Below are 57,671 nucleotides of genomic sequence, written 5' to 3'. Positions count from 1 at the left end.
GCAGACTTTTAGGTACTCCTCCCAAAATGGATTTGTTTCCTTCTTTTAATTTTAATTTCTCCCAGTTCTGCTTTACCTCTTCTTCATCTTTCACTTCAACATCTCCATAAATATGAGGATGGCGGAAGATCAGCTTTTCATTCAAAGAATTGATCACATCGGCGATATCAAAACTTTCTTTTTCCGAACCAATTTTAGCATAAAAAACCAAATGAAGCAGAACATCACCCAGCTCTTTTTTTATTTCCTGCAAATCATTCTGCAAAATAGCATCTGAAAGCTCATAAGTCTCTTCAAGCGTAAGGTGACGAAGAGATTCCAACGTCTGTTTCTGATCCCATGGACATTTTTCACGCAAATCATCCATAATATCCAGTAATCTGCCAAAGGCTTCCAGTTTCTCCTGTTTAGTATTCATAAGTAATGGGAAATTCAATCTTATACAAATGTAAGGGTTATTTTGGGTCTGTGGTAGAGGTTGGGTGGGAAAGTTAGGGTGCGGGATACGAGATTCGGGGTGCGGGGTTTCTGGTTTAATGTTTAAAGATAAAGACGAAATTTGAACTAACCAGAAATTTCTCCCTAATCCCTAATCCCTAATCCCTAATCCCTAATCCCTGCAACCTATCATCTACCACCTGCTATCTAAAAAAAAAAAACCTTGTCCGGAAATTCCAGACAAGGCTTTGTATTTTTAATTCAAAAATGAATTATCCTTGTTTTCTGTGTGTGCTTTTAGGAGCTGATTTTGCAGCTGAAGTAGCTTTTACTTTTGGAGTAGCTGGTTTTTCAGCCTTTGGAGCTTTCTTAGCTTCTTTTTCAATGCTTACTTCTTCTGTTGCAGGCTCACCTTCTAAAGTTTCAGGCTCTGCTTTCACAAAGCTATCAGGAGTAATGTATCCTGCTTTATGAAGGATGTTGTACCACTGAGCCAATTTTTTGATATCAGAAGAATATACTCTTTCTGTATCATAGTTAGGAAGAGATGCTAACATGAAATCTTTCAGATCTGCATCTGAAGATTTGTGAGAAATAGTTTCCTTGTAGTCGTTGTTTTTAGCAATATTTTCAAATACTTCAAACAAAGGAACTTCTTTCTCAAATGTAAACATAGCAATATTATCCAGCAAGCTTACCTGGCTTGAGTTTCCGATGCTTACTTTTTTCTTGTTGGTAACATCTTCAATGATAAATCCGTTTCTTAATTGAGAAACTAATTTGAAAAGTCCTGGTTTTCCAGAAATTGAAATTATTTTTTCTAACAGCATAATTTTATTTTTTGTAAATTCTGCAATCAGCACTAGCTTTTTGCTTTTTATTATTCGTTTTTAATCCTTTTTTAAATTACTTTGGAAATCTCATTTTGTAACCAATGTTTACGTCACCATGAGAAATTTTCGTCAGTTTACCTTTTACCAGCTTCTTCTTCAGAGCGCTTAAGTGATCAGTAAACAGAACTCCTTCAATGTGGTCATATTCATGCTGAATTACGCGGGCTCTAATATCGGAAAAAGTTTCTGTATGTTTCACAAAATTTTCGTCATAATATTCAATAACGATTGTCCCTTTTCTCTTCACATCTTCTCTTACATCCGGAATAGAAAGACAGCCTTCATTGAACTTCCATTCTTCGCCGGATTCTTCAAGAATTTGTGCATTGATGAATACTTTTTTGAATGATGCCAGCTCGTCTTTAATATCTTCATAATCCTCATCTTCAGCAAGAGGCGTCACATCTATCACAAACAGACGGATATCCAAACCAATCTGAGGCGCTGCAAGACCTATGCCATTTGCGCTGTACATGGTTTCGAACATATTATCTATCAGTTCCTGTAATTCGGGATAGTCTTTGTCTATATCTTTTCCTACTTTTCTCAAAACAGGATCCCCAAAAGCTCTTATCGGTAAAATCATCTTAATCTTTGTTCTAAAAAATTCTGCAATATGATGGTTGCACTTACTTTATCTATTAACCCTTTTTCCTGCCTCTTCTTTTTGTTTTTTCCACTTTGGGAAATAAAGAATGAAGCCATTTTGGAAGTAAATCTTTCGTCAAAACGGTGAACCGCAATATCCGAAAATTCTTTTTTAAATTCTTCTATGAATTTTAAAATATCCGTTTCTATTTCTGAAACGTTTCCTTTCAAATCTATGGGAAGTCCGATTACGACTTCATCTACCTTGTTTTCATTGAAATATTTTTTCAAAAAATCCATTAGAGAACGGTTCTCTACAGTCTCCAGCCCACTGGCTATAATCTGCATATCATCCGTTGCAGCGATACCACAACGAGCCTTTCCGTAGTCTATTGCAAGGATTTGTCCCATAAGTTTGCAAATTTAGTAAAATTTACTGATTTTATTCATAACGCAGTTTTTTTATATAAATCATGTTTTATTCCATTATTTTTTTTATAATTTTAATCTTCCAAAAAACAACTATATGAAGAAACTCATCCTCGTAAGACATGCAAAAAGCGACTGGCCGGAGGAAACGGAGGACTTTGACAGACCTTTGGCAGACAAGGGTTTGGAGGATGCTATGCACATGTCCAGGTTCTTAAAAAACAATAATATTTCCATTGATCATTTTGTGTCAAGCCCTGCGGTACGTGCACTGAATACCTGTAAAATTTTTAATCAGACCTATCAGTTGAACTGCTCTACTGATGAAAAATTATATAATCCCTCGGAAAGAAGTTTTGAATCTGTAATTTATGATCTGGATGACAACCTGAATTCGGTTGCTTTCTTCTCACACAATAATGGAATTTCCAATTTTGCCAATTCCATTTCTGAAGATATTTTTCATTTCCCCACATGCGGAGTGGCTGGTTTTGAAGTAGACTGCGAATCATGGTCAGAATTTGATGGTGCTAAAAAGAAACTGCTTTTCTTTTATGAGCCGGGGAAAATATAACTTCACTTCATTATTTTTTTATGTCACAATACCGATCCTTCTTTTCTCATGCCAGAAACAGAAGAAGACTTACTATGAGTCTATCGCACAGAATGACATAAAGCTTCCTACTATCAAACCCGGAAGCTGGCGCTATAATCATGATGAACATTTCCAGACATTTGAAGATTTTCAGAAATTAAAGAAAATAAAACCCGAATCTGGAAAAAACACCATTTACCTTCAACCCATCGGAGTATTTGATGAACTTCAGAAAAAGGAAATAGCACTCACAAAAGAATATTTAAAAACATATTTTCAGCTGGAAACAAAAATATTGCCTGCCCTGCCCAACAGCATCTTTCCTGAGAATGTAAAAAGAATATCAAAAGAAGGACAGGAACAGATTCTGGCAGGATATGTACTGGACAGCATTCTGATCAAAAGAAAACCTAAAGATGCTGTAGTCCTGATGGGAATTACAGAGAAAGACCTTTTCCCCAAACCGGAATGGAATTATATTTTCGGACTGGCTTCTTATGAAGATGGTGTAGGCGTAACTTCGATGTATAGATTTGCCAATGGGCATTTAACTGATTCAAATTTTAATGAAAGTCTTTTAAGATTAGTAAAAATAAGTTCACACGAAATTGGCCATATGTTCGGAATCAGCCACTGCCTGAATGCCAACTGTGTGATGAATGGAACCAATTCATTATCTGAAACGGATTATCACCTGGCCAGAGCCTGTTCGCTTTGCCAGAGAAAATTGAATTCAAGCATCCATTATGACAATAAAAAAAGACTTCTTGAGCTAAAAAATTTCTTTGAAAAACAACACCTTAATACAGAACTTTCCCTAGCAAATCAGGATCTGAATCTTGTACAGTAAACCAGTATTTCTATTACCGACGGCATATTCCCCTCCTCCGGAGGGGTGGCGAAAATTCAAAGAATTTTTGACGGGGTGGTTAGCCATTATCAGCTAAATCCCCGAGAAAACAAACTATATTAAAAACAAAAAGAACAGACCAAAGCCCATTCTTTTTAATTTTTTTCTAAGATTTCATCTTTTACTTTCTTTTCAAATCCAGATCATCAAAATCAAAACTGAAATCTGTTACGTCAGAAATTGCTTTTAATCTTGCAGATTCTGCTTTTCCGGTTTCATCATAATTGAAAATAATGTAAGCATCCGCATCATAGCTTCTGTCGTCCCATTTAATGATGAAAGAATTGTTGGAATAGGGAAGCAGCTCCCCTTTTAATCTTGGAGAATTTTTACATGAAATTCTGTAGGTATTTCCCTGCTGTGCAATTTCTACATCACCGAACCAAATATCATTGTATGTTCCCGTAAACTGTTCTGCTTTTGGCTGTAAAGATTTTTCTTTTTTAAAGGCTTCAGATTTTGCAAAAGCATCTTTCTTCTGCTTGTCAAATTCAGCTTCCGTTTTAGACATTCTGTCGCCGTATGTTTTCAGCCAGTTTCTATCTGCTAATCCAAGGTAAGAATCTTTCACCGTATTCGTAATGGTGTTGAAAGCTGCCCCTGACTGTTGGTTTGTTAATACCACAATTCCCAGCTTCATATCCGGAATTAAAGTAAACTGTGTAACCGTTCCGATTAATCCTCCTGTATGCTGTACTTGTTTATGCCCTTTAACATCACTTAAGAACCATCCTAAACCATATCCGTAAAAACTTGTATCATAAGGATTTTTTGCTGCTACTCTGTCCGGAATCTGCAAACTCCAAAGCTGTTGTACATTTTTATCAGAAACTAATTTTTTACCGTCTTTCGTGGTGAAGTTATTCAACAGGCATTCTGCCCAGGTCGTCATATCTTTAATATTACTCATGATTCCTCCTGCTGCATTTCCCGTCTCGTTCCAGTCATGAGGAACAGCAATAGCTTTTCCGTCTACCGGAGCGTGCGCATCAATTTTATTGGCTGTAGCTTTTGCTCTGTTGTAGCTTCCGAAACTTGAAGTCATCCCTACAGGTTTCATGATTCTCTGTTCAATAAATTCTGCCCAGCTTAATCCGGAAACTCTGTGAATCACTTCTCCGGCTACAATAAACATAATGTTGTTATAATCTAATTTTGTTCTGAAAGGGTTTTCCGGTTTCAGATATCTTACATTATGAACAATATCATTAACGGTTAAACTTCCTCCTTCCGGAAAAAACATAAGATCTCCCTGTCCAAGTCCTAATCCGGCTCTGTGCGTGATAAGATCTTTGATCGTTACATTTTGAGAAACATAAGGATCATACATTTGGAATTCAGGAATATATTTTGAAACTTTATCATCCCAGTTCAGCTTTCCTTCATCTGCTAAGATGGCTAATGCTGTACATGTAAAACCTTTAGAATTAGAAGCAATACCTACTAATGTGTTATCATCCATAGGCTGTTTTGTGGTAAGAGAACGTACTCCAAAACCTTTAGAATAGATCATTTTCCCATCTTTTACAATCCCTACCGACATTCCAGGTACATCAAAAGTTTTCAGGGTATTCCGGATCAGTTCATCCAGCTTTTTTTCTTCAACCTGCGCATTGGCCAATCCTACGGTCAAAAGAAAAATGAAAAAAGAAAGTTTCTGTTTCATTGTTTATTTTAATTTTCTCAAATTTACTAAATATTAAGCGATGCTCATTTTAGCCTTGTTAAAACTTTACAATAAATCAGTTGTATTCATGAAAAAGCCTATTTGTATCTGTATTTTCTCTTTTTTTGCTATCATTGGTATCAAAGCACAGGACAGAACTGCCAGTCCTTTACTCTTACAAACCTGGAACCTCAGTAAAATGGACACCTATATTTATACCTACGAGAAACAGGATGGATTTGAAGCAAGAAGAGAAGGAATCAGATTTCAGAAAAACGGAAAAATAACGGGGAACCTCATTAAATCTACCTTAAGATATGATGCTTTAGAAGAGCCTGTTACTAAAAAAGGTGAAAAACCAGATCGTTACATCGGGAGCTGGAAAAAAGCTTCAGATTCTACAGTGACTTTAGTTTTTCCTTACAATACCAATATGACGGGTACTTTTGTTATTTCAAAACTTACGGACAATCAATTGAAATTAAAGAAGGTTTTCAGTGCAGATATTGAAAAGAAAATGGATTCTATAAGGAAAACAAGGAATATTACAGATTAAGATCTCCCATGAATTGATGAGAGCTTCCTTATATTTGCAATCTTAAAAATAATAGTAAAAATGGCAATAAACAGATTATTAGCTTTCTTCTTACTGATGATAAGCTGTAATTTATACTTTTCTCAGGATGTCAGCATCAAAGATGATAAAGTTTTACTGGATGGAAAACAGATCCTGAAAGCTGAAAAAATCAATGTAGCACAGTATTCTTTCTTCTCTATGAAAGACGATGAAGAAATTCTTCTTTACCGATATATGGATAATGAAACTCCAAGATATGTGAGTGATGATTATTTCATTCTGAATTTTCTCACAGAAAAAACAAAAGTAGAATCTACTGATCTTGGCAAAATCTCCAATTTCATGAATTCCAAAAAAGGAATGGAAAAGCTGGTAAAATGGCTTTTGAAAGAAAGAGTCATCAATCATGACGGTGAGCTGAATCCGGAACGTTTAGCCATATTCAAAGATAAATACCACGAAAATATTACTGAAAGAGCCCTTAGATAATGACAAAAGTTCTTCTTCTTTCTGACTCTCATTCCTATATAGATGACAGAATTCTGGGATATGCTTCCCAGGCCGATGAAGTGTGGCATTGTGGAGATTTCGGAAGTCTGGATGTGATTGAACAGCTGGAAAAAATAAAACCTTTAAAAGGAGTTTACGGAAACATTGATAATGCTAAAATTCAATCCGAATTTCCTGAAGTAAACCGTTTCTTTTGTGAAAAGCTGGAAGTTCTGATGATCCACATCGGAGGGTATCCCGGAAAATATACCCCACTCACGAAAAAAGAAATTGCAGAAAAAGCTCCGAAATTGTTTATTTCAGGGCACTCTCATATTTTGAAAGCCATGTATGACGAGAAAAACAGCCTCCTTCATCTGAATCCTGGTGCCTGCGGAAAACAGGGGTGGCATAAAGTGAGAACCATGATGCGCTTTGTAGTAGATGGCGAGGAAATCAAAGATCTGGAAGTGATTGAACTGGGACCGAGAGTTTGATGAGTGAGAGGGTGTCTGAGTTGGAGGGTTGGAGAATTTGAGGGCCGGAGAGTAAAGGAGTTTGCCTTCTATACAATTTACTTTTTACCTTTGCACCAATAATGGGTTCAGGCAATTCTTAAAAAAATATGAAGATCGGCGATAAGGTTTCGGTAGTAGATGAAGATTTAAGCGGAGTAATTACTTCCGTGAAGGGAAATATTGTTGTTTTTAAAGATGAATATGGTTTTACTCATCAATATCCTAAAGAAAAACTGGTTCCTAAAAATGCTGATCTCTATGAAAATATGAGAGTGGTAAGAAAAGCAGAGCCTCAAAAAATCATTTCTAAGAAACATCAGAAAAATCATTTGGTTTTAGACCTGCATTTTCATAATTTGGTAAAGAATCCCAATGACTATGACAGCTTTGAAAGATTGTTTATTCAAAAGGAAAAACTGATTGAAGTGATTGAGTTTTGCAGAAGAAACAATCTGAAGAGACTGGAAATTGTTCACGGCATTGGTGACGGCACTTTGCAGAGGATGGTTCGGGATGTTTTGGAAAGCCAGATTAATATTGATTTTTATAATAAGGAAATACTTCACCATCAATCGGGTGCGGTAATGGTAGAATTTCACTAAATTTGCAGGAATTGAAATATGAACGTACTTAATTTACTTTTTACCAAAGACGGATTAATCTATCAGATTGTTAAAAACAAAAACATTCTGGAGGAAAAGTCTTATTTCGTGACTGAAGAAACGCCAGCCAATCTTATTGAGCAGCAGCTGGATGAAGTTCTTATTAAGCAGCGCTATGAAGAGATCCAGGTGATTTCCGCATTCAATCATTTCACCCTGATGCCGGAAGGTTTTTCTGAGCATGAGGCAGGATTTGATCTGATTGCCTTCAATGCTCCTGCCGACAGAGAACGTGAAGAGCTGATGCTTTCTATCAATAAAAAATTCAATATTCAGTTTTATTACACTTTCCCGAAAAACTATTACAAGAAAATAAAAGAGCTGGCAATTCCGGTTCATTTTAATTTTTCAGGAGAAAAGTTTTTAAGTTCCATCAATAATAAAACTACCAAAGAAATTCACATCAATCTTTATCATAACCAGTGTGAATTTTTTGCAATCGATAATAAAAAAATCATTCTTTATAATAATCTGGATGTCAATTCTGAAGTAGATTTTCTTTATTTCATCATGTTTACTTTAAGCAAGATCGGTTTTGGAATCAATGAAACCAGCTTTTATGCTTATGGAGAAACTACGGAAAATGAGACTTTCATTTCCGAACTTCAGAAATTTGTTAAAAACCTGAAAATTGTTTTTGACAATATTCCAAATAAGAATTTTATACTTAACTAGGTTGCAGGCTGCGGGTAACTGGAATTAGAATCCAAACTTAATCACCTGCTACCTATAATCTACCACCTAAACCTTAACAAAAATATGTTCAGAATCATATCAGGCAAATGGAAAGCCAAAAAAATTGCCGCTCCTAAAAACTTTGAAGTAAGACCTACCACCGATTTTGCGAAGGAGGCTTTATTCAGCATTCTGGAAAACAAATACGACATGCAGTCCATCTCCGTGCTTGATCTTTTTGCCGGAATTGGATCTATTACCCTTGAATTTGCTTCCAGAGGATGCCAGAATATTACTTCTGTGGAATTGAACCCAAAGCATACGGCATTTATCAATTCTACAGCAGCGGAACTTGACATGGCATTTCAGATCAATATGCAGAGAGGTGATGTATTTGACTGGCTAAAAAAATTCAGAAATAAAAAATCATTTGAGATTGTTTTCTCTGATGCTCCTTTTGAAATGGAAGAGAAAAAGTATCATGAACTGATTTCTCTGGTTTTAAACAATAAGTACCTGAAAGAAAACGGAGTTCTTATTGTAGAGCATCAAAGCCGTATGAAGCTGGATCATCCCAATTTAATAGATACCCGAAAATACGGAAACGTAAGTTTCAGTTTTTTTGAACCGAATAAAGAAGATAATCAGGAACTTTAATTCCTGATTATTTTTTTTGATATGACCGGAGATTCTTCGCCCCATTTTGTTATCGCTTCCAAAACAGGTAATAAAGTTCTTCCAAAGTCTGTTAATTCATATTCTACCACTAAAGGAGGTTTTTCCGTAAAAACTTTTCTGTCCACAACTCCATCTTCTTCCAATTGTTTTAACTGTAAACTCAATGTTCTTTCCGTAATCGTTGGAATGGACTTTCTAATCTCATTATAACGTTTAGCTCCACCAATAAGATGGTGCAAAATTACCGCTTTCCATTTCCCTCCAATGAACTTCATGGTAACACTGGTACAGCAGGGATAGGATTTATTATCTATTGTATACATTTTTATACTATCATTTTTTACCGTTATTGCAAAGTTAGTAAACTTAAATTACTTTTGTAACTATAAAAATGATAGTATAAAATTATGAACTTTTTAGACAAAATGAAAAACAGGTATACTGTAAAAAAGTATAACCCACAGGGAAAAATCAGTGAAGAACAAATTGCAACGCTTCAGGAGATTTTAAATTTAAGCCCCTCATCCATTAATAGCCAGCCGTGGAATTTTATTTTCGTGAATGATCCTGAACTGAAGAAACAATTGGGTGACAAGTCTTATTTTAATAAAGAAAAAGTGGTAGACAGCAGTCATGTTATTGTTTTTCAGGTGATCAAAAACGTCGAAAATTTTGAAAAACAAATTGAAGAAAACCTTCCGGAAGGTTCTGTTAATTATTACCGAACGATGGTAAAACCTAAAGGAGAAGAGGCTATAAAATCGTGGCTTGGGCATCAGGTATACTTATCTTTAGGGGTTCTTTTGTCTGCCTGTGCAGCAATGGGAATAGATTCTACTCCAATGGAGGGTATTGAACCTGAAGAATATGACACTATTTTGAAGAATGAAAAATATGAGACGTTATTTGCCGTAGCTATTGGGGAAAGAGATAAAGCAGATGCTAATCAGCCTCAATTCAATCCGAAGAAAAGGCTGAATGCTGAAAAAGTAATTGTAGAAGCGTAATTTAGCACGAATCTCACCAATTATTTCACAAAGATGACTAGTCCTAAATAATCGTTACAGATTAATAAGATAAAAATACTAATATTTATGATATAGTTGTAGGGCTATCCTTACAACTATATTTGTTTTTATAGGTTCTTATTTTTACACTATTCTGTTTGTGCATTTGTTCAGGTGTTTTCATATAACACGACCAATGTGGTCTTTTAGTATTATAAATTGTGATGGCATCTTCTACTAATAGCTTCATTGTTTGTATATTAACATGATAGTCTTCCAATAGAAACTCTTGTTTAAGTATCCCATTTACCCTTTCTGCAATTGCATTTGCATAAGGATCGTAACTCTCGGTCATTGAAGGACTAATGTTTTTCTTTTTCAGTATTTTCTGATAATCCATACTACAATACTGAAAACCCCTGTCAGAATGATGAATTAAGCTTTCCTTATACATTCTCTGCTTTATAGCCATATTCAATGCACTAAGAGCCCCCTGAGCTGCCAGACTATTAGAAACATCATATCCCATTATCTTTTTAGAATAAGCATCAGTGACCAAAGACAGATAACAATTACGGTCTCTACCCCCAATATAAGTGATATCCGAAACCCATACCTGTTCAGGGTGTTCCAGCAGCATGTCTTCTATCAGATTTTTATGTTTTCTGAATCGATGATGGGAATCAGTGGTTATCCAGTAGTTTCTTTTAGGCTTTATAAGCATATCATTAGCTTTCAATATACGGAAAAGCTTATCTCTGCCTACATGTAAGGACTGTAACGAGGGTTCCAGCATATGATAGAGCTTTCTTGTGCCCAGACGAGGCATCACCACCCGTAAGCTATTGACAAGCTGAATCACCTGATCAGCTTTGGCTCTTTTGCTTTCTGTAATCCAGAAGCTTCGATAATAGCGCTGTCGGCTAATCCCGACCAATCCGCAAAGATAGCTTATCGCTTTTTTGTTTTCTTTGCTGATATATTGGATTGATCGGGAGAGAAGTTTTTTCTTACCTGAATCAGGTATTCTTCTTCGGCTAAATCAATCAGCTTATCCAGAATAGAAGCTTTATCTTCAGATTTTACTAAGCGGTTCTCTAAGAATCGATTCTGGTGCTCCAAACGTTTTAGCTTCTCTTCAAGTTCTCTGATTTTTTGTTCCGGGGTTTGCATAGCTTTACTTTGTGAACGGTTATCCAGATCAAAGTTACCATATTTTCTACGCCATTCGGTAATAGTACCATGTCCCTGGATACCATATTTGCGCATTGCTGCCCGATTTCCAATCGAACCACTTTCTACTTCACCCACTACGGCTAGTTTAAAGGATAAACTGTAATCTTTTTGACTACGCTTTACATACTGATTATTAAATTGTTCCATAACATTACTTTTTTAGTTGTAACGATATGTTAGGACGAGACAAGAACACAAATAAAAAAGTCTGCCTCATCTTGAAGCAGACTTTTTTATTTATAGTACTTTCAATTCTAAATCAATTGTTTTTCCGAAGAATTTCTTAGAAATTTTCTCAAAGTTCTTGGTAATATCCGAAAGATAGAAATGATAATTGGGTTTTGAGTTATGATCATTTAAGAGATTGTACTTATCCAGAATGATCTTCAGATGATTGGCTACAATATTCGGAGAGTCTATCACACGGACTCTGTTTCCGTAATACTGTTTGATTTCATCTATTAAAAGTGGATAATGGGTACAGCCCAAAATCAATGTTTCAATATTTTTTAATTTATTATTACTTAAATAATTATAAATAATAGCGTGCGTGATCGGATGATTTTTAAAACCTTCTTCAATAGCAGGAACCAATAATGGTGTAGCCAGTTCGTCTACTTTGATCCATTTATTATGCTTTCGGATGCTCTTTTTATACAATCCTGAATTCACAGTTGCTTTGGTGGCAATCACTCCTACATTAGTATGGATTTCATAAGATACCTTTTCAGCAACAGGATTAATAACGTCTATGACCGGAACTTTTCCTGCAACTGACTGCATCACTTCATTCAATGCGTTAGCTGTTGCCGTATTACAGGCAATTACAATCGCTTTACAATTCTGTTCCAGCAGAAAATTAGTGATTTTTGTAGAATATTCAATAATTGCTTCCTTGGATTTTTCTCCGTATGGAAGGTGTTTGGTATCTCCAAAGTAGATCAGATCTTCGTTAGGAAGAAGTCTTTTGATTTCTTTGGCAACGGTAAGACCTCCTACCCCGCTGTCGAAAATTCCGATAGGCTGGCTTGGTGAAAGATGTGAATAATCTTGTTTTTTCGTTTTCAAATGAGTTGAAATTTTATACAAAAATAGTGAAATTGTTGGATGCTGGATGCCGGATGCCGGAAGTTTTTCACAAACAACTCTTCCTGCTTCCCACTCCTGACTTCCAATCTAAATAATAAACAAATCCGAGGCAATTCCGTCTGCCATAAACCAATGTTTCTCCGGGATTTTCAAATGATCATTTTCAATCATTAAAATACCTTCTTCAATTTTGGGCTTGATTTCTCTCTGAAAATGCGCTAACATTCTCTCTGAAAATTTACTTTGTAAGCTTTCCAGGTCTACCCCCCAAATGGTACGCAGGCCAATCATAATCATTTCATTAAACTGATCTTCCCGGGAAAGAATTTCTTCCTCTTTGGCTAATAATTTATCATTAAGCTTTTTAATGTACTGCTGATTATTGGCTACGTTCCAGCTTCTGACATCAAATCCGTTATAAGAATGCGCAGAAGGCCCTATTCCTAAATATTCCTGGTATTTCCAATACGCGGAATTGTGGCGTGAGTAGAAACCAGGTTTTGCAAAATTGGAAACTTCATAATGTTCAAAACCATTATCTTTTAAAAAGTCTGACAGGTAATAGAATTCTTTGTTTTGCTCTTCTTCTTTAGGGCTCTTTACTTTTCCTTTTGATATCCAGTTTTCCAAAGCTGTTTTGGGTTCTACCGTCAATGCATAAGACGAAATATGAGGAACTTCCAGAGCGATGGTCTTATTAAGGTTTTCTTTCCAGATCTCAAGATTGGATGTTGGTGAACCATAAATCAGATCAATACTCAGGTTTTCAAAGCCGAAATCCTGAGCGCGTTTGATAGAACTTTCTGCCTCGGAAGCACTGTGAGCTCTGTTCATGAGCTTCAAATCTTTTTCAAAAAAACTCTGGGTACCAATAGACAGTCTGTTTACGGGTGTTCCGGCCAGCTGTTTTAGGAAATTTTTATCAAGATCATCGGGATTGGCTTCCAGCGTGATTTCAATATCTTTTTCAAAACTGAAATACTTTAAAACTTCATCTATTAAAGAATTGATTTCGTCTACAGAAAGTATAGAAGGTGTTCCGCCTCCAAAATAAAGAGATTTCAGATTTTTGTTCTGCAATTCATCTTTTCTGAGTAGTATTTCAGTTTTCATCGCACGAAGCATTTCATCCTTGAAATTCAGAGATGTTGAAAAGTGAAAGTTACAGTAACTGCATTTTTGTTTACAGAACGGAATGTGAATATATATCATAAAAAAAGCCCTGAAAAATTTCAGAGCTCAAATTTATTTAAATTAAATTAATTAATATCTAAATCCTCTAGCATTAATGAAGTTGTCAAAGTTATATCCCAGACCAATCATGAAGCTATTTCCACCATAACTTTGGATATCAGATATTCCAAGGTTATAAGTAGCTCCGATCATGAATTTGTTGAATCTTACTTTTACAATTGGAGAGATGCTCAGGTTCTGGTTATCAAATCTGTTTTGAACCGTTCTGTAGCTTACCCCGAAAGAGAATGCGTTAATATCATTAGAGAAAGTCGCCATCAGGTTCCAGTCGATCATTCTCGTTGAGTTTGTATTAAGGTTGATCAATGCTGATGGTGCAATAGTAATATTATCAGCAATGTTCCAGTTATATCCTAAGTTTAAGAAGAATTTAATTGGAGAAGGTTCGTAGTTGTTTACGATAGATGCATCATTACTTAATGCAATATCATTTACGGAAACACCCCCGAATAGACCTCTATAAGTAGCAGCCAAACCGAAGTTGGCATACACCATGAAGATGTTACTTTCTTCACCTCTCAATAACGGGTCACCTCCTTCTTCAGTATTAATTTTAGAATAATCAAAGTTCATGTTATAGAAGTTAACACTAGTACCGAAAGAGAACTGGTCTTTTCTGTCTCCTTCACTACTTAGAGGAATAAAATATGAAGCACCAGCTGTAATTCCCCCTGCAGAAATAGGTCCGTTGCTATCTCTAAACACGGAAATACCAGCACCTACTCTATCAAAGATATTCGCATTAATCCCGATTGACTGTACATTCGGAGAATTGTTGAACTTTGAAAATTGTTGTTGATAATTGGCGTTGAGCTGTACGTAATCTGTTTTTCCGTATTGAGCTGGGTTGAACAGGAACTCACCATCCAAAAGATATTGCTGATAGTATGGTAGTGATTCTTGTGCTTTGTATGCATTTGACAAAAGAGCTAAACATACGATAGCATATAGTTTTCTCATAACAAATCTTGATTTCAATTCAACAAATATAAAAAAATTCTCAATATATTTTTAGTTTTCTAAATAATTTCTCCATTTTTTTACAGCATCCGCCATATCTTTGGGCATTGGGCTCTCAAAATATAATTCCTTTTTTGTGGTCGGGTGTATAAATCCGAGGGTATGGGCATGAAGTGCATGTCTTGGCAAAATCTCGAAAACATTTTTTATAAATTGCTTGTATTTCGGAAGATTCACCCCTCTTAAAGGCGTATGACCTTCATATCTTTCATCATTAAACAAAGTATGCCCGATATGTCTGAAATGTGCCCTGATCTGATGTGTTCTTCCGGTCTCAAGTTTACATTCCACCCAGGTCATATATTTGAATCTCTCAAGGACTTTATAGTGTGTCACAGCGTGTTTCCCCTGGCTTCCGTCTTCATAAACAGACATCTGCATTCTGTTTTTAGGGTGCCTTCCGATATGGCCTCTTATGGTACCTTCATCTTCCTGCATATTTCCCCAAACAAAAGCCCAGTACAATCTTTTGGTAGTACGGTTAAAGAATTGTTTTGCCAGGAAGCTCAGTGCATATTCATTCTTGGCGATAACCAAGAGCCCTGAAGTATCTTTATCAATCCTGTGAACAAGTCCTACCCTGTCAAGATCAGACTTCTCGCCATTCTTTTCAAAATGAAAAGCCAGTGCATTCACCAATGTTCCGTCCCAGTTCCCGAATCCCGGGTGCACTACCATTCCGGCTTCTTTATCCACCACTACAAGATCATCATCTTCATAAATGATGTTTACAGGAATATCCTGAGGAATAATGACGTTCTCTCTCGGAGGATGGGTAAGCAGTACAGAGATCTGGTCTCCCGGCTTTACACGATAGTTCTGCTTCACCGCAGTTCCGTTCACTATAACGTTTCCGGCTCTGCAGGTCTGTGAAATTTTATTTCTTGAAGAATTCTGTCTGTATATCAAGAGGAACTTATCAATCCTTAATGGTTCCTGTTTGCTGTCCACAGTGATATTAAGATGTTCATACAATCCTTTATTTTCCTCGTCAATATCGATGTTTTCAATACTGTTGGAATCTAATAATTCTTCATCTAAAAAATCTTCGTTATCTTCTGACATTGTTTTATATTTTTTACACAAAAGGCTTCAACATTTTATAGTTGAAGCCTGTATTTTTGATATTAATCTGATCTTATTCTACGACTACTTTCTTAGCTTTCGGCTTTTGAGCGGGCTGTTGAGTAGTAGTGGATGCAGCCGGTTTGGCTGTATTTCCTGTAGCAGGATTAGTAGAAGTTTTAGGCTTCTCTGATCCCTGACCTGCAGGTTTAGAAGTTACAGTCTGCGTCTTAGGAGTCTCAGTTTTCGGAACTTCTGGTTTTGGAGTTTCTCTTCTAGGGGCAGGAGCCGATACTGGCGGAGCTTCGTAGTTTGGCTCAGTATGTACTTCTTCATAACGTACCGGAGGAAGTGAAGTATCCACTTTCATTCTGTAGATAGAATTCAGCTGTTCAATTTTACCTCTCAGCTCTGCCGGAGTTTTCTTACTTGCCCAAAGGTCTATTTGCATTCCCTGATCACGAACATCTCCGGAAGCAGGATCCTGATAATAAATAATATCAGATTCATCTTTACTTCCATCCTCATGCTCTACCAAACCTACTTCAAACATACTTTTGGTAATTACGGCTCTTGCCTCTTTTACCGTAAGTCCTACTACATTAGGAATAGAAATATTTCTCATAGGTCCGGAACCTACTACTACATCAATAATAGAGAATCTAGGTAAACGGGTTCCAGGGTTTACGGCATTTCCTTTATATAATATTCTTAAAAGAGCATCTTTCTGAATACTTGGTTCATAGATGGTATCTCCAATTTTAAGACCTACCTGGTCCAATCTCTGGAATGCAAGTCCTGAATATTTATTAATAACATTCGGAACAGCAATAGGTGCCCATGTTCTCGGATTTACTTTAAGGGTTACTGTTCTTCCGTCCTTTACACGGGAACCTGGTGCAGGATATACCATCAGCACCTGGAAAGGTCTGTATTTCGGATCGTAATTGGCACTGTCTACTTCATATTCAAGCCCTGTATCATCTAATATTTTTACGGCATCATGTACCGATTTATTTACAATATTGGGAACAGGAATTTCCTGACCGTGGTTAGTATGGTACTCCAACCATCGAAATGTAAGCCACACAAGCCCTACGAAAATACCGATGGCTACTACTAAATTCAGTAAAACTTTCCAATTGAAAAGTGATTTAAGCATACTTAAAAATACTTTAATTATAACCGCAAATATAGCTAATAATTTTAGAATGGACTTTTTATTTAACACAATTCATTTTTGATTTTAAAATTTGCCGATTTCCCATATTGCATTACATAAAATGATTAAATTTGCCTTAATTGATACTATATGGTTATGAATAAAAAAAGTGTTGCCGTAGTAATGGGAGGCTATTCTGATGAATATGTGGTTTCTTTAAAAAGCGGACAATTAATTTATGATTCTCTGGACAGAAATCTCTATGATGTATATAAAGTTGTAGTCCTTAAAGATGAATGGTATTTTTTAGGTGAAAATGATAAAAAATATGCCATCAACAGAGGAGATTTTTCTGTAACATTAGATAATGGGGAAACCTTAAAGTTTGATGCCTGTTTCAATATCATCCACGGAACTCCGGGAGAAAATGGAATTCTTCAGGCTTACTGGGATGCAATTGGTCAAAAATACACAGGTTGTGATTTTTATCAGAGTGCTCTTACTTTCAATAAAAAAGATACGCTTGCTGTATTATCAAAATATGGAATTCCTTCGGCTAAAAGCATTTATTTAAGAAAAGGGGAAGACATAAATGTGGATGAGATTGTATCTGAGCTTAACCTTCCTTTGTTTGTAAAGCCCAATCAATCCGGATCCTCCCTGGGAATTTCCAAAGTAAAAGATAAATCTGAACTGATTGCCGCTACTGAAATTGCATTCAAAGAAGATGATGAAATTTTGATTGAAAGTTTTCTGGACGGTATGGAAGTTTCTGTAGGGGTTATAGATTTTAAAGGGGAAACCATCGTATTAGGAATTACAGAAATAGTCCCTACCAATGAGTTTTTTGATTATGAAGCCAAATATGAAGGAGCTTCTGAGGAAATTACACCCGCAAGAATTGACAAAGAAACCACAAAAAGAGTGGAAGAAATCGCCAAGAGAGCTTACAATTCATTAGGAATGAGTGGTTTTTCAAGAAGTGAATTTATCCTGATGAACGGAATTCCTTATATGCTTGAAATGAATACCAATCCGGGATTCTCTCCTGCAAGTATTCTTCCTCAGCAGGCAAGACATTATGGAATTTCCATTATGGATCTTTGTGGAAATGAAGTAGAAAAAGCACTTAATAAGTAAATATAGAAGTTAGAGGTTAGAAGTTATATATAAAATAAATCTACAGCTTTTAACGGATAATTTACCATTCAACATCATAACTCGTACAACATGAAAATTGCTGTTTTCCCGGGATCTTTTGACCCCATTACACTAGGACATTACGACATTATAGAAAGAGCGGCTCCGCTGTTTGATAAATTAATCATCGCTATCGGGCAGAATTCTCAAAAGAAATATATGTTTCCTCTTGAAAAAAGGATGGAATTCATTCAAAATTCAGTGGCAGAATTCCCCAATGTAGAAGTAGACTCATTTGAAGGTCTAACAGTAGATTACTGCTTTGAAAAAAATGCTCAGTACATCATCAGAGGATTGAGAAACCCTGCCGATTTTGAATTCGAAAAAGCGATTGCCCATACCAACAGAACATTAGCTCACAAAAAACTGGAAACCGTATTCTTATTAACTTCTTCTGGAAAATCTTTCATCAGCAGCAGCATAGTAAGAGAAGTTATCAATCACGGAGGCGAATACGAACTGATGGTTCCGGACTCCGTAAGAGTGGAAAGATAGATATAAGCAATGAGCAATAAGTAATGAATAATTTTGATAGGATAGATTTTAATCAAATTTTCCGGGAACGAACCAAAAGTTTTTCTATTGCTATCATTAGAGCACTTTCTTTATTACCTTATTCTGATGATATTTCAATAATAAGAAAACAGATTATCAGATCTGCAACTTCTGTGGCTGCCAATTACAGGGCAGTATCCAGAGCAAGATCAGAGAAAGAGAAATTTGCTAAAATGTGCATCGTAGTTGAGGAAATTGATGAAACCCAACTTTGGCTTGAAATTATTGAAGAATTAGAATATATAAATCCGGAAAAAATTTTACATTTAAAGACAGAATGTGAAGAACTTGTAAAGGTTATGACCACATATAACTTTAAATTATCTCAAATTTAAATGGCATAATTTTTATTACTCATTGCTCATTACTTATCATTCATAATATATGCACGAACAGTTCAATTTTGCAATAGAAGTCCTGGGGACCATTGCCTTTTCCATGTCCGGAAGTTTTGCAGCCATGCAGAAACGGCTTGATCCGTTTGGGGTACTGATTATTGCATTTGTAACTTCTGTAGGTGGAGGAACGGTAAGAGACCTGTTGCTGGATATTCCCGTATTCTGGATGCATGATCTTCTGATGTGTGCCCTGATTCTGGCAACCAGTATTTTTTCCATGGTATTTAAATCTCTGGAGAAAAACTTTAAGGTAACCTTATTTATCTTCGACAGCTTCGGGCTTGGATTGTTCACGATAATTGGTGTACAGAAAGGGCTAAATGCAGGAATTCATCCTATGATCTGTATTGCATTAGGTACTATAACCGGTTGTTTTGGCGGTATTATCCGGGATATCCTGCTCAACAGAATTCCATTGATCTTCAGAAAGGAAATTTATGCTACAGCATGTATATTGGGAGGTTCAGCATTTTTGTTGATGACCAGATATACTACGCTTTCTTATACTTTTATTCAGATCTTTACTATTTTACTGATCGTTGCGATCCGAACATTCGCTGTAAAATACCACTGGCAGATGCCAAAGTTTTATGGGTATGATCAGAATTCGGAAATGTAAAGGAATATTTGATCCAAAAGATATTTTTCTTAAACTCGATTCACATCAATAATAAAAAACAAAAAGTCCTGAAGAATCAGGACTTTTATATTGTATGCTATGTTGTTTAGAAGAATTTTCCTCTGTTTCTCATATTAGGATTGTGCATATGCTTCTGCATGGTCGGCATCTTCAGCTGATCTTTCATCATTTTTATCTGGTCTGTCATCATTCCAGCACTGTCAAGTCTTTTTGCTTCTTCAAGCAGCTTCTGTCCTTCCTGTTTTCTTCCTTTAGAAATAGCGGCTGCTGCAAGATTTAAAGTAGCCATTGCTCTGTCATGTTTCATATTCAGACCATATTCTAACGCTTTCTTCATGAAAGGTTCTACTTTTGCAGGGTGATCCTGAGCTTGCGTCAATCCTGATAAATAATGGAAATATCCATATTGAGTTTTATGAAGCTGTGCTTTATAATCTGTTATTTTTGATAACCATTCTCCGGCTTTTTCCATATTTTGTTTTCTCAATTGCCAGAATGCCAATAGAATATACTCATTTTTAAAGAATAATAAGATTGGGAATGCAGCCAAAAGAAAAATAACAATACCCCATCCCAGATTTCTTGTGAAAATCATCATATAAAGTCCTAACAGGATAAGAACTGCTGCTATTGCAATTTTTATGTATTTGTTCATTATTAAATTTTAGAAGTGCAAAGATAATAAATTTAGAGCTTAAAGTTCAAAAAGTCAATTGTGAATGGTCAATTCGCTACGCTTGTTAATTTTTGTACCTGTGAGAAATTCACGATTCACTTTGCGAAGCAAAAATTCACTATTGACAATTATGCTTCTTTTTTAATTCTTTCAAACGTCTGAAAAAAGAAATCATATTCATTTTTTTCATCTTTTTCATGAAAGATTTCGGTTGTTTTTTTCCAGATTTTCGGATCTATTTTCGGAAAGAAGGTATCTGCCTGAAGATCTGCTTTCACTAAAGTAACTTCAAGCTTGTCTACCACATCCATAGTCTGCTCATAGATATTTCCGCCACCAATGACGAAAACTTCTTCATCAATTTTTTTAGCAAATTTCAATGCTTCTTTGATGCTTCCTACAATAAGGATTCCTTCCTCAAACCAGTCTTTCTTTCTTGATACAACAATATTGGTACGGTTAAGAAGAGGCTTTCCAATACTTTCGTAGGTTTTTCTTCCCATAATAATCGGATGTCCTGAAGTAATATCTTTAAAATGTTTCAAATCTTTGGGAAGATGCCAAAGCAACTGATTTTCAAAACCAATTTCATTTTTCTCTCCCATTGCCACCACTATTGTTGTCATTCAAATAATTTTTTACAAAATTAGCACATAATTTGTATATTTGGTTAGCACAAAAAATTTAAAAAAAATAAACTATGAAAAATAAAGGATGTTTGGGTGCCGGAACTATTGGTATTGCCCTCCTTATCATTGTGGCTGTTCTATTCTTTTGGGGAAAAAGCGGATATAACAGCTTTGTAAACAAAGAACAGACTGTGAACGCAAAATGGTCTAATGTAGAGACTGTATATCAGAAAAGAGCCAACCTTATTCCTAACCTGGAAAGAACGGTAAAATCGTATTCAAAATTTGAACAGGAAACTTTAACAAAGGTTGTAGAAGCGCGTTCAAAAGCTACTTCTATCAACATTGACCCTACGAATATGACTGAAGCAGATATGGCTAAATTCCAGGCTGCGCAAGGAGAATTATCGGGATCATTAAGCAGATTGATGGCAGTTGTAGAATCTTATCCTAATTTAAAAGCAGATCAGCAGTATATCAACTTCCAGAGAGAATACACTGCTATTGAAAACAGTATCAGAACTGAAACTGTTTATTATAACGATGCTGCAAAGGATTACAACACTTCTATCAAGACTTTCCCGAATAATATTCTGGCGAATTTCACCAACTTTAAAGAAAAACCTTATTTCAAAGCTGAGGCAGGTGCTGAGAAAGCCCCTGAAGCATTCAAATAATAATGGGTAATTTCCTAACAAATCAACAGATCGCTTCCCTTGTGGAAGCGATTCAGTCTGCGGAAGATCATTCTACAGGAGAGATCAGGGTACATATTGATTCCAATACGGAAAACCGTGATGCGAAGACTGCATTTGACGTTTTCAAAAAACTCGATATGGATAAAACTGCTGACCGGAATGCTGTACTCTTCTATATCAATTTCGAACAGAAATATCTTACCATTATTGGAGATACCGGAATTCATGAAAAAGTAAAACAGTCTTACTGGGATCATCTTCACGATTATATAACCGCCGAGTTTGCCAAAGGAAATTATCATCAGGCATTGAAAAGTGCCATCCTGGAAACAGGCATTGAACTCAAAAAACATTTTCCTGTAGAAGGAGAAAATCCAAACCAACTTCCAAATGAAATTACGTTCTCTTAAAATAGTATTTTCATTTTTACTACTCTGCTTTTACACATTTGTATCAGCACAATACACCATTCCCGAAAAGCCGGCAGTGCTTTACCCTGTTTTTGATGAAGCAGGATTGCTCTCTCAGCAGGAAAAAGATGCGCTTAATAATAAGCTGATCAAGTTTGCAGATTCTACCTCAACAGAAATTGAAGTAGTGATCATTCGCTCTACCAAAGGAGAAGATGTCAACTTTCTGGCAACGATGTTTGGCGAAAAATGGAAAATCGGAAAAAAAGGAGTAGATAACGGAGTAGTTTTCCTTATTGCTACAGAAGACAGAACCATGTCTATCCAGCAGGGGCGAGCCGTAGAACAATATCTTACTGCTTCAGTAGCAGGACAGATCCTGGATTATATTGTCACTCCAAATTTCAAAAAAGGGCTTTGGTATGACGGAATCAACGGAGGAACCTCAGCAATTATGGAGGCTGTACAGGGCAAATTTAAACCTGAAGCCACTACAGCTCCTTCCGGTAATGGAAGTGCTTTTAAGGTGCTCATCATTGCCTTTATTATTTTCATCATAATTGCCATCCTTTTTGGTAACAGAGGCGGCGGACGAGGCGGAAACAATGATGACGATGATGATGTGATCATCACCAGAAGAGGACGCAGAAATTATCCTGGCGGTTTCTTCCCATTCCCGGGCAGCTTCGGAGGAGGCAGCTTTGGTGGAGGAAGTTCCGGCGGCGGTGGCGGCGGATTTGGAGGCTTCGGCGGTGGCGGAAGCTTTGGCGGCGGAGGCGCATCCGGAGGTTGGTAAATGAACAAGTCATTTTCAAAATTGATATAGAAATCAGATCATAACGATCTGATTTTTTTTATATAAAAAGCTAAAATAACCTCAATTCTTTAACTTTTATTAATGCTAAATTGATATTTAGATATTAAAAAATTAATAAAGTCCCACAAAAACCGTCTTTTATTCAATATTTTTTTCTTAAATTTACTGAAAACAGGATTATGAAGAAGACGCTGGTAGTATTTGCACACCCTTATCTGGAGCACTCCAATTCGAATGTAGAGCTCATCAATTTCTACGTTCGCCACCAGCATTATACCCTGAGAGATCTTTACGAAGAATATCCAGACTTTCATATTGCAGCTTTCCGGGAAAGAAAACGCCTTAAAAATTACGAACGTTTTGTTTTCCAGTTTCCTCTGATATGGTTTGGAATGCCACCTCTTCTCAGATTATGGATTGATGAAGTTTTCGACAGAGACTGGCTTAAAGAGGGTGAATATAATCCACTGGAAGGAAAAGAAGTCTATATTCTGATCACTACCGGCGGAAAAGAAAGATCTTTCAGCAAAACGGGCACTTATCAATACACCATAGAAGAGCTGATCAGTGGGCTGATTGTTTCTTTAAAAGTCTTCAAAGCAGATATCAGGCACATCAAAATTGTGTACGAAGCCAACAAGCTCTCAAAAAAAGAAATTATTTTACATAAAAAGGAATTTACAGAACTACTCAATCAATAGCATATGGAATCCAGCTTAGCGATGAACACATTAATCTTCCTGGGTGTAGCCATTATTATGGTTCCATTGGCAAGGAAATTAGGCTTGAGCTCTGTAATCGGTTATATTTTAGGAGGAATCATCATAGGTCCTTATGCACTTAAACTTACGGGAAACAATGTAAATGACATTATGCATGCCAGTGAGTTTGGAGTCATCATGCTTTTATTTCTGGTAGGTTTAGAACTGGAACCCCGGAAATTCTGGGAAATGCGGAAAAAGATAATGGGCTTGGGGCTTTCCCAGATGGCACTCACCATTTTATTGCTTTTTCTGGTATTCACAAGTGTTGGCTGGAGAGTAGACAAAGCCATTGCTATTGCAATGTGTTTTGCTTTATCTTCCACCGCCATTGTTCTGCAAACCTTACAGGAAAAGAATAACCTCAAAACAACGGCTGGGGAGGCATCCTTCTCTACCCTTTTATTTCAGGATATTTCGGTGATCCCTATTTTGGCCATACTTCCTATTGTTGCCAATTATAAAGCCAAACATCATGATAATGAAATTCAGATTCTGATTCAGAAACTCCCGGAATGGCTTCAGGCCGGAACGGTAATTTTCGGAGTTGTATTGCTTATTTTACTGGGCAGATATGTTTTTGTTCCTTTCCTTCGTTATGTTTCAAAATCGGGAATGACAGAGTTATTAACGGCTTCTTCCCTATTTTTGGTTATCGGTGTTTCTGAACTGATGGTTGTTATTGGCCTTTCTCCGGCATTGGGAGCTTTCCTTGCAGGAGTAATGCTTGCCAACAGTGAATTCCGCCACGAACTGGAAGCTCAGATTGATCCTTTCAAAGGACTGTTACTGGCTGTTTTCTTCGTGAGTGTGGGATCAACTATCAATTTTAATATTATCCAGAAAGATCCTTTATTTATCTTCAGTACTGTTTTTGCTGTGCTGGCTGTAAAATTTATTGTCTTATATGCTATTGGAAAGTTTTTCAGGATAGATACCCCCCAAAGTCTTTTCTATGCATTTGCCCTTTCCCAGGTGGGAGAATTTGCCTTTGTACTGCTCAATTATGCATCAGATCTATATCTTTTAGGTCCTGAAATGAATGCACAAATGATGGCGGTTACTGCTATTACAATGTGTATTACTCCTATTCTTTTGATCATCAATGATAAATTCATTACTCCGAAATTCATCAAAGAAATCCCTGAAGAAGAGCATGATTACAATATTCTTGACAGTGATGTTACTCAAAAGAAGATCATTATTGTAGGTTTTGGACACTTTGGAAGTACGGTGGGCCGTCTTTTAAAAGCCAATAAAATATCAGCTACTGTTTTGGATCGGGATTCTGACCGTGTGAAATTGCTTAGAAGCTATGGTTTTAAAGTATATTATGGTGACGCTACCAGAATTCCTATTTTAAGGGCTGCCGGAATTGAAGATGCTGAAATTTTGGTTTTGTGCCTGGATGATCCGGATGATAACAAATTCATTGCAGAACTAGTACGTGAACATTATCCTGAAGTGAAAATTTTTGTAAGAGCGAAAAACAGGATTGATGCTTATGATTATCTTAACAGCGGAGTCAATCATATTTACCGTGAAACATTAGGAACAGCGGTGGATATGGCCGTTGACGTACTTCATGAAACAGGAATGAGAAAATATGCAGCAAGACGTATGGGGCAAAGGTTTATGGCCATTGACAAAGCTTCCATCAGAAAGCTCGCCAAAATGAAGGAAAATGATGAAGATATTACTCTGTTTACTACAAAAGAAATCCTCCAGCGAGAGGAGGATTTATTAGCTTACGATAATCTTAATTTTGATAATAAAAATTGGGAGGGTTCCTCATCCGCTGATGAAGAAGATGAGGAAGAATCCCAGAATTAATTTATTGGATGTTTACACTTCCGCCGCTGCTTTCGTCTTTGCTTACATTCTTAAGCTCTCCTTTTTTAGAGATATCTACACTTCCACCTGATGAAGCACCTGCCTTCACACTGGAAACAGCGCTTATATGAATGCTTGCACCGCTGGAAGCATCTGCCTCTACATCATCTGCAATAACGCCTTTGGCTGAAACGCTGCTGCCTGAAGAAGCACTGATATCTGCCTTTTTCGCTTTTCCTGAAATATCAAGCGTAGACCCTGATGAAGATTCAACATCCAGGTTTACTGCCCATATTTTGCCATCAAAACTACTGCTGCTGCTAATGTTGATATCCATATCATTTGCTTCCAGATCTCCTGAAATACTTGCTGCGCTTGATACTTCAACATCTGTTTTTTCCTGTGTAAATTTATCTTTTACTATAATTCTCGCTGCTGAATCGGCAAGAAGCTTCTTAAAGTCTTTTGCGTAAATCTTAGCAGTCACTTTACTGATATTCATCACTCTGATCCCTGGTTTATAATGAATATGAAGTCTTCCGCCCTCATTATCCACCAAAATCTCATTGATGATATTTTGAGGAGCTGAGATTTCTACTTTTTCTGTTTCAGATTTTATGATTTCAGCTTCAATGGCCTGAGAAACCTGAATTTCATCAAAATCTCCGTTAAATTCTTTATGCTGTATAGGGCCGTTTTCTTTGTTTACTACTTTTTCTACCCAATTACTTCTGTCTCCGTCTCTATCTCTGTTTCTGTTCTCATGTTTATCATTACATGAGCCTAGTGCCACTAAGGCTGAAAAAATAAATAAAGTCCTTGTTTTCATGCTTATTTCTTTTGTAAATTATTTCAGTTGGTTTCTTTAATTAAATAACAACTAATTTATAAAAAATATTACATTACATTTAAAAATACTGCAATTGTCTGCAATATTGATTTTTCAGAATTACCTTTCCGGATGTAAGCTGCTTATCTTATTTATTTTAAAACAGTTCCATTACAGTTTCAATAAATACATCTCCCAAAATAGATTCTATGATACAAGTTTTTAATATCTTTATGGTTTAATAACAACTATATTTATGAAGAATATTTCATCGGTATTATTAATTTCTGCCTTGGCGTTCAATCAATCTTGTACTACAATGAAACAGACCGATATTCAACAGGAGCTTCCTGCACCTGATCCATCTTTATCTTCAAATCCGTTTATGAAGAAAAGTAAGCTTCAATACGAAGCTCCGGAGTTTGACAAAATCAAAAATGAGCACTTCAAACCTGCTTTCGACTTTGGTTTAAAACAGCATGAAGCTGAAATTGTAAAAATTGCCAACAATCCGGCAGCTCCTACTTTTGAAAATACCATCGTAGCACTGGAAAAAAGTGGTGAAGTACTGAGAAGAGCGCAAATTGTATTCTCTAACCTTACAAGCGCGAATACCAATCCTACGCTGCAGGCTTTAGATGAAGAATATGCTCCTATTTTTGCAGCACATTCTGATAAACTGTACCTGAATGAAAATCTTTATAAAAGAATACAGTCCATTAAAGAAGATGGTCTTGATTCTGAAAGCAAAAGACTTGTACAATATTATAAGCAGAATTTTGAAATTGCAGGAGCCAATCTTTCTGCAGCTGATAAAGAAAAGTTAAAGCAACTCAACCAGGAACTGGCTTCCCTTTCTACACAATATTCCAATAAATTATTGGAAGCAAGAAAACAGGGAGGTGTATTTTTCTCTGACGCAAAAGAACTTGACGGACTTTCTGCGGATGAAATTGCTGCAGCAGCTTCTGATGCTAAAACAGCAGGACAACCTGGGAAATATCTTCTGGCTTTACAAAATACCACACAACAACCTCTTCTTCAAAATTTAAAAAACAGAGCTACCAGAGAAAAGCTGTTCAAAGCTTCATGGACCAGAGCTGAAAAAGGCGATGCCAACGATACAAGATCTACAATTGAGCAATTGGCTAAATTAAGATTAAAGAAAGCTCAGATTTTAGGTAAGAAAAATTTTGCTGAATGGAAATTGCAGGATCAGATGGCAAAAACACCTGAAGCAGCGACTAAACTAATGAATCAGATTGCTACTCCTGCAGTGGAGACTGCAAGACGTGAAGCAAAAGATATCCAGGATCTTATTGATCAGCAGAAAGGAGGTTTCAATGTAGAGCCCTGGGACTGGAATTTCTATGCTGAGCAGGTAAGAAAAGCTAAATTCGATCTTGACGAGAGCCAGATAAAGCCTTATTTCGAAATCACAACGGTTCTCGAAAAAGGAGTTTTCTTTGCTGCTGAAAAATTCTATGGGCTGACTTTCAAAAAGAGAACAGATCTACCTGTGTACCATCCGGATGTAGTAACGTATGAAGTTTTTGATCATGATGGAAAATCTATCGCGATTTACTATTTAGATTTCTATACCCGAGATTCTAAAAATGGTGGAGCATGGATGAGTAATTTTGTTGAGCAGTCTTATTTATTAGGAACAAAACCTGTGATCGTAAACTGCTACAATTATCAGAAACCGGCTCCTGGAAAACCTTCATTAATCAGTTATGATGATGTTTCAACCATCTTCCATGAATTTGGTCACTCTATTCACGGAATGTTTGCAAGCCAGAAATACCCTTCTCTTTCAGGAACGAATGTACCGAGAGACTTTGTGGAGTTTCCATCTCAGATCAACGAGCACTGGGCTTTAGATCCTATGGTTCTGAAAAATTATGCCGTACATTATGAAACAAAACAGCCTATTCCTCAGGCTTTAGTAGATAAGATCAAAAAAGCATCTACTTTCAATCAGGGATATATGACAACTGAATTGGTTTCTGCTGCTGAACTGGATATGGATTGGCATACAGTAAGCAATGAGAGCCAGTTTATTCCAGTTCTGGATTTTGAAAAGCAGTCTTTAGCGAGCCATGGATTTAATTTGGCAACGGTTCCGCCAAGATACCATACTCCTTATTTTGCTCACATCTGGGGAGGTGGCTATTCTGCAGGATACTATGCTTATTTATGGTCTGAAACACTGGATAATGATGCATGGGAATGGATCAGTAAAAATGGCGGCTTAACCAGAGAAAATGGTGACCGTTTCAGAAAATATATTCTTTCCGTAGGAAATTCTGTAGACCTGAATCAGGCATTCAGAGATTTTACGGGACACGATCCGGATATCAAACCTTTATTAAGAAACAGAGGGTTTATTAAATAAATCTATGGGAAGCATTCTTTAACTAGAGTGCTTCTTTTTTTGCACATATTTGCGATAAATAAATTTTATATGTTTCGGCTGAAGCCGTTTCTACCGATATTCATTATTTTTGCGTTTCAATACTTAAAATACAATATATGGACTGTCCATGCTGTTCAGGAAAATCCTACGAAGAATGCTGTAAGCCTTATCATACCGGAGAAAAATATGCTCCCACTGCTGAAGCTCTGATGCGCTCAAGATTCTCTGCTTTTGCCATTCCGAATGGCGAATATCTGATGGAGACTACGCTTCCCGGAAAAAGAAAATACCACAATAAGAAAGACCTTCAGGAATGGGGAGAAATCAACCAATGGACAAAACTGGAAATCGTCCGGACACCTGCTTTAAATCATGTAGAATTTAAGGCTTATTATACGGATCAGGATGGTCATCCACAGGTTCATCATGAGTTTTCTGTTTTTCAGAAAATGCATGAACGCTGGTATTATGTTTCAGGGGAATTTTTGGATTAGTAAATGTATAGGAATGCTTTGCCTGTAGAACCACCCCGTCAAAAGAGGGGAATGCCAAGCATTTAATAGCTATTTGTACATTATAAATAAAAATAAGCCACAGATAAATAATTCTGTGGCTTATTTTTTATCTAAAAAATGTCCGGAAAAACCAGATATTTATATTGTTTTTTAGTGAGTGTCAGTTCCGTCAACTCCGTGAGCATGACCATGTGCCAACTCTTCTTCAGTTGCCGGACGAGTGCTTAAAACTTCTACATCGAAATCCAACACTTTTCCTGCCATTGGATGGTTAAGATCTGCAACTACAACTTCCGGAGTTACTTCTACCACGAATGCCTGGAAATTATTCCCCTGGTTATCAGATAAAGGTAAAATAGCACCGATTGGTGGAGTTCCTGATTCTTTAAACATATCAATTGGCAATTGAGCGATAGCGTCAGGCTGTCTTTCACCATAAGCTTCTTCAGGCTGAATTACAAATGCAGCTTTATCACCAGCTTTTAAACCTAAGATATTTTGTTCAAACTTTGGAATCATCATTCCCACACCATACAAAAATGTAAGTGGATTTTCTGCTGTTGTTTCTTCTACAAGAACTTTAGTTCCGTCCGCTTCGATAGTGTGAAGGATGTAACGTACAGCTACAACGTGATTGTTTTCGATTGTCATATTTTTTCTTTTTTTCGTGATTTCGTTTCACGATTAATGTTACAAATATAATGTTTTTGAAATGATTGTTCAGAGAAAAAAGCTAAAGAAAAATCTTAAAACAATGTCCCGCATTCTACTTCCCAGTCTTTCCTTCATCGCGCTTTTTCTGTCTCAGCACAAAGAGATACAAGCTTTCAACCTTTGTTCTTGCCCATGGTGTTTTTCTCAGAAACTTCAGAGAAGAGTTGATACTTGGGTTATCTGTAAAGCATTTTATATTGATCTGTTCGCCCAGCCTTTCGAAGCCTTGATAGTACTCTACCAACTCTTCAAGGATAGCATCCAGTCTTTTCCCGTGTAGAGGATCTTTGGACTGTTGTTCCATCTTTTTTTTGCAAAATTAATTTATTATTAGTTTATACGGAAATCCACCACTCTTCTTCTCTTTTTGTTTCTTATTTTTGATGAAGCAATTTCTTACCGATAAAAATATGAGCAAAAACAATGATGCAAACAGGAAAAAAAATAAAAAGCAGATTGATCAGAAAAAACGTAAGATACAGAATGCAGAAGCAGAAAGGAAAACACGTTTAAAACAAATTCTGGAAGATTTCAAAGCAAAAGAAAACGATAATCAGCCATAAAAATCAATCACTATTCAGCTTATTTACTTTAAACAACGATAAAATTTACATGAAAATTCTGCATACAGCCGACTGGCATTTGGGAAAAAGACTGGACCGCTTTTCAAGATTGGAAGAGCAAATTCTGGTCATGGAGGAGATTATAAAAATTGCTGATGAAGAACATGCAGAACTTATTCTTGTTGCAGGTGATCTTTTTGATAATTTTAATCCAGGTGTAGAAGCCGCTGAACTTTTTTATAAAACATTAAAACGTTTATCATTAAATGGAAAACGTCCTGTGATTGCTATTTCAGGTAATCATGATTCTCCAAGTTTAATCAATGCTCCTGATCCTTTGGCAAGGGAATGCGGAATTATTTTAATAGGCCATCCTAAAGCTGAGATTGCACCTTTCGGTACAGAATACTTCAACATTATCAATTCCAAAGAAGGTTTTATCGAACTGAAAATTGACGGGATAAACTTTCCTGTAAGAATTCTTCACACCCCTTTCGCGAATGAGATCCGTTTAAAGGAATACTTTGGAGAAAATAAAGAGGAAGAAATCAACAAAGTCCTTTCACAGACATGGAAAAATATTGCTGATGAGTTTTGTGATGATTCCGGTGTGAATCTTCTGACCGCTCATTTGTATATGAATAAAAGAGGGGCTGAAATTTTGGAAGAGCCGGAAGGAGAAAAACCGATTAAGATCGGGAATGCAGATCTTATTTTTTCGGACAGTATCCCGGAACAGATTCAGTATACGGCATTAGGCCACCTTCATGCTTTTCAAAATATCGGAACAAAGGAAAAACCTGTTATTTATTCATCTTCTCCCCTTTGTTACAGTTTCAGTGAAGCAGGACAGACGAAATATGTTTCCATTATTGATGCAGAACCGGGAAAAGTGGTTTCTTATGAGAAAAAAAAATTGACAAGTGGAAGAACTTTAGTCAGAAAAACATTTACTTCCATCGAAGATACTGTTCAATGGCTGAGTGAAAATCCCAATACGTTTATTGAGCTTACGCTGGAAAGTGAGACGTTTTTAACGGCTGATGAAAGAAGGTTAATTTATCAGTCCCACAACGGAATTGTTCACCTTATTCCCAAAGTAAGAAACCTGGAATTGGGAGAAAATCAAACCCATGAAATCAATTTAAGTCAGGATATTAATATTTTATTCAAAGATTATTTTAAATCTAGAAGCGGAGGGCAGGAAGCCAATGAAGAACTGATGAATTTGTTTAACGAAATTTTAAATGCATAAGCCATGATCCCTGTTCAATTAACTATCGAAGGACTTTACTCATATCAGGAGCGTCAGACTATTGATTTCCGAAATCTTACCGAAGCGGGATTATTTGGTATTTTCGGGGCAGTGGGTTCCGGAAAATCGTCAGTTCTTGAAGCAATTTCGTTTGCTTTATATGGAGAAACAGAGCGTCTGAACATGCGTGATAAAAGGGCTTACAACATGATGAATTTGAAATCAAACAGTTCTTATATAGAATTTGATTTTGTGAATTATGAGAATAAATTGTTCCGCGCTACCCGTGATTTCAAACGAAATTCAAAAAAATTCGAAGAAGTAAAGCCTAATGCCGTTACTTTTTATGAGAATATCAATGGAAGATGGATCCCCTTAGATCATTCAAATGCTGAATCTATTATTGGTTTAAGCTATTCCAACTTCAAAAGAACCATCATTATTCCGCAGGGGCAGTTCAAAGAATTCCTTGAATTGGGTGCCGCAGAAAGAACGAATATGATGAAGGAGATCTTTAATCTTCAAAAATTTGACCTTCAGAACAATGTTTCTGCACTGAATGTAAAAAACAGATCAGAACTCGATCAGCTGGAAGGACAGCTCAAAGGATTTGAAGAAATCAATGAAGGGAAAATCAAAATTCAGAAAGAGCAACTCACAGAAGAACAGAAACTTCTTTCTGAATCCAATGAAAAACTGGAAAAAATTTCTCAGACGTATCAACAGCTGAAAAACTTGAAAAGTGACTTCGACAGTTTACAGCAGAATAAAGAAAAATTCAATAAACTCTCTGAAGAAAAGCCCCAGATAGATGCTCTGGAAGCACAGGCGGAATTATACGACCGTACTTTCAGGCTTTTCAATCCTTTAATTATTGAGAAGAATAAACTTTCAAAAGAAATTTCGGATAAACAAAAGGAGAAAGAACAGCAGATCAAAAGCTGGCAGGAAACTGAAAAGGCTTTTAATGTCATAAAGGAACAGCTTGCAGTGCTTGAACCACAGTTTAAGGCATTGGAGCAATCCAGAATCCAGGAAAATGATCTGAACCTCATCATTCAAATCATCAGATTTTCTGAAGAAATTAAAGTTTTGAATGAAAGAACTCAAAAAGGTTCCGAGAAAGTAAAAGAAGTTGGTCTTCATAAAGAGAAAATTCAAAAGACAATTGATGAACTTTCTGCGCAGATTAAAACCTTAAAGGAACAAAAACTTGATTCTTCTCTGCTTTCTGAAGTGGGGAACTGGTTTATTCAGCAAAAAAACTTAAAAAAATCTCTGCAAGAACAAACCGAAAAGATTGAAAAACATCAAAAACAGATCGGAGAAATTGCAGAAGAAATAAAGCCTTTTGATTATACCGAGAATTATAAAGAAGATTTCAAAAGCAGGAAAGAAGCTTTAGAAACAAAGAAAAAGGAGTTTTCTCAGAAACTGGATCATCTTAAAATTCAAAAAGAACTTTCCCGTTTTGCCAGTGAGCTTCATGATGGTGAAAACTGTCCTCTTTGTGGTTCTAAAGAACATCCGCATATTGTGGAATTTCATGATGTGAATGCTGAACTGCTGGAAATTCAGGAAAAAATAACATCCGTGGAACAGGAAATTGCTGGTCTTCAAAAGCAGGAAGCAGAAATTGACAAAATTCTGGATCGAAAAAAGATCTTCGAGGAACAGTTTCTTTCAGAGCAAAAAATTGCCTTTCAAATTCAGGAAAATATTGAAAAACATATCCTGAATTTCACCTGGAAAAACTTCTCTCCTGATCAGGAAGAGGAGTTTGAAAAAAAACGTGCAGACTCTTTTATACTGGAAAAAAAGATTGAAGAAACGGAGCGCAATATAGCTGTAGAAAGGGAAAATCTGGATAGAGAAACCAAAACACTGGAAAAATATAAAAGTGCGCTGGAGGCTTTCCGTCTGGAAGAAGTTTCAAAGCAGGAGCAGATCAATATCAGCCGTTCCGGTCTTAAAATCCTGAATTGGAATCTGTATGGTCAAAAAGAAAAAACTGAAATTGAGGAAAAGTATCAAAAGCTGGTACAATCCAACAAAGAAACTGAAGAAAGTTATCAAAAAGCATTAGAGCAGGAAAAAATTCTTTCACCAAAATTGGCAGAGCAAAAAGCCATTGTTGCTCAGTCTGAAAAACAGATTACAGAACTTGAAAAGGAAATTTCCGCAAATGAAGAAACGATAGCCAAAGCTTTGGCAAATCAAAATTTCACAGAGTTCAAAGAGGTTGAGGATATTTTACTTCAGGAAATCAATATTGAATTAGTGAGAACGAAAGTTCAGCATTTCAAAGTTGAATTTGAAGCTTTAAAGAAATTCATTGGAGAGCTGGAATTGAAGCTGAAAGGACTTTCATTTGATAATGAACAGTTTTCTAAAGCTGAGCAGCAATTTCTCGAAGCGCAGAGTGAACAGAAAAAAAACAGTGATTCCGTAGTGACTAAAACGGCTGAAATAAACCGACTGGAACAGGAATTTATAAAAAAAGAAAGCCTTTTAAAAGACCTTGCAAAATTGCAAAAACGTTCGGAAAATTTAAAAATCATGATGAATCTGTTTAAAGGAGCTGGTTTTGTACAATATGTTTCTTCTATTTATCTGAGACAGCTTTGTGATCATGCCAATGTACGTTTTCACCGCATGACAAGAAATCAGTTGAGCCTTCAGCTTAATGAAAATAACGATTTTGAAATTATAGATTACCTCAACGAAGGGAAAAGCAGAAGTGTAAAAACACTTTCCGGAGGACAGGCATTTCAGGTATCGCTAAGTCTTGCTCTGGCACTGGCAGAAAGTGTTCAGGCTAACGCACAGGCAGATAAAAATTTCTTCTTTATTGATGAAGGTTTCGGGACTCAGGATACGGAATCTGTAAATATTGTATTTGAAACGCTCACCAATCTGATGAAAGAAAACAGGATTGTGGGAATTATTTCGCACGTTGAAGAGTTGAAAGAGAAAATTCCTACAGCTCTTAATATCATTAAAGACGAAGAAAGAGGAAGTCTGATTGAGATTGTTTAATAATGTATTTAAAATTACAAAAGCCACAAAAGAACATATCTTTTGTGGCTTTTACACCTCATACACTTATTATAGCCCTTTTACAACAGACTTTACTTCTTTTCCAAATAATTCAATAGACCTCATCATCACGTCATGTGCAGGATCTCCTACATCCATATGCCCGATAAATCTGGTAATCCCGAAAATCTCCTTCATATAAGCAATTTTATCTGCTACTTCTGCCGGACTTCCGATGAATAATGCTCCGTCTTTACTTCTTCCGCCCTCATACTGTGCTTTTGTGTAGGGAGCCCATCCTCTGGAAGACCCAATTCTGTCCATTTGAGATTTATAATTATGGAAATACCCATCTGTTACTTTCTGATCATCACTCACAAAAGTATGGGAATGAACCGCAATCTGCATTTTCGAAACATCATGCCCTGCTTTTTGGTATTCCTGTTTATAGAATTCGATCAGGTTTCTAAACTGAATCGGCATTCCTCCAATAATAGCCACCACTAAAGGCATTCCAAGTTGTGCTGCGCTCAAAACAGATTGGGGAGTTCCTCCAACAGCTCTCCAGATGGAAAGTTTTCCGTCATTTTTTGCTCTTGGGTAAACCGTTTGGTTCTGCATCGGAGCACGAAGTTTCCCTGACCAGCTTACATTTTCTTCGGAATTTATTTTCAGTAATAATTCTAATTTTTCGTCAAATAGCTGTTCATAATCATTCAATGAATAACCATACAAAGGAAATGATTCAATGAAGCTTCCACGTCCTACGAATATTTCTGCTCTTCCATCTGAAATAAGATCCAGCGTTGAAAAATCTTCATATACTTTTACCGGCTCTGAAGAGCTCAAAACAGTCACTCCACTGGCCAGTTTTATATTTTTTGTGATGCTTGCTGCCGCTGCCAAAACGATTTCCGGTGAAGAAACAGCATAATCCGGACGGTGATGTTCTCCCATAGCAAAAACATCAATTCCTACCTCATCCATGAATTTTACCTGATCCAGTATTTCACGGATCTTAATTCCTGCATCTCTATATTTTCCGGTAGACTGGTCTAAAGCCAAATCTCCGAACATTCCAATTCCTAATTCCATATTGTTGATTTTAGTGATACAAAATTACCACTATGAAAAATCAAAAACATTGATGTTTGTTAAGATCGGAAGTGCTGAGAGAAATGAGTAGAGCTTTTGTTGGGTAACGCAAAAGCACAAGAAATTTTTATCTTTATATTGTTTTAAGACGCAAGAAAAGCAAAGATGTTCAGCAAAGATTTGTGCATATAGTATTAGAGCTGTACAATTTTATCGCAGATAAAATCCTTGCGTCTTACAACATGAAGTATTCAATAGTCTTGCGCCTTTGCGTTTTTCAAAAATCCTAATCTTTTTTAGCGAAACAAAAAATCCAGCCTAAAGCTAGACTGGATTGTAATATTATTTCTTCAGATACAAATCAAAATAATCTGTGATTTTCTGCATCAGGTGAACTCTGTCTTTCCCGATCACGTTATGCGGATGTCCCGGATAGGTAAAATAATCCAGCTGAACGCCGTTATCCACAGCAGATTTAATGAATTTAATAGAATGCTGCCATACCACCACATCATCCTGAGCCCCATGAATCATCAGTAATTTTCCTTTCAGATTCTGAACTTTATCCAAAAGATTAGCCGTTGCATACCCCTGTGGATTTTCCTGAGGACTATCCATATATCTTTCTCCATACATGATTTCATACATGCTCCAGTCGATTACTGGTCCTCCTGCTACTCCTACTTTGAATACATCCGGCTTACGAAGCATGAAACTTGTCGTCATAAATCCTCCGAAGCTCCATCCATGGATTCCCATTTTTTCTCCATCTACATAAGGAAGAGACTTTAAGTACTCTACTCCTTTCATCTGGTCATTCATTTCTGTAGTTCCCAGGTTTCTGAATACAGCCTGCTCAAATTTTAGTCCACGGTTAGAAGAACCTCTTCCGTCCATTGTGAAAATGATATACCCATTCTGAGCCATATATTCATACCAAAGATTTCCTGAAGCCGGGAAAGTATTTGTGATCAGCTGCAAGTGCGGCCCGTTGTACAGATAAACAATTGTTGGATATTTTTTATTCGGATCAAAATTGGTTGGAAGAATGATCTTTCCGTACAAAGGAGTTCCGTCGTCAGCCTTTAATGTTACATTTTTAATTTCCGGTCTCTGATAATTTTTTAATGGATTTTCAGAAGTAAGGATATTCGTAGATTTTAAATTGGAAGTATTGATAATATTGGCAACTCTCGGTGAATTGGCATTGCTGTAAGCATCATACAGATAGTTTCCGTCACTGCTCAATGTTCCGATGTGCATTCCTTCTTCATTGTCCAGCCTTTGCATCTTGAAATTCGTCCAGTTGATTCTGTATAAATGTCTTTCTAAAGGCGTTTCTTTTGTTGAAGTAAAATAGATTTCCTTTTTCTTTTCATTGAATCCTAAAATATCAGTTACCAGCCAATCCCCTTTTGTAATCTGTGCTACCAATCCTTTTTCAAGACTGTAGTGGAACAAATGATTATATCCTGTTCTCTGGCTCTGCCAGATGAAGTCTGTGTTAGAATTCGGGAAGAAAGTAAGTGGATGCTGTGGCTCCACATATTTACTGTCTGTTTCTTCAAATAAAGTTTTCACCAATTCTCCTGTAGCAGCATCATACTGATTCATTTTCATATGATTCTGACCTCTGTTCAGTACCCCTACAAAAATGTATTTTGAATCCGGGCTCCATGTAACGGCCGTCAGATACTGATCTTTTTCACCTTCCACTTTTAAGAAAGTAGTAGCTTGGGTTTTAATATTGAAAACCCCTAATGTCACCTGGTGAGAAGTCTGACCAGCCATTGGGTATTTGATATTGTGATTGACAGCAGGCGTTACAGACCAGTCGATGATTGGGTAATCTGCTACCATGCTCTGATCCATTTTATAGAAAGCTACACTTTCAGAGTTCGGAGCAGGGAAAATTCCTGTATCAATTCCGAATTCATTTCTGTGAACGGCCTGCCCGCTGATGATATTTTCATTAGTTTCGTTGGTTACAGCAATGGTTTTCCCGTTTCTGTTGACAAATAAATTATTCTTTGTTGTGAAAGCAAAAGTCTGACCATCACCAAACATTTTTATGTTGGCAGCATCCTGATCAATGGTTGCCGTACTTTTTACTTTCCAATCGTTTCCTGATTTTTCAATCCACGACATTTTACCACCAGTAGTAAAATACCCATTTGAATTTCCTGTAAATTTAATGGGCGGAACAGCTTTCAGCTTATCATTGGAAAGGTTTCTGTTCAGTTGGTTCAACGAGATCAGAGTATCTTGCTTGTTGGTTTTCAAATCTGTGATCAGGTAACCGCCTTTTACTGCCTGGATATAAGATTTTCCGTCTGCAGCCCATGAAAACTGGGAAATATTTTTCACCGCAAGATTGGTTCTCATTCCATTTACAGCCTCCGCCATGGTAAACTTCTGGGTCTGGGCAAATGCTGAACTGCCTAAAACCAGCATCAATAAAGAAAATTTATGTAATTTCATTGTATAAAATTGAATCCACCAAAAATAAGAAATAAAAATCATTCGTTAAGAAATGTTAAATTAAAACATTCATAAAATAGAATTCATGGACTGAAAGAAATTATTCCTTAACTTAATAGTAGAATTTTTATAGGGATCAGAATAAGCTAATCCTGAATGGTCAATCCGCTGCACTTGTCAATTTTTGATTGTTGCAAAACAATAAATATTCACCATTCACTTGCAAAGCAAAATTGACTATTGACAAAAAAAATCATTTCTTATCCTATATCAATGACTTGTATAGGTGCTCTATCCTAAATTTGCATCATTAATAACAAACAAAAAATACAAAATACAATGGCTACAAAATGGATCTTAGACCCAACGCATAGTGAAATTACTTTCAAAGTAAAACACATGATGATCTCTAATGTAAAAGGAAGCTTCAGAACTTTCAATGCTGAAATTGAATCTGAAGACGAATTCTTTGCAAATGCAAAAACTACTGCTACTATCCAGACAGATTCTGTGTTCACTAACAATACAGACAGAGATAACCACTTAAAATCTGCAGAGTTCTTCAATGCTGAAGTACATCCTACCATCACTTTTGAATCTCAGGCATTAAACAATTCTATTGTTGGAAATCTTACCATCAACGGAATTACAAAACCTGTAAATCTTGATGTAGACTTCGGAGGAATCAACGTAGACCCATGGGGAAATACAAAAGCAGGTTTCTCTTTTGAAGGTAAAATCAGCAGAAAAGATTTTGGATTAAACTGGAATGCCGCTCTTGAAGCAGGAGGTGTAATGGTGAGTGATGATGTAAAAGTAGCTGGTGAATTACAGTTTGTAAAACAGGCATAGTAAATAACATATATTACAAAAGGTTCAGGGATTTTTCTAAAAGCCTTGAACCTTTTATTTTTTATAATCTTCAATATTTATGAACCTCAACGATCTTCAAAATATAAGCGACGGTTTCAAAAGCACACAGAGAATGCCTGTTTTATTTCTTGGACATGGTTCACCAATGAATGCCATTGAAGAGAATCAATTTGTACAGGGATTCAGAAAAGCAGCTACAGAAATTCCGAAACCCAATGCAATTCTTTGTATTTCTGCCCACTGGTATACAGCCGGAACTTTTGTAACGGCTATGGACATGCCAAAAACCATTCATGATTTTTATGGTTTTCCAAAAGCCCTTTTTGATGTGCAGTATCCAGCTCCGGGAAGTCCGGAATTAGCAAGAGAAACGGCAGAGCTCCTTCTTCCTATAGATGTGGAAGAAGATCACAGCTGGGGGCTGGATCATGGTGCATGGTCTGTTATCAGACATATGTATCCTGACGCGGATATTCCGGTGATCCAGCTGAGTATCGACCATACAAAACCTCCGCAATATCATTATGGCCTTGCCAAAAGACTGAATAAGCTTCGTGAAAAAGGTATCCTGATTATTGGAAGCGGAAATATTGTTCATAATCTCCGCCTTATCGACTGGAAAAATATCAATACAGTGGGAGCCGGCTGGGACTGGGCAGTGGAAGCACGTGAAAAAACCAACAACTGGCTTCTCGACGGTAATTTTCAGAATATTATTGATTATCAGAAGCAGGGAACTTTCTTACAATATGCTGTTCCTACACCTGATCATTATCTGCCTTTATTGTATACGTTAGGGTTGAAAGATCAGTCTGAAGAACTTACTTTATTCAATGATGAGCTTATTGGCGGATCATTGAGTATGACGAGTGTAAGAATCGGGTAGCCTACTCTTATTTTATATTTATATTAAAAATAAAAAGGAAAAGGAAATACCTCAGCTGAGATATTTCCTTTTCTTTTTATGAAATGAGTATTTATTGTACTGCTTTCAAAACATTGATGTTTCCATAGCCATAGCTTGAATTTACATTAGGATAGTATGTAGCAGACTGTCTCATTTTATTAAGTACCTGCTCTCTCGTCCATGATGGATTTTTAGCCCAAACCAAAGCAGCAATTCCCGCTGTAGCTGCTGTAGCTACTGAAGAACCGCCCACATAATCTGCCTGACCATTATAATAACTCAATACGGGAACGGTATTTCCTGAAGGTCTTTCCATCTGGAAGGTAAAGTCGATCTGGCTTCCTGAGTGGCAAACATCACATTTTTGGTTGGATGTATTCTCTTTTACCCCTGTTATAGCCTGTGTTTCTGACATGGATGCAGGGAAAATCACCCCAACAAAATTGGTAAAGCTGGTGGAAGTACCTCCCGCACAGAAAATCAATTTCCCTTTAGAATAGGCATATTTAACCCCGTCTTCAATTTTTCCAACAGAGAATATGTGCCCCATCGACATAGAGATGATCTTCACATTAGTATTGTTACCCAGATCTGTAAATGCTGTTTTCACAGCAGTCTGCTCACTGGAAGTTTCCAATACAACATTTTCTGCTGCTCTGTAGGCAATCAGATTGGCGTTATAAGCTACTCCCACCGGTAATCCTGAAGTATTTCTCGGAGCGGCCATTACGGAAGCCATTTTAGTTCCGTGCCCACACTGATCTCCGGATCCGTCTGAATTATACACTCCGAATTTACTGATCGTTCTTCCCGAAGAAGCTCCATTATTAAAACTTCCTCCCAATAAAGTCTGTTCAGGAGAAACCCCTGTATCAATAAGCCCTATGGTAACACCAGCTCCGGTACTGTAGCTCCATGCATCAGGAATATTATGTTTTGCAAAAGCCCATGGAATTTTTGCGCTTGGTGTTGTAGAAGTATAATCTGCTGCATTTAATGTTGCTGAAGAAAACCCACATCCTGATGAACCGCTTCCTGAAGATTTTGCGGCTGCATTGTATTGAGCTTCAAATTCAAAATAATGATAATCAGCCGGCTCTACGTATCGGATATTTTTCATTTGTCGAAGAGCAGCAATGGTTTCTTCTTTTTCAATCACCACATCCATCTGATTAAGATACTGATCTGAAAGAAGAAGGAAATTTCTTTCATCTTTTTCTTCATATTTTCTGATGACAGAAAGCACTTCTTTTTCCATATCACCATTGTTTGGAGATTTACTTCTGTCGAAATCATCTTTAGAAGCTCCAAAACCGATAGATACCATTTTGTTTCCACGGAAAATGGCGCTCCATACAAAATGATCCGATTCATTCTTCCAGTTGAAAGTGCCATCCGTTTTAATTGCCTGATTGATCCTTTCGTTGATCTGTTTTGCCGTCAACGGATCTTTCTGAGCCATTTCTGTTTTTACATTTTCGTTCTGAAGTTCTTCTCTGGAACACGAGTTCAGGGCAAAAAATATTGCCAGTAGGAATACAGTTTTTTTCATATGTTATAATTTTGGTTGGAGCCACAATATAACACTTTAACGGGAATTAAAAACTGAAAAGAAATGAATTTACCATTATATGAATATTAAATTAAAATACTTTCTCGTAGCACACACTTTGTTCTATTCCAACATATTGTCCGTAGTTGGAAATCTTGTAAAATCCACTTTTTTCATATACTGAGATGGCACTTTTCAAATCTCTGGAGGTTTCCAATACAGCTTTTTTAAAGTTCAATTCTGCTGCCCAGTTTTCCAATTCTTTTACAATAGCTGACCCTAGTCCTTGTTTTCTGAATTCAGTATTGGTAAACATTCTTTTTATTTCAACAGTATTTTCTGAGAATGGTTTAAAAGCACCACAAGCTGCAGGAATACCCTCTATATAAGCCACAACACAGTTTTTGATGGTATCAATGGTATTAAACTGAGCAAAGAAATCATCATTTTCTCCATTATGCTCAGACAAAGTAACATCGAGAGATTTTACAAGCTTTTGAAAGTCAACATTAAAGGAATCTGTTCTGAGGATATACATTTTTATTTGATTAAAAGATTAGTGTGGACAGAATCAAACCTTATAGGTTTCAAAAACCTATAAGGTTTAAAACCAATTAATATCATTTTTTTGACATTTAGTTAAAAACAAAAAAGCTCCCTTTCGGAAGCCCTTGTTTTATTTTTGATTAGTTGACAACAAATTTTCTTTCGTTAATCAATTCTGCAATTGCCAGCATATCTTTACCGATCAGTCTGTCGTCCTCAAGCTTGGCAACTTTAGTACGAAGTATTGCAAAATTTTCTTCAATCACTTTAGAACATTTCGCTGGTCTTCTGAATTCAAGTCCTTGAGCTGCAAACATCAACTCAACAGACAGAATATTCACAAGATTTCCAAGAACCTGATTGAATTTTCTTCCTGAAATACTTCCCATAGAAACATGGTCCTCCTGGCCTAAACTTGTAGGAATGGAATCGGCTGATGCAGGGAAACATAATGTTTTATTCTCTGTCACTAAAGCAGCTGAAGTATACTGAGGGATCATGAACCCTGAATTTAATCCTGAGCTTTCCGTCAATAATCTTGGAAGTCCGTATTTTCCTTCTAATAATAAATAGCTTCTTCTGTCTGAAATATTTCCCAATTCTGCAGCAGCAAGTGTAGCATAGTCCAATGGCAATGCCATCAGCTGTCCGTGGAAGTTTCCACCTGAAATAGATTCTTCAGCACTTAGTACAATTGGGTTATCCGTTACAGAGTTCAGTTCTGTTTCTGCCATGCCTTTAAGATGCTCAAAAGCGTTTCTGCTGGCTCCGTGAACCTGTGGTACACATCTCATAGAATAAGGATCCTGAACTCTCTCACAGTCTTCGTGAGCTTTCATATTTTGTGATCCTTTCAGGAATTTAAGCATTCTTGCGGCCACTTTTTTACTGCCTTCAAAAGGTCTGATCTCATGAAGTTCTTTTTTGAAAGGGCTTTCAGAGCCTCTGTAGGCCTCAAGACTCATGGCTGCTGTCATGTCTGCAAGGTCTAATAAATATTCAAACTTCTCCAATCCTTTGATAGCGTGGGCCAGGATAAACTGAGTTCCGTTGATTAATCCCAATCCTTCTTTTGGTCCTAGAGCTAAAGGCTCCAGATCATGCTTCTTAAGAACATCTATTGTTTCGGAAACCTGATCTCCCTCCCAAACCTGTCCTAACCCCAATAAAGGTAATACCAAGTGAGCAAGCGGTGCAAGGTCTCCTGAAGCCCCTACAGATCCTTGTTCAGGAACTACAGGGATGATGTCTTTTTCCAGCATCAGGATCATTCTTTCAATAACGTCCAGAGAAACTCCTGAAAACCCTTTTGAAAGGGCATGAACTTTAGCAATCATCATGATCTTGGAAAACTCTTTATCAATCGGTTTTCCAACTCCTACTGCGTGAGAAATAATCAGATTATATTGTAACTGTGCGGTCTCGTCAGCCGATATTTTAGTATCACATAACGGCCCAAATCCTGTGTTGATTCCATATACACATCTGTCGGACTCTACTATTTTCTGTACGTTTTTCTGAGATTTTAAAATTTGTTCCTTTGCTGCTTTATTCAGCTTGGCTTTATTTGGCTTTTTACAGATTTCCAGAACATCATGGAAAGTAAAAACATCTACTCCGTATATCATTTCTAAAAAATTTTCTTAAAATTACGCATTTAACAATAATTGGAAAAACTAAATTTCAATCTTGTAGATTTTTATAAAAAGAAGTAAATTAATTTATTACTTTTAGCCCCGAAAATTAAAACCAATAGACATGAGAATGAAAACTCTACTGCTTGCTTTATGCGTTGCAGGTACTACTGCTTTCGCGCAAAAAGTAAAATACTCCAAAGAAGAAAGAAAAGAAATGAACCGTTATCTGTTTAATGAAGGTTTCAATACGGCAACAGATAAAAAAGTTTCCACCATTATCTTAAAGGACAACACTGAACATCAGGGCTACAGTAAATCTTGGGAAAAACAGAGAGGGCAGATTCTTTCTATTACGATCGAAGATGTAGATACAAAAAAACCTATGAAATTTACTGCGGCAGATATTGCTGAAATGTATTTATACCCTACAGAGACTGAAAAATCTATAAAAGCAGCTAAATTTATTTCAAACATGAGAAATTACAGTACCAAAAAGTATGGTAAATCGGTGACCGATGATGCTGTTCCGTATGAAAATCAGATTGTTTCATTAAAGAATAAAAAGGAACCTAGAGCTTTTTTAATGCAGGTCATCAATCCTGAATTTAATGAACTTATTTCCGTTTACCATGATCCTTTTGCCTCAGAAACAGCTACTACAGGCTTTGCAGGCGCTCCCGCATTTGGCGGCGGCGTTATCAAGTCTTATTATGTAAGGAAAGGCAATAAGGTAATGTGGCTTCACAAAGATGATTTTGAAGATAACTATGACTTTTTGTTTGGAGACAATCCCGAATTCATGAAAAAATATCCAAAAAATTCTGTAGAATGGAACTATTTAAGCTTTCTTATCTACCAGTATACTGAAATGAACCACGGATAAAACGTTCAGTCAAAATACCGGAACCTGTAGAATCATCTGCAGGTTTTTCTTTTTTTAAATAGGGAAAGTTTCCTTAATTTTGTTGTATGAATCCTTCTTTAGAACTACAGCTCAAAACCTTACCATCCGAACCCGGCGTTTATCGTTATTATGATAAAAACGAACAGCTTTTGTATGTTGGGAAAGCTAAAAATCTGAAAAAAAGGGTTCTCTCCTATTTCAACAAAAATCTTTCCGGATACAGAATCAAAATAATGGTGGGTAAAATCCAGCGGCTGGAAACAACCATTGTAAACAGTGAATATGATGCCCTTTTATTGGAAAACAATCTGATCAAAGAACATCAGCCGTTTTACAATGTCATGCTGAAGGATGATAAAACCTATCCATGGATTTGCATCAAAAATGAAGATTTTCCGAGAATTTTTCTAACGAGAAACGTCATTAAAGACGGATCAGAATATTACGGACCCTATGCAAAAGTACGTCCTGCAAAGATCTTGTTGGATACCATAAAGCATATTTACAAGCTCAGAACCTGTAATCTGAATCTCTCTCCTTCCAAGATAGCAGACGGAAAATATAAAGTATGCCTGGAATATCATATCAAAAATTGTGAAGGACCATGTGAAGATCTTGAAAGCAAGGCAGATTATGATGAGAAAATAGATGCCATCCGCGGAATTATCAAAGGAGATTTCCGGAAAGCTAAAGATTATCTGGTCAATCAGATGATGAAGCTGGCTTCGAATCTTCAGTTTGAGGAAGCTCAGATCATTAAGGAAAGACTGGATATTTTAGAGGATTATCAGGCTAAAAATACAGTAGTCAACCCGAATATTGATGATGTGGATGTTTTCGGAATGACCAGTGATGAAACGGCAGCATATGTCAATTTCTTTAAAATCAGAAACGGAAATATCATCCAGAGTTTCACCACAGAAATCAAAAAGATTCTTGAAGAAACGGATGAAGATATTATGGAAGAAGCTTTGATTGAAATTCGCCAGAAATTCTCTTCTGATTCCAAAGAAGTTCTTTTACCATTTCATCTGTCTGTAGAAATTCCGAATGTTAAGCTGATTGTTCCTAAAGTAGGAGATAAAAAAAGAATTGTAGAGCTTTCTGAGAAGAATGCGAAAGAATACCGCCTGGAAAAGCTGAAACAGGTTCAGATTGTAGATCCTGAAAGGCATACCAACAGAATTATGGCAGAAATGCAAAAACTTCTGAGAATGCCTGTAGAACCAAGACATATTGAAGGGTTTGATAACTCAAATATCCAGGGAACCAATCCTGTATCTGCCTGTGTTGTTTTCAAAGATGGCAAGCCTAGTAAAGCAGATTATAGAATTTTCCATCCTAAAACAGTGGAAGGTCCCAATGATTTTGCAACCATGGAAGAAGTCATCTACCGCCGTTATAAAAGAATGCTTGATGAAGGTGAAAATCTTCCCCAGCTGATTCTGATAGACGGAGGAAAAGGACAGCTGTCTTCTGCTGTAAAGAGCCTGAGATTATTAGGGCTTTACGGAAAAATTACCATTGTAGGAATCGCTAAAAGGCTGGAAGAGATCTTTTTCCCGGAAGATCCTATTCCTTTATATCTGGATAAAAAATCCGAAACCTTGAAAATTCTTCAGCGTGTACGTGATGAAGCTCACCGATTTGGGGTGAAACATCACAGAACCAGAAGGAAAAATTCTACCATAAAATCTGAGCTGGAAGAAATTCCGGGGGTTGGAGAGAAAACTATTGAACTTCTTTTATCTAAATTAAAGTCTGTAAAACGCATTAAAGAGGCAAATCTGGAGACTCTGGAAGAAATTTTAGGGAAAAGTAAGGCAAAAGTAATTTGGGAGTTTTTTAATGCCAATTAATTGCGTTGTGGTATAAACTGTTAAATTTTCTTAATAAAAATCCACTTTTCATAGGATTTCACAACTATTTTCTATTTCATTAACAAGGGATAAAAAAGCAACAATTTTTCAAAGTAAAATGAAATAAAAATAACAAAACAAAGAAATAAATGAATATTTTATTAAATAATAGTATTATATATAATTTTTTCATAAATTAGTATTGTTAACTAATAACGATAATACTATGAAAATTATCCTCAATTTATAAATCTTTTTAACATTTCATTTGCCTTATAGATGCGAACTTATTTTCTCACATCTTTATGGTACTTGTTCTTTTCAAAAAAGATAAATCCTTATTTCAAATTTCCGGAACTATGAAAAACACATCAGCATATATACTGTAAAAGGCTCTTATTTTCAAGAGCCTTTTATATTTTTTTATTCTGATACTTGTTAAGATTATTTTGCCATAAATACCTCTTTGGAATATTTTCCGTCTGCCTGTGGAATATCTATCACAATATTTCCGTTTTCAAAATATCCTATTGTTGTACTTCCATTATCCAGCTTTACAATGAAAACAGAATCTTTAGAAGTAGTTTTAAATGCTGCAAATGGAACAGAACTGCCAGATTTAGCCAAAATAAACTGACTAGGATCAATCTGTATTTTCTGAAGGTTTATTTTCCCGTTTGAGAAATTACTAGATTCAGGAGTTGCTGTAGATTTTACAGATTCATCAGATGAATTGTGAGTAATAGTATTAGTAGTTGCAGAAGGCAATAGTGCAATAGGATTAGAAATCGGCATTTTTATTAAAGCTTCTCTCAAAGCATCCTGTAAGCCTTCTTCAAATTCTTTGATCTTTGAACCACCCTTAGCCTCCAGAATCATATTATTATTACAGTCTTTAAACTGTACTATTACTTTATTCTTGAATAAGCTTTTATCATTAATAACATCCGCATTCACTACATTACAGAAATTATTTCTGGCTTCTGAAGGCCAGTTATCTTTAATGACTGGAAGTATTATATATTTTTTACCTTTTAAAGCTTTGGTAAAAAAGTCTTTCAACCCATAATCCTCCTTAAATGTTTCAAATTTTTCAGGAACTGTCACATATTTATAGTCTGAAACTTTTTGTGCAAAAATCATTATTGAGCATACTGCCAACAAAAACGTTGATACCTTTTTCATTTTTATTATTTTAATCGTTTCTGAATGCTCCCATATCCAGCTTCAGCGAGAAGAAATTGGAATAGAAATTAGACCCGCCTATCCCTGAATTCGTAATGGCATAATCCAGTGTAAGCCCTCTGTATCTGATCCCAACACCTGCGCTTGGCTGGAAAGAAACTTTTCTTTTAAGATCTTCTATATCTGTAATAGACTGGAATCTGTTGATCCCCAATCTCACAAAAATCATTTTCTGATATCCCAGTTCAGCTCCGGCATATGGACTGATACTGGCAAAGTCTGTGGAAATCAATGAAGCAGTTTTAGCAAAATCTACATTAATACCTGCTTCCGGCAATACATACACACTGCTATTGATTTCAAATAATTTACTGGCACCCACATTCAGTTTGGGCATTGTAAGTTCCAGTTTATCTTTTGGTGCAGGGTTGAATTCTTCCCCGTTTACAACAGTAGAAAGTTCTTTCTGATTGATCGACCAGAAGTTGACGGTAGTGGTAATATCTCTTACCATACCTCCAAACTTCCATCCGCTATCTGCTTTATAAATAGCTCCCACATCAAAACCGAATCCATACCCGTTCGCAAATTTACCTACGTTTCTGTAGACAATTTTAGCATTCACCCCCACATCCAGTTTAGGATTGCCTCCCGGTCGGAATGCATAAGAAAGGATAGCAGCATAATCAGACTGAGAAAACTTGGTGATTTTATCATAATCAATATTCCCTTCCGAATCAATCATCTGGGTGGTATTCAAAATATTGTCTACCCCTAGTCTCACTACCGAAACACCAAAAACACCTTCTTCAAGTACTTTTGCATATGCCAGATAATCATATTTTGCGATAGACTCAAAGTATTCTGCGTGCATTGCTGCCGCCTGCCAGTCTTTTTCAATAGACATCAAACCTGCGGGGTTCCACATAGGTGCATATACATCATCCTGATTGGTGATTACTGCTCCTCCCATGGCAAGACCTCTTGCTCCGGCACCGATATTTAAGAATTCATTGGAATATTTCCTGATAATCTGAGATTGAGACAGCCCAAACAGCAGTGAAAATGCAAGTAAAAAATATTTTTTCATCATATAAATTTGATGCTTAGTTTAAGTTTTTAGTTTTTCTGGCTTTTATTAATCCATTTGCAATGATTGCCAGTATCATAACACCTGAAGCGACATAAAATATAGGGCTCATATGTTCTGATTCCCCAAAGATAAAAAAAGCTAGTATAATTCCGTAGACCGGTTCTAAATTAACTGTTAAAATTAAAGTAAAAGGTGATATATATTTCATTAAATTCACCGATTCCAGCATAGGAAAAGCAGTGAAAACACTTGCTAACAAGCATATTAACGCCAAATCTCTATAGTTTATTTCATTCATCTGAAAAATTTGACCCGAAATCAGATAGAATAACATTAAAATAAACCAACCACAGAAAATTTCATAAAAAATAATGTTTCCTGAACTCGTTTTACCAAACATTTTACCGTTAAAGACTGAAAAAATAGTCCCAAACACAGCACATAGGATTCCATAAATAATCCCTTCTTTAAAATGAAATTCTGTTTTGAAGATCAAAAGTATACAGGCCACAATAACGGTTCCCATTACTACTTCAGAAATATCTATCTTCCTTTTGAAAATAATAGGCTCCAGAATGGAAGCAAAAAGAGTAGACAGAGAAAGACAGCTTAAGGCAATAGAAACATTGGAAACTTTAATAGAATAAAAAAAACAATACCAATGAAGCGCCATAGCAAAACCAATAGCTGCCAGCTGAAAAAATATTTTTTTGGAAACCTTTATACTTTCCTTTTTAAACACTCTGATGAATACAAAAAGAAAAACAGAAGCAAACAGCATCCTGTAAAATACCAGAATTTGCGCATTGGCCTGAATCAATTTTCCCAAAATTGCAGTGAACCCCCACAAAAATACTATTAAGTGCAACCTGAAAAGTGCCAATTTATGCATAACCTATCTCCTTTTAATTTTAACCCTGCAAATTTACAAATCACAATTCCAAATATTGATAAAAAGATAGGTTTAATCTTAAAAAAGATAATAAAAATTTAAATAAGACATACGCCACAAAAAAACCCTGAAAATTTGTTAAACTTTCAGGGCCTTCAAATAATAAACTATTAAAAAAATAAACTAGGAACAGAGTAATTTTCGGAGGTTATCACCCTCCATTACTCTTATGTAAAGTTAGAAAAAATATAAATTATTTAAAAATATTTTTTAGTTAAAAATTTCACAATTTACTAAAAACCAAATAATTAAACATCTGTTTTACTTCCAATTCATATTCCTCATAAAAATAGTATCTTTAAGCGTAAAAAATTGAAAATTTTATGGACATCGAATTCAATAAACGAGAAGATCAGAACAGATTAAAATTATCTGAAATAAATCGCTTACTCACTGAAATCAAAAAAGGAGGAGGTGAGAAGAGGCTTCAAAAGCTTCGTGATGAAGGAAAAATGACAGCAAGAGAAAGGATAGATTATCTTCTCGATAAAGATTCAGATTCTATAGAAGTAGGTGCATTTGCAGGATACGAGATGTACCCGGAGCATGGAGGATGCCCTAGCGGAGGTGTTGTAGTAGTCATTGGATATGTTTCGGGAAGACAGTGTATTATTGTTGCCAATGATGCTTCTGTAAAGGCCGGTGCCTGGTTTCCCATCACAGGAAAGAAAAACCTGAGAGCACAGGAAATTGCCATGGAAAACAAACTTCCTATTATTTACCTTGTAGATTCTGCAGGAGTTTATCTGCCTATGCAGGATGAAATTTTCCCGGATAAAGAGCATTTTGGAAGAATTTTCAGAAATAATGCTAAGATGAGTTCTATGGGAATTATCCAGATCTCTGCCGTAATGGGCAGCTGTGTAGCTGGAGGAGCTTATCTTCCAATCATGAGTGATGAAGCCATGATTGTGGATAAAACAGGTTCTATTTTCCTTGCCGGAAGCTATCTTGTAAAGGCAGCAATCGGAGAAAGTATTGATAATGAAACATTAGGCGGAGCGACTACTCACTGTTCTATTTCTGGTGTAACAGATTATAAAGCGAAAGATGATAAAGATGCTTTAAATAGAATCAAAACCATCATGAAATCCATCGGAAGTACTGAGAAAGCAGGCTTTGACAGAATAGAAAGTTTCCCGCCAAAAGAAAATCCAGAAAATATTTTCGGAATTATGCCGGTTTCAAGAGCTGAGCAATATGACACCTTTGAAATTATCAAATGTATTGTTGATAATTCCGAGTATGACGAATATAAACCAGACTACGGTAAAAGTATCATCTGTGCAACAGCTAGAGTTGATGGTTGGTCTGTAGGAATTGTAGCCAATCAGAGAAAGCTGGTGAAAAGTGGAAAAGGAGAAATGCAGTTTGGAGGGGTAATTTATTCTGATTCTGCTGATAAAGCTACCCGATTCATTGCCAACTGTAATCAGAGAAAAATACCTTTAATCTTCTTACAGGATGTTACCGGATTCATGGTAGGTTCAAAATCAGAACATGGCGGAATCATCAAAGATGGCGCTAAAATGGTAAATGCTGTTTCGAATTCTGTAGTTCCTAAATTTACCATCATTACAGGAAATTCCTATGGAGCAGGAAACTACGCAATGTGTGGAAAAGCTTATGACCCTAGATTAATTGTTGCATGGCCTTGGGCAGATTTAGCCGTAATGGGGGGTGCACAAGCAGCAAAAGTATTAGCTCAGATCCAGGAATCTACCCTTAAAAAACAAGGGAAAGAAATCTCCGAAGAAGAGCATAACGAAATTCTGGATACGATTTCAAAGAAATATCAAAAACAGACTGAATCAACTTATGCAGCTGCAAGATTATGGACAGATGCAATTATTAACCCGGCAGATACCAGAAAATGGATTTCTATGGGTATTGAAGCGGCCAATCATTCTCCTATTACTGAAAAATTCAATTTAGGAGTAATACAGGTTTGATCATTCATAAATAAAAAATAAAATCGACTGTCTCAATGTGAGACAGCCGATTTTTTATTATTCTTTGAAAATAGAACGTATTCTATTTACCATATTCTTCTTTACAAAATTCTATTGGCCCGCCAAGTCTCATACAGCATTGATAGTAGCTCAGACAAATTCCATTAGGCCACCCTGGAGGATAGCACATTCTAAACTGCAATTCTTCCAGACATGCAGGTCCTGCACTTCCTTTAAGTGATTTTAAACTCTCTCTTGAAATCCTCACTAGATTTTTCATAGTTAATTAGTTTTAATTGTTTACTACTCTATTTAAGCTTTTCGGATAACGCTTGTCTAAAATACTATTTTTTCATCAATTGGTGAAATTTAATTAAAAGCTGGTTCGGTATAACGTTTTTCGATAAATGATAGGTCGACAACGCTGCGGGGTGCGAGGTATAGAGTTACTGGATTTGGAGTTCGGTATTAGGACGGGATAATCAGTCTATAGTTTTCAATATTGCAGATCAATTATTTCTTATGGAATATGGCAGACGTAAGGATACAACTCTATTTCCATTGTCTCATTCCACAGGAATCCGGATTATTTGATCATCTCTCTGCTATTCTAATTGTATAGAAAACCTTGTTTAGACTTCTAGGGAGTGACTAATGCTGTGGGATAAAAAAGTGTAATAATGGTAAAGACTATTACCCTATATGTATAAAACAAAAAAACCTTTATCGCAATGATAAAGGTTTTTTAAAAATAAAATAAAAACTGGCGGCGGCCTACTCTCCCGCGTTAGCAGTACCATCGGCGCTGGTGGGCTTAACTTCTGTGTTCGGAATGGGAACAGGTGAGCCCCACCGCTAAAACCACCCTAAAGAAGGTATATAAGGTTCAGTTGGAAGATCCTAGGGAAGAGGTAATAGCTGTTTCAACTGCTACCTGATACCTTGTATCTGTCATCTGATACCTGTTTTAATCGATAAAAACTTTCACAAAGACAAAACCTTCAATGCACATAAAGCACCTGGTTTATATTAGTAACCATAGACTATAAATCTACGGGTAATTAGTACTACTTGGCTATGACATTACTGTCTTTACACCTATAGCCTATCAACGTCGTCATCTACAACGACCCTTAAAAGATGTCTCATCTTGAGGCGAGTTTCGCACTTATATGCTTTCAGTGCTTATCTCTTCCAAACGTAGCTACTCAGCGGTGCACCTGGCGGTACAACTGATACACCAGAGGTTTGTTCAATTCGGTCCTCTCGTACTAGAATCAAGCCCTCTCAAACATCTAACGCCCGCAATAGATAGAGACCGAACTGTCTCACGACGTTCTGAACCCAGCTCGCGTGCCACTTTAATGGGCGAACAGCCCAACCCTTGGGACCTTCTCCAGCCCCAGGATGTGACGAGCCGACATCGAGGTGCCGAACCTCCCCGTCGATGTGAGCTCTTGGGGGAGACTAGCCTGTTATCCCCGGAGTACCTTTTATCCTATGAGCGATGGCCCTTCCATACGGAACCACCGGATCACTATGTCCTGCTTTCGCACCTGATCGACTTGTTGGTCTCACAGTCAAGCACCCTTATGCCATTACACTCTACGCACGGTTACCAAGCGTGCTGAGGGTACCTTTGAAAGCCTCCGTTACTCTTTTGGAGGCGACCACCCCAGTCAAACTACCCACCACGCAATGTCCTTCTTAAAGAAGTTAGGCTCCAAGTAAGTAAAGGGTGGTATTTCAACGTTGGCTCCACAAACACTAGCGTGCCTGCTTCAAAGCCTCCCACCTATCCTACACATTACTTACTCAAAGTCAATACGAAGTTATAGTAAAGGTTCACAGGGTCTTTTCGTCCCATTGCGGGTAATCGGCATCTTCACCGATACTACAATTTCACCGAGCTCGTGGCTGAGACAGTGCCCAGATCGTTACACCATTCGTGCAGGTCGGAACTTACCCGACAAGGAATTTCGCTACCTTAGGACCGTTATAGTTACGGCCGCCGTTTACTGGGGCTTCAGTTAATGCCTTCGGTTTAACCCTAAGCACCTTCCTTAACCTTCCAGCACCGGGCAGGTGTCAGACCCTATACAGCATCTTTCGATTTAGCAGAGTCCTGTGTTTTTGATAAACAGTCGCCTGGGCCTCTTCACTGCGGCCACCATTGCTGATGGCGTCTCTTCTTCCGAAGTTACGAGACTATTTTGCCTAGTTCCTTAGCCACGACTCACTCGAGCACCTTAGGATTCTCTCCTCGACCACCTGTGTCGGTTTTGGTACGGGTTGCTTCACTTCGGCTTTTCTTGGATCAGATTACACTGCAGCAGCTTCGCCCGAAGGCTAGGCCTTGACTATTCCGTCAGTCTCCAGCAGCTACATCCAACCGTCCCCTTTATTCGTGAGCAAGTATGGGAATATTAACCCATTGTCCATCCACTACCCCTTTCGGGTTCGCGTTAGGTCCCGACTAACCCTCAGCTGATTAGCATGGCTGAGGAAGCCTTGGTCTTTCGGTGAGCAGGTTTCTCGCCTGCTTTATCGTTACTTATGCCTACATTTTCTTTTCTATCCGCTCCACAATACCTCACAGTACTGCTTCGGCGCAAATAGAATGCTCTCCTACCAGATATATCTAAAATATAAATCCATAGCTTCGGTAATATGTTTATGCCCGATTATTATCCATGCCGGACCGCTCGACTAGTGAGCTGTTACGCACTCTTTAAATGAATGGCTGCTTCCAAGCCAACATCCTAGCTGTCAATGCAGTCCAACCGCGTTGCTTCAACTTAACATATATTTTGGGACCTTAGCTGTTGGTCTGGGTTCTTTCCCTCTCGGACATGGACCTTAGCACCCATGCCCTCACTGCCGACGAACATTTATTAGCATTCGGAGTTTGTCAGGAATTGGTAGGTGGTGAAACCCCCGCATCCAATCAGTAGCTCTACCTCTAATAAACTTAACATCGACGCTGCACCTAAATGCATTTCGGAGAGTACGAGCTATCTCCCAGTTTGATTGGCCTTTCACCCCTACCCACAGGTCATCCGAAGACTTTTCAACGTCAACCGGTTCGGTCCTCCACTCTGTGTTACCAGAGCTTCAACCTGCCCATGGGTAGATCACAAGGTTTCGCGTCTAATCCTACTAACTATGCGCCCTATTCAGACTCGCTTTCGCTCCGGCTCCGGTACTTAATACCTTAACCTCGCTAGTAAAATTAACTCGTAGGCTCATTATGCAAAAGGCACGCCGTCACAGCTTAATGCTGCTCCGACCGCTTGTAGGCGTACGGTTTCAGGTTCTATTTCACCCTTCTATTCGAAGTGCTTTTCACCTTTCCTTCACAGTACTTGTTCACTATCGGTCTTTCAGGAGTATTTAGCCTTGGAGGATGGTCCCCCCATATTCAGACAGGATTTCACGTGTCCCGCCCTACTCATTATCACTCAAATATGCCTTTCATATACGGGGCTATCACCCTCTATGGCTGTTCTTTCCAGAACATTCTATTAAACATATTAGCTTTTGGGCTAATCCGCTTTCGCTCGCCACTACTTACGGAATCTCTTCGATTTCTTTTCTCCGGGTACTTAGATGTTTCAGTTCTCCGGGTTTGCTCCTCCTAAGAGGTAATACATCTTCAATGTATTGGGTTGCCCCATTCGGACATCTGCGGATCAATTCGTGTGTGCCAATCCCCGCAGCTTTTCGCAGCTTACCACGTCCTTCTTCGCCTCTGAAAGCCTAGGCATCCGCCATACGCCCTTAACGATTTCTTTCCTATTGGTTACTCAAGCGCTTTATGCGCTCGGTTTTCTCTTTGTGATGTCTTTACCGTTAATGTCAATGATCTTTAATTCTTCTTTTCCGACTGATGAACAGATGTTGTTTTTGGCTCCATCCGTAACTTTTAAATCAATCTTCCAAAACTGTGGAGAATAAGGGAGTCGAACCCTTGACCTCCTGCGTGCAAGGCAGGCGCTCTAGCCAGCTGAGCTAATTCCCCGCTAGTAGACTAAGAGATTCAAGATGCTAGATTCAAGACTTTTTTACTTGGTAGTCTTGGCTCTTGGCTCTTTTATCTTCCCGTCTTTTTCAATTAGTAGTCTCGGGCAGGCTCGAACTGCCGACCTCTACATTATCAGTGTAGCGCTCTAACCAGCTGAGCTACGAGACTGTCTGTTTAGACTTATAGATCCTAGATGCTAGATACAAAACTTTCATTCGTCTTGGTTCTTGGCTCTGGGCTCTTGTATCTCTTCCCTATACTAATTTCTAGTGGGTTTTATTTTTTTATATATCTATAAGTAATGGGTAATGAGTAATTTTTTAAGATCCAATTACTTGGCTCTTTTCACTTTTACCTTTTTACTTATAAACCAACCAAACAAAAAACTAAAGCTATACTTTAAGTAAGTATATGTACTTGCGTACTGATTTTGTTTAACGTCATAAGACGCTCTAAAATGAGATGTTCCAGCCGCACCTTCCGGTACGGCTACCTTGTTACGACTTAGCCCTAGTTACCTGTTTTACCCTAGGCAGCTCCTGTTACGGTCACCGACTTCAGGTACCCCAGACTTCCATGGCTTGACGGGCGGTGTGTACAAGGCCCGGGAACGTATTCACCGCGCCATGGCTGATGCGCGATTACTAGCGATTCCAGCTTCATAGAGTCGAGTTGCAGACTCCAATCCGAACTGAGACCGGCTTTCGAGATTTGCATCACATCGCTGTGTAGCTGCCCTCTGTACCGGCCATTGTATTACGTGTGTGGCCCAAGGCGTAAGGGCCGTGATGATTTGACGTCATCCCCACCTTCCTCTCTACTTGCGTAGCAGTCTCACTAGAGTCCCCAACTTAATGATGGCAACTAGTGACAGGGGTGCGCTCGTTGCAGGACTTAACCTAACACCTCACGGCACGAGCTGACGACAACCATGCAGCACCTTGAAAAATGTCCGAAGAAAAGTCTATTTCTAACCTGTCATTTCCCATTTAAGCCTTGGTAAGGTTCCTCGCGTATCATCGAATTAAACCACATAATCCACCGCTTGTGCGGGGCCCCCGTCAATTCCTTTGAGTTTCATTCTTGCGAACGTACTCCCCAGGTGGCTAACTTATCACTTTCGCTTAGTCTCTGAATCCGAAAATCCAAAAACGAGTTAGCATCGTTTACGGCGTGGACTACCAGGGTATCTAATCCTGTTCGCTCCCCACGCTTTCGTCCATCAGCGTCAGTTGTTGCTTAGTAACCTGCCTTCGCAATTGGTGTTCTAAGTAATATCTATGCATTTCACGCTACACTACTTATTCCAGCTACTTCAACAACACTCAAGACCTGCAGTATCAATGGCAGTTTCACAGTTAAGCTGTGAGATTTCACCACTGACTTACAGATCCGCCTACGGACCCTTTAAACCCAATAAATCCGGATAACGCTTGCACCCTCCGTATTACCGCGGCTGCTGGCACGGAGTTAGCCGGTGCTTATTCGTATAGTACCTTCAGCTACCCTCACGAGGGTAGGTTTATCCCTATACAAAAGAAGTTTACAACCCATAGGGCCGTCGTCCTTCACGCGGGATGGCTGGATCAGGCTCGCACCCATTGTCCAATATTCCTCACTGCTGCCTCCCGTAGGAGTCTGGTCCGTGTCTCAGTACCAGTGTGGGGGATCACCCTCTCAGGCCCCCTAAAGATCGCAGACTTGGTGAG

55 protein-coding genes, 2 tRNA genes and 3 rRNA genes (1 of these 60 running past the window's edge) are annotated in these 57,671 nt (G+C 37.3%); 28 read left to right on the top strand and 32 right to left on the bottom strand.

The features are described from left to right. The 4 genes from mazG to ruvX form a co-directional block, all read right to left on the bottom strand. A protein-coding gene (mazG, locus tag CLU97_RS21030; protein ID WP_121489849.1) for a nucleoside triphosphate pyrophosphohydrolase crosses the window boundary here: on the bottom strand, positions 1 to 418 show its 5' portion. Its footprint begins 350 nt before the window's first position; 418 of the gene's 768 nt are visible here — the first part of the coding sequence; its start codon is at positions 416 to 418; its stop codon lies off the left edge, out of view. A 292-nt stretch (positions 419 to 710) separates the two neighbouring features. After that, positions 711 to 1,268 (bottom strand): DUF5606 domain-containing protein, encoded by a 558-nt coding sequence (locus tag CLU97_RS21025; protein WP_121489848.1) that lies wholly within the window; start codon positions 1,266 to 1,268, stop codon positions 711 to 713. Positions 1,269 to 1,344: 76 nt separating this feature from the next. Continuing rightward, positions 1,345 to 1,917 carry a peptide deformylase gene (gene def, locus CLU97_RS21020; protein WP_121489847.1) on the bottom strand — a complete coding sequence of 191 codons (573 nt, stop codon included), beginning with the start codon at positions 1,915 to 1,917 and terminating at the stop codon, positions 1,345 to 1,347. Next, positions 1,914 to 2,330, bottom strand: a complete 417-nt coding sequence (gene ruvX, locus CLU97_RS21015) for a Holliday junction resolvase RuvX (protein ID WP_076597176.1) — start codon at positions 2,328 to 2,330, stop codon at positions 1,914 to 1,916. The genes def and ruvX overlap by 4 nt, the downstream gene beginning before the upstream one ends. 115 nt (positions 2,331 to 2,445) lie before the next feature. On the opposite strand from ruvX, the gene CLU97_RS21010 reads away from it, so the two are divergent. Both CLU97_RS21010 and CLU97_RS21005 read left to right on the top strand, forming a co-directional pair. Continuing rightward, complete coding sequence (locus CLU97_RS21010) at positions 2,446 to 2,922, top strand: SixA phosphatase family protein (protein WP_089696944.1); 477 nt, start codon at positions 2,446 to 2,448, stop codon at positions 2,920 to 2,922. Beyond that, on the top strand, positions 2,903 to 3,793 hold the full coding sequence (locus tag CLU97_RS21005) for an archaemetzincin (RefSeq protein ID WP_121489846.1): 891 nt from the start codon (positions 2,903 to 2,905) through the stop codon (positions 3,791 to 3,793). The genes CLU97_RS21010 and CLU97_RS21005 overlap by 20 nt, the downstream gene beginning before the upstream one ends. Before the next feature lie 181 nt (positions 3,794 to 3,974). Here CLU97_RS21005 and CLU97_RS21000 read toward each other — a convergent pair whose 3' ends face one another. Further along, positions 3,975 to 5,519, bottom strand: a complete 1,545-nt coding sequence (locus CLU97_RS21000) for a serine hydrolase (RefSeq protein WP_121489845.1) — start codon at positions 5,517 to 5,519, stop codon at positions 3,975 to 3,977. An 88-nt stretch (positions 5,520 to 5,607) separates the two neighbouring features. On the opposite strand from CLU97_RS21000, the gene CLU97_RS20995 reads away from it, so the two are divergent. From CLU97_RS20995 to CLU97_RS20970, 6 genes are all read left to right on the top strand, one after another. Then, positions 5,608 to 6,075 (top strand): hypothetical protein, encoded by a 468-nt coding sequence (locus CLU97_RS20995; RefSeq protein ID WP_147436532.1) that lies wholly within the window; start codon positions 5,608 to 5,610, stop codon positions 6,073 to 6,075. Between the two features lie 60 nt (positions 6,076 to 6,135). After that, positions 6,136 to 6,585: a hypothetical protein gene (locus tag CLU97_RS20990; protein WP_121489843.1), complete on the top strand. Its 450-nt coding sequence runs from the start codon at positions 6,136 to 6,138 to the stop codon at positions 6,583 to 6,585. Further along, entirely contained in the window at positions 6,585 to 7,082 is a 498-nt protein-coding gene (locus CLU97_RS20985) for a metallophosphoesterase family protein (protein ID WP_121489842.1), read from the top strand. The genes CLU97_RS20990 and CLU97_RS20985 overlap by 1 nt, the downstream gene beginning before the upstream one ends. A 128-nt stretch (positions 7,083 to 7,210) precedes the next feature. After that, positions 7,211 to 7,705 (top strand): Smr/MutS family protein, encoded by a 495-nt coding sequence (locus CLU97_RS20980; RefSeq protein ID WP_121489841.1) that lies wholly within the window; start codon positions 7,211 to 7,213, stop codon positions 7,703 to 7,705. Positions 7,706 to 7,723: 18 nt separating this feature from the next. Then, complete coding sequence (locus CLU97_RS20975; RefSeq protein WP_121489840.1) at positions 7,724 to 8,440, top strand: DUF3822 family protein; 717 nt, start codon at positions 7,724 to 7,726, stop codon at positions 8,438 to 8,440. 84 nt (positions 8,441 to 8,524) lie between these two features. Further along, a complete protein-coding gene (locus CLU97_RS20970; protein ID WP_121489839.1) occupies positions 8,525 to 9,097 on the top strand; it encodes an RsmD family RNA methyltransferase in 573 nt (190 codons plus the stop codon). Here the strand turns inward: CLU97_RS20970 and CLU97_RS20965 are convergent. Beyond that, positions 9,094 to 9,441, bottom strand: coding sequence for a winged helix-turn-helix transcriptional regulator (locus CLU97_RS20965; protein WP_121489838.1), 348 nt, complete (start codon positions 9,439 to 9,441; stop codon positions 9,094 to 9,096). The two genes, CLU97_RS20970 and CLU97_RS20965, sit on opposite strands and share 4 nt — an antisense overlap. A gap of 84 nt (positions 9,442 to 9,525) precedes the next feature. On the opposite strand from CLU97_RS20965, the gene CLU97_RS20960 reads away from it, so the two are divergent. Then, positions 9,526 to 10,125 (top strand): NAD(P)H-dependent oxidoreductase, encoded by a 600-nt coding sequence (locus CLU97_RS20960; RefSeq protein ID WP_121489837.1) that lies wholly within the window; start codon positions 9,526 to 9,528, stop codon positions 10,123 to 10,125. Between the two features lie 85 nt (positions 10,126 to 10,210). Here the strand turns inward: CLU97_RS20960 and CLU97_RS20955 are convergent, their stop codons facing one another. The 7 genes from CLU97_RS20955 to CLU97_RS20930 all read right to left on the bottom strand — a co-directional run bounded on the left by CLU97_RS20955 (position 10,211) and on the right by CLU97_RS20930 (position 16,951). Then, the gene (locus CLU97_RS20955) at positions 10,211 to 11,062 is read right to left on the bottom strand and encodes an IS3 family transposase (RefSeq protein ID WP_262690827.1); all 852 of its coding nucleotides are present in this window, start codon (positions 11,060 to 11,062) and stop codon (positions 10,211 to 10,213) included. A 14-nt stretch (positions 11,063 to 11,076) separates the two neighbouring features. Next, complete coding sequence (locus CLU97_RS24125; RefSeq protein ID WP_228437552.1) at positions 11,077 to 11,508, bottom strand: hypothetical protein; 432 nt, start codon at positions 11,506 to 11,508, stop codon at positions 11,077 to 11,079. A gap of 90 nt (positions 11,509 to 11,598) precedes the next feature. Beyond that, positions 11,599 to 12,429 (bottom strand): glutamate racemase, encoded by an 831-nt coding sequence (gene murI, locus CLU97_RS20950; RefSeq protein WP_121489836.1) that lies wholly within the window; start codon positions 12,427 to 12,429, stop codon positions 11,599 to 11,601. A gap of 108 nt (positions 12,430 to 12,537) precedes the next feature. Further along, positions 12,538 to 13,662: a radical SAM family heme chaperone HemW gene (hemW, locus tag CLU97_RS20945; protein ID WP_121489835.1), complete on the bottom strand. Its 1,125-nt coding sequence runs from the start codon at positions 13,660 to 13,662 to the stop codon at positions 12,538 to 12,540. Positions 13,663 to 13,713: 51 nt separating this feature from the next. Beyond that, a complete protein-coding gene (locus CLU97_RS20940; protein WP_047377725.1) occupies positions 13,714 to 14,664 on the bottom strand; it encodes a PorP/SprF family type IX secretion system membrane protein in 951 nt (316 codons plus the stop codon). Positions 14,665 to 14,715: 51 nt separating this feature from the next. Next, complete coding sequence (locus CLU97_RS20935) at positions 14,716 to 15,789, bottom strand: RluA family pseudouridine synthase (RefSeq protein ID WP_183084648.1); 1,074 nt, start codon at positions 15,787 to 15,789, stop codon at positions 14,716 to 14,718. A 73-nt stretch (positions 15,790 to 15,862) separates the two neighbouring features. Further along, positions 15,863 to 16,951, bottom strand: coding sequence for a PASTA domain-containing protein (locus tag CLU97_RS20930; protein ID WP_121489834.1), 1,089 nt, complete (start codon positions 16,949 to 16,951; stop codon positions 15,863 to 15,865). A gap of 156 nt (positions 16,952 to 17,107) precedes the next feature. Between CLU97_RS20930 and CLU97_RS20925 the strand changes: the two genes are divergently transcribed. The 4 genes from CLU97_RS20925 to CLU97_RS20910 all read left to right on the top strand — a co-directional run bounded on the left by CLU97_RS20925 (position 17,108) and on the right by CLU97_RS20910 (position 19,723). After that, positions 17,108 to 18,091 (top strand): D-alanine--D-alanine ligase, encoded by a 984-nt coding sequence (locus tag CLU97_RS20925; RefSeq protein ID WP_121489956.1) that lies wholly within the window; start codon positions 17,108 to 17,110, stop codon positions 18,089 to 18,091. 90 nt (positions 18,092 to 18,181) lie between these two features. Next, positions 18,182 to 18,646 (top strand): pantetheine-phosphate adenylyltransferase, encoded by a 465-nt coding sequence (gene coaD, locus CLU97_RS20920; RefSeq protein ID WP_034693345.1) that lies wholly within the window; start codon positions 18,182 to 18,184, stop codon positions 18,644 to 18,646. 23 nt (positions 18,647 to 18,669) lie between these two features. Next, the gene (locus CLU97_RS20915; RefSeq protein WP_183084647.1) at positions 18,670 to 19,041 is read left to right on the top strand and encodes a four helix bundle protein; all 372 of its coding nucleotides are present in this window, start codon (positions 18,670 to 18,672) and stop codon (positions 19,039 to 19,041) included. A gap of 49 nt (positions 19,042 to 19,090) precedes the next feature. Continuing rightward, complete coding sequence (locus tag CLU97_RS20910; protein WP_121489833.1) at positions 19,091 to 19,723, top strand: trimeric intracellular cation channel family protein; 633 nt, start codon at positions 19,091 to 19,093, stop codon at positions 19,721 to 19,723. Positions 19,724 to 19,829: 106 nt separating this feature from the next. On the opposite strand, the gene CLU97_RS20905 is transcribed toward CLU97_RS20910, so the two are convergent. Further along, positions 19,830 to 20,399 (bottom strand): DUF2892 domain-containing protein, encoded by a 570-nt coding sequence (locus CLU97_RS20905; RefSeq protein ID WP_121489832.1) that lies wholly within the window; start codon positions 20,397 to 20,399, stop codon positions 19,830 to 19,832. A gap of 149 nt (positions 20,400 to 20,548) precedes the next feature. Then, positions 20,549 to 21,046 carry a dihydrofolate reductase gene (locus CLU97_RS20900; RefSeq protein WP_121489831.1) on the bottom strand — a complete coding sequence of 166 codons (498 nt, stop codon included), beginning with the start codon at positions 21,044 to 21,046 and terminating at the stop codon, positions 20,549 to 20,551. A 74-nt stretch (positions 21,047 to 21,120) separates the two neighbouring features. Here CLU97_RS20900 and CLU97_RS20895 point away from each other — a divergent pair, with 74 nt between their 5' ends. The 5 genes from CLU97_RS20895 (at position 21,121) to CLU97_RS20875 (ending at position 25,568) form a co-directional block, all read left to right on the top strand. After that, positions 21,121 to 21,726, top strand: a complete 606-nt coding sequence (locus CLU97_RS20895; protein WP_121489830.1) for a LemA family protein — start codon at positions 21,121 to 21,123, stop codon at positions 21,724 to 21,726. A gap of 2 nt (positions 21,727 to 21,728) precedes the next feature. Next, positions 21,729 to 22,157 (top strand): TPM domain-containing protein, encoded by a 429-nt coding sequence (locus CLU97_RS20890; protein WP_228437890.1) that lies wholly within the window; start codon positions 21,729 to 21,731, stop codon positions 22,155 to 22,157. Next, positions 22,138 to 22,953: a TPM domain-containing protein gene (locus CLU97_RS20885; protein WP_121489828.1), complete on the top strand. Its 816-nt coding sequence runs from the start codon at positions 22,138 to 22,140 to the stop codon at positions 22,951 to 22,953. The genes CLU97_RS20890 and CLU97_RS20885 overlap by 20 nt, the downstream gene beginning before the upstream one ends. Positions 22,954 to 23,153: 200 nt before the next feature. Further along, the gene (locus CLU97_RS20880) at positions 23,154 to 23,675 is read left to right on the top strand and encodes an NAD(P)H-dependent oxidoreductase (RefSeq protein ID WP_121489827.1); all 522 of its coding nucleotides are present in this window, start codon (positions 23,154 to 23,156) and stop codon (positions 23,673 to 23,675) included. A 3-nt stretch (positions 23,676 to 23,678) separates the two neighbouring features. Beyond that, on the top strand, positions 23,679 to 25,568 hold the full coding sequence (locus tag CLU97_RS20875; RefSeq protein ID WP_121489826.1) for a monovalent cation:proton antiporter-2 (CPA2) family protein: 1,890 nt from the start codon (positions 23,679 to 23,681) through the stop codon (positions 25,566 to 25,568). Between the two features lies 1 nt (position 25,569). Here CLU97_RS20875 and CLU97_RS20870 read toward each other — a convergent pair whose 3' ends face one another. Beyond that, the gene (locus CLU97_RS20870) at positions 25,570 to 26,397 is read right to left on the bottom strand and encodes a GIN domain-containing protein (protein WP_121489825.1); all 828 of its coding nucleotides are present in this window, start codon (positions 26,395 to 26,397) and stop codon (positions 25,570 to 25,572) included. A 256-nt stretch (positions 26,398 to 26,653) separates the two neighbouring features. On the opposite strand from CLU97_RS20870, the gene CLU97_RS20865 reads away from it, so the two are divergent. Beyond that, on the top strand, positions 26,654 to 28,795 hold the full coding sequence (locus tag CLU97_RS20865) for a M3 family metallopeptidase (RefSeq protein ID WP_121489824.1): 2,142 nt from the start codon (positions 26,654 to 26,656) through the stop codon (positions 28,793 to 28,795). Between the two features lie 137 nt (positions 28,796 to 28,932). Further along, entirely contained in the window at positions 28,933 to 29,310 is a 378-nt protein-coding gene (locus CLU97_RS20860) for a YchJ family protein (RefSeq protein ID WP_121489823.1), read from the top strand. 171 nt (positions 29,311 to 29,481) lie between these two features. On the opposite strand, the gene CLU97_RS20855 is transcribed toward CLU97_RS20860, so the two are convergent. Then, a complete protein-coding gene (locus CLU97_RS20855; RefSeq protein ID WP_121489822.1) occupies positions 29,482 to 29,982 on the bottom strand; it encodes a peptidylprolyl isomerase in 501 nt (166 codons plus the stop codon). Positions 29,983 to 30,097: 115 nt separating this feature from the next. Next, positions 30,098 to 30,349, bottom strand: a complete 252-nt coding sequence (locus CLU97_RS20850; RefSeq protein ID WP_121489821.1) for a VF530 family DNA-binding protein — start codon at positions 30,347 to 30,349, stop codon at positions 30,098 to 30,100. A 106-nt stretch (positions 30,350 to 30,455) separates the two neighbouring features. Here CLU97_RS20850 and CLU97_RS23830 point away from each other — a divergent pair, with 106 nt between their 5' ends. Genes CLU97_RS23830 through CLU97_RS20835 form a run of 3 tightly spaced genes read left to right on the top strand, consistent with a single transcriptional unit; the run spans position 30,456 to position 34,902 of the window. Continuing rightward, entirely contained in the window at positions 30,456 to 30,608 is a 153-nt protein-coding gene (locus CLU97_RS23830) for a hypothetical protein (protein WP_183084646.1), read from the top strand. Between the two features lie 49 nt (positions 30,609 to 30,657). Continuing rightward, positions 30,658 to 31,863, top strand: coding sequence for an exonuclease SbcCD subunit D (locus CLU97_RS20840; protein WP_121489819.1), 1,206 nt, complete (start codon positions 30,658 to 30,660; stop codon positions 31,861 to 31,863). A 3-nt stretch (positions 31,864 to 31,866) separates the two neighbouring features. After that, entirely contained in the window at positions 31,867 to 34,902 is a 3,036-nt protein-coding gene (locus CLU97_RS20835) for an AAA family ATPase (RefSeq protein WP_121489818.1), read from the top strand. Between the two features lie 69 nt (positions 34,903 to 34,971). On the opposite strand, the gene CLU97_RS20830 is transcribed toward CLU97_RS20835, so the two are convergent. Next, positions 34,972 to 35,997: an LLM class flavin-dependent oxidoreductase gene (locus CLU97_RS20830; protein WP_121489817.1), complete on the bottom strand. Its 1,026-nt coding sequence runs from the start codon at positions 35,995 to 35,997 to the stop codon at positions 34,972 to 34,974. A 342-nt stretch (positions 35,998 to 36,339) separates the two neighbouring features. Then, positions 36,340 to 38,478 carry a S9 family peptidase gene (locus tag CLU97_RS20825; RefSeq protein ID WP_121489954.1) on the bottom strand — a complete coding sequence of 713 codons (2,139 nt, stop codon included), beginning with the start codon at positions 38,476 to 38,478 and terminating at the stop codon, positions 36,340 to 36,342. 339 nt (positions 38,479 to 38,817) lie between these two features. Between CLU97_RS20825 and CLU97_RS20820 the strand changes: the two genes are divergently transcribed. After that, complete coding sequence (locus CLU97_RS20820; RefSeq protein WP_121489816.1) at positions 38,818 to 39,330, top strand: YceI family protein; 513 nt, start codon at positions 38,818 to 38,820, stop codon at positions 39,328 to 39,330. Between the two features lie 79 nt (positions 39,331 to 39,409). Beyond that, entirely contained in the window at positions 39,410 to 40,237 is an 828-nt protein-coding gene (gene ygiD, locus CLU97_RS20815; protein ID WP_121489815.1) for a 4,5-DOPA dioxygenase extradiol, read from the top strand. Between the two features lie 91 nt (positions 40,238 to 40,328). Here ygiD and CLU97_RS20810 read toward each other — a convergent pair whose 3' ends face one another. The 3 genes from CLU97_RS20810 to hutH form a co-directional block, all read right to left on the bottom strand. Continuing rightward, entirely contained in the window at positions 40,329 to 41,810 is a 1,482-nt protein-coding gene (locus tag CLU97_RS20810; RefSeq protein WP_121489814.1) for a S8 family peptidase, read from the bottom strand. A gap of 91 nt (positions 41,811 to 41,901) precedes the next feature. Next, complete coding sequence (locus CLU97_RS20805; RefSeq protein WP_121489813.1) at positions 41,902 to 42,348, bottom strand: GNAT family N-acetyltransferase; 447 nt, start codon at positions 42,346 to 42,348, stop codon at positions 41,902 to 41,904. Positions 42,349 to 42,496: 148 nt separating this feature from the next. After that, positions 42,497 to 43,984 carry a histidine ammonia-lyase gene (hutH, locus tag CLU97_RS20800; protein ID WP_121489812.1) on the bottom strand — a complete coding sequence of 496 codons (1,488 nt, stop codon included), beginning with the start codon at positions 43,982 to 43,984 and terminating at the stop codon, positions 42,497 to 42,499. A 136-nt stretch (positions 43,985 to 44,120) separates the two neighbouring features. On the opposite strand from hutH, the gene CLU97_RS20795 reads away from it, so the two are divergent. Beyond that, complete coding sequence (locus tag CLU97_RS20795; protein ID WP_228437888.1) at positions 44,121 to 44,876, top strand: hypothetical protein; 756 nt, start codon at positions 44,121 to 44,123, stop codon at positions 44,874 to 44,876. Positions 44,877 to 44,962: 86 nt separating this feature from the next. Then, the gene (gene uvrC / locus CLU97_RS20790; protein ID WP_121489810.1) at positions 44,963 to 46,756 is read left to right on the top strand and encodes an excinuclease ABC subunit UvrC; all 1,794 of its coding nucleotides are present in this window, start codon (positions 44,963 to 44,965) and stop codon (positions 46,754 to 46,756) included. A gap of 444 nt (positions 46,757 to 47,200) precedes the next feature. Here the strand turns inward: uvrC and CLU97_RS20785 are convergent, their stop codons facing one another. The 3 genes from CLU97_RS20785 to CLU97_RS20775 are packed head-to-tail and all read right to left on the bottom strand — an operon-like array spanning position 47,201 to position 49,926. Then, a complete protein-coding gene (locus CLU97_RS20785; protein ID WP_121489809.1) occupies positions 47,201 to 47,941 on the bottom strand; it encodes a hypothetical protein in 741 nt (246 codons plus the stop codon). 10 nt (positions 47,942 to 47,951) lie between these two features. Then, a complete protein-coding gene (locus CLU97_RS20780) occupies positions 47,952 to 49,034 on the bottom strand; it encodes a PorV/PorQ family protein (RefSeq protein WP_121489808.1) in 1,083 nt (360 codons plus the stop codon). A gap of 13 nt (positions 49,035 to 49,047) precedes the next feature. Then, positions 49,048 to 49,926: a DMT family transporter gene (locus CLU97_RS20775; RefSeq protein WP_121489807.1), complete on the bottom strand. Its 879-nt coding sequence runs from the start codon at positions 49,924 to 49,926 to the stop codon at positions 49,048 to 49,050. 383 nt (positions 49,927 to 50,309) lie between these two features. Here CLU97_RS20775 and CLU97_RS20770 point away from each other — a divergent pair, with 383 nt between their 5' ends. After that, on the top strand, positions 50,310 to 51,938 hold the full coding sequence (locus CLU97_RS20770; protein ID WP_121489806.1) for an acyl-CoA carboxylase subunit beta: 1,629 nt from the start codon (positions 50,310 to 50,312) through the stop codon (positions 51,936 to 51,938). Positions 51,939 to 52,020: 82 nt separating this feature from the next. Here CLU97_RS20770 and CLU97_RS23495 read toward each other — a convergent pair whose 3' ends face one another. The 6 genes from CLU97_RS23495 to CLU97_RS20745 all read right to left on the bottom strand — a co-directional run. Beyond that, entirely contained in the window at positions 52,021 to 52,218 is a 198-nt protein-coding gene (locus CLU97_RS23495) for a hypothetical protein (RefSeq protein ID WP_147436531.1), read from the bottom strand. Between the two features lie 481 nt (positions 52,219 to 52,699). Beyond that, positions 52,700 to 52,807 (bottom strand): 5S ribosomal RNA (gene rrf, locus CLU97_RS20765). A gap of 172 nt (positions 52,808 to 52,979) precedes the next feature. Continuing rightward, positions 52,980 to 55,732 (bottom strand): 23S ribosomal RNA (locus CLU97_RS20760). A 153-nt stretch (positions 55,733 to 55,885) separates the two neighbouring features. Then, a tRNA-Ala gene (locus tag CLU97_RS20755) sits at positions 55,886 to 55,959 on the bottom strand. Positions 55,960 to 56,056: 97 nt separating this feature from the next. Then, positions 56,057 to 56,130: transfer RNA gene (locus CLU97_RS20750), tRNA-Ile, on the bottom strand. Between the two features lie 287 nt (positions 56,131 to 56,417). After that, a 16S ribosomal RNA gene (locus CLU97_RS20745) occupies positions 56,418 to 57,671 on the bottom strand; the annotation flags it as partial.

Origin of the sequence: Chryseobacterium sp. 7 (assembly GCF_003663845.1) — a bacterium.
GTDB lineage: Bacteria > Bacteroidota > Bacteroidia > Flavobacteriales > Weeksellaceae > Chryseobacterium.
Note: the sequence above shows the minus strand (reverse complement) of the source record. Positions and strands in the feature narration are given on the sequence as shown.

Excerpts from the sequence above, each read along its gene's own strand:
- CLU97_RS21025 (WP_121489848.1), bottom strand. The coding sequence starts at position 1,268 with ATGCTGTTAGAAAAAATAATTTCAATTTCTGGAAAACCAGGACTTTTC.
- def (WP_121489847.1), bottom strand. The coding sequence starts at position 1,917 with ATGATTTTACCGATAAGAGCTTTTGGGGATCCTGTTTTGAGAAAAGTA.
- ruvX (WP_076597176.1), bottom strand. The coding sequence starts at position 2,330 with ATGGGACAAATCCTTGCAATAGACTACGGAAAGGCTCGTTGTGGTATC.
- CLU97_RS21010 (WP_089696944.1), top strand. The coding sequence starts at position 2,446 with ATGAAGAAACTCATCCTCGTAAGACATGCAAAAAGCGACTGGCCGGAG.
- CLU97_RS21005 (WP_121489846.1), top strand. The coding sequence starts at position 2,903 with ATGAGCCGGGGAAAATATAACTTCACTTCATTATTTTTTTATGTCACA.
- CLU97_RS21000 (WP_121489845.1), bottom strand. The coding sequence starts at position 5,519 with ATGAAACAGAAACTTTCTTTTTTCATTTTTCTTTTGACCGTAGGATTG.
- CLU97_RS20995 (WP_147436532.1), top strand. The coding sequence starts at position 5,608 with ATGAAAAAGCCTATTTGTATCTGTATTTTCTCTTTTTTTGCTATCATT.
- CLU97_RS20990 (WP_121489843.1), top strand. The coding sequence starts at position 6,136 with ATGGCAATAAACAGATTATTAGCTTTCTTCTTACTGATGATAAGCTGT.
- CLU97_RS20985 (WP_121489842.1), top strand. The coding sequence starts at position 6,585 with ATGACAAAAGTTCTTCTTCTTTCTGACTCTCATTCCTATATAGATGAC.
- CLU97_RS20980 (WP_121489841.1), top strand. The coding sequence starts at position 7,211 with ATGAAGATCGGCGATAAGGTTTCGGTAGTAGATGAAGATTTAAGCGGA.
- CLU97_RS20975 (WP_121489840.1), top strand. The coding sequence starts at position 7,724 with ATGAACGTACTTAATTTACTTTTTACCAAAGACGGATTAATCTATCAG.
- CLU97_RS20970 (WP_121489839.1), top strand. The coding sequence starts at position 8,525 with ATGTTCAGAATCATATCAGGCAAATGGAAAGCCAAAAAAATTGCCGCT.
- CLU97_RS20965 (WP_121489838.1), bottom strand. The coding sequence starts at position 9,441 with ATGTATACAATAGATAATAAATCCTATCCCTGCTGTACCAGTGTTACC.
- CLU97_RS20960 (WP_121489837.1), top strand. The coding sequence starts at position 9,526 with ATGAACTTTTTAGACAAAATGAAAAACAGGTATACTGTAAAAAAGTAT.
- CLU97_RS24125 (WP_228437552.1), bottom strand. The coding sequence starts at position 11,508 with ATGGAACAATTTAATAATCAGTATGTAAAGCGTAGTCAAAAAGATTAC.
- hemW (WP_121489835.1), bottom strand. The coding sequence starts at position 13,662 with ATGATATATATTCACATTCCGTTCTGTAAACAAAAATGCAGTTACTGT.
- CLU97_RS20940 (WP_047377725.1), bottom strand. The coding sequence starts at position 14,664 with ATGAGAAAACTATATGCTATCGTATGTTTAGCTCTTTTGTCAAATGCA.
- CLU97_RS20935 (WP_183084648.1), bottom strand. The coding sequence starts at position 15,789 with ATGTCAGAAGATAACGAAGATTTTTTAGATGAAGAATTATTAGATTCC.
- CLU97_RS20930 (WP_121489834.1), bottom strand. The coding sequence starts at position 16,951 with ATGCTTAAATCACTTTTCAATTGGAAAGTTTTACTGAATTTAGTAGTA.
- CLU97_RS20925 (WP_121489956.1), top strand. The coding sequence starts at position 17,108 with ATGAATAAAAAAAGTGTTGCCGTAGTAATGGGAGGCTATTCTGATGAA.
- coaD (WP_034693345.1), top strand. The coding sequence starts at position 18,182 with ATGAAAATTGCTGTTTTCCCGGGATCTTTTGACCCCATTACACTAGGA.
- CLU97_RS20915 (WP_183084647.1), top strand. The coding sequence starts at position 18,670 with ATGAATAATTTTGATAGGATAGATTTTAATCAAATTTTCCGGGAACGA.
- CLU97_RS20910 (WP_121489833.1), top strand. The coding sequence starts at position 19,091 with ATGCACGAACAGTTCAATTTTGCAATAGAAGTCCTGGGGACCATTGCC.
- CLU97_RS20905 (WP_121489832.1), bottom strand. The coding sequence starts at position 20,399 with ATGAACAAATACATAAAAATTGCAATAGCAGCAGTTCTTATCCTGTTA.
- CLU97_RS20900 (WP_121489831.1), bottom strand. The coding sequence starts at position 21,046 with ATGACAACAATAGTGGTGGCAATGGGAGAGAAAAATGAAATTGGTTTT.
- CLU97_RS20895 (WP_121489830.1), top strand. The coding sequence starts at position 21,121 with ATGAAAAATAAAGGATGTTTGGGTGCCGGAACTATTGGTATTGCCCTC.
- CLU97_RS20890 (WP_228437890.1), top strand. The coding sequence starts at position 21,729 with ATGGGTAATTTCCTAACAAATCAACAGATCGCTTCCCTTGTGGAAGCG.
- CLU97_RS20885 (WP_121489828.1), top strand. The coding sequence starts at position 22,138 with ATGAAATTACGTTCTCTTAAAATAGTATTTTCATTTTTACTACTCTGC.
- CLU97_RS20880 (WP_121489827.1), top strand. The coding sequence starts at position 23,154 with ATGAAGAAGACGCTGGTAGTATTTGCACACCCTTATCTGGAGCACTCC.
- CLU97_RS20875 (WP_121489826.1), top strand. The coding sequence starts at position 23,679 with ATGGAATCCAGCTTAGCGATGAACACATTAATCTTCCTGGGTGTAGCC.
- CLU97_RS20870 (WP_121489825.1), bottom strand. The coding sequence starts at position 26,397 with ATGAAAACAAGGACTTTATTTATTTTTTCAGCCTTAGTGGCACTAGGC.
- CLU97_RS20865 (WP_121489824.1), top strand. The coding sequence starts at position 26,654 with ATGAAGAATATTTCATCGGTATTATTAATTTCTGCCTTGGCGTTCAAT.
- CLU97_RS20860 (WP_121489823.1), top strand. The coding sequence starts at position 28,933 with ATGGACTGTCCATGCTGTTCAGGAAAATCCTACGAAGAATGCTGTAAG.
- CLU97_RS20855 (WP_121489822.1), bottom strand. The coding sequence starts at position 29,982 with ATGACAATCGAAAACAATCACGTTGTAGCTGTACGTTACATCCTTCAC.
- CLU97_RS20850 (WP_121489821.1), bottom strand. The coding sequence starts at position 30,349 with ATGGAACAACAGTCCAAAGATCCTCTACACGGGAAAAGACTGGATGCT.
- CLU97_RS23830 (WP_183084646.1), top strand. The coding sequence starts at position 30,456 with ATGAGCAAAAACAATGATGCAAACAGGAAAAAAAATAAAAAGCAGATT.
- CLU97_RS20840 (WP_121489819.1), top strand. The coding sequence starts at position 30,658 with ATGAAAATTCTGCATACAGCCGACTGGCATTTGGGAAAAAGACTGGAC.
- CLU97_RS20835 (WP_121489818.1), top strand. The coding sequence starts at position 31,867 with ATGATCCCTGTTCAATTAACTATCGAAGGACTTTACTCATATCAGGAG.
- CLU97_RS20830 (WP_121489817.1), bottom strand. The coding sequence starts at position 35,997 with ATGGAATTAGGAATTGGAATGTTCGGAGATTTGGCTTTAGACCAGTCT.
- CLU97_RS20825 (WP_121489954.1), bottom strand. The coding sequence starts at position 38,478 with ATGAAATTACATAAATTTTCTTTATTGATGCTGGTTTTAGGCAGTTCA.
- CLU97_RS20820 (WP_121489816.1), top strand. The coding sequence starts at position 38,818 with ATGGCTACAAAATGGATCTTAGACCCAACGCATAGTGAAATTACTTTC.
- ygiD (WP_121489815.1), top strand. The coding sequence starts at position 39,410 with ATGAACCTCAACGATCTTCAAAATATAAGCGACGGTTTCAAAAGCACA.
- CLU97_RS20810 (WP_121489814.1), bottom strand. The coding sequence starts at position 41,810 with ATGAAAAAAACTGTATTCCTACTGGCAATATTTTTTGCCCTGAACTCG.
- CLU97_RS20805 (WP_121489813.1), bottom strand. The coding sequence starts at position 42,348 with ATGTATATCCTCAGAACAGATTCCTTTAATGTTGACTTTCAAAAGCTT.
- hutH (WP_121489812.1), bottom strand. The coding sequence starts at position 43,984 with ATGATATACGGAGTAGATGTTTTTACTTTCCATGATGTTCTGGAAATC.
- CLU97_RS20795 (WP_228437888.1), top strand. The coding sequence starts at position 44,121 with ATGAAAACTCTACTGCTTGCTTTATGCGTTGCAGGTACTACTGCTTTC.
- uvrC (WP_121489810.1), top strand. The coding sequence starts at position 44,963 with ATGAATCCTTCTTTAGAACTACAGCTCAAAACCTTACCATCCGAACCC.
- CLU97_RS20785 (WP_121489809.1), bottom strand. The coding sequence starts at position 47,941 with ATGAAAAAGGTATCAACGTTTTTGTTGGCAGTATGCTCAATAATGATT.
- CLU97_RS20780 (WP_121489808.1), bottom strand. The coding sequence starts at position 49,034 with ATGATGAAAAAATATTTTTTACTTGCATTTTCACTGCTGTTTGGGCTG.
- CLU97_RS20775 (WP_121489807.1), bottom strand. The coding sequence starts at position 49,926 with ATGCATAAATTGGCACTTTTCAGGTTGCACTTAATAGTATTTTTGTGG.
- CLU97_RS20770 (WP_121489806.1), top strand. The coding sequence starts at position 50,310 with ATGGACATCGAATTCAATAAACGAGAAGATCAGAACAGATTAAAATTA.
- CLU97_RS23495 (WP_147436531.1), bottom strand. The coding sequence starts at position 52,218 with ATGAAAAATCTAGTGAGGATTTCAAGAGAGAGTTTAAAATCACTTAAA.